The 57,671-nt window shown below is 47.3% G+C and carries 52 protein-coding genes, 3 pseudogenes and 1 riboswitch (2 of these 56 cut by a window edge); of the genes and pseudogenes, 15 read left to right on the top strand and 40 right to left on the bottom strand.

Annotation, left to right across the window (positions count from 1 at the left end):
* Window positions 1-584: the start of a glycoside hydrolase family 125 protein gene (locus tag NO352_RS02195; protein ID WP_289354834.1), read on the bottom strand. It extends 742 nt beyond the left edge of the window; 584 of the gene's 1,326 nt are visible here — the first part of the coding sequence; its start codon is at window positions 582-584; its stop codon lies off the left edge, out of view.
* A gap of 319 nt (window positions 585-903) precedes the next feature.
* Here NO352_RS02195 and NO352_RS02190 point away from each other — a divergent pair, with 319 nt between their 5' ends.
* Window positions 904-1,863: a zinc dependent phospholipase C family protein gene (locus NO352_RS02190; RefSeq protein WP_005551003.1), complete on the top strand. Its 960-nt coding sequence runs from the start codon at window positions 904-906 to the stop codon at window positions 1,861-1,863.
* A 54-nt stretch (window positions 1,864-1,917) separates the two neighbouring features.
* On the opposite strand, the gene NO352_RS02185 is transcribed toward NO352_RS02190, so the two are convergent.
* Complete coding sequence (locus tag NO352_RS02185; RefSeq protein ID WP_289354833.1) at window positions 1,918-3,483, bottom strand: Ppx/GppA phosphatase family protein; 1,566 nt, start codon at window positions 3,481-3,483, stop codon at window positions 1,918-1,920.
* A 430-nt stretch (window positions 3,484-3,913) separates the two neighbouring features.
* Between NO352_RS02185 and NO352_RS02180 the strand changes: the two are divergent.
* Window positions 3,914-4,165 (top strand): annotated as a pseudogene (locus NO352_RS02180) (phospholipase D-like domain-containing protein); the annotation flags it as partial.
* 330 nt (window positions 4,166-4,495) lie between these two features.
* On the opposite strand, the gene NO352_RS02175 reads toward NO352_RS02180, so the two are convergent.
* Window positions 4,496-5,806 (bottom strand): MFS transporter, encoded by a 1,311-nt coding sequence (locus tag NO352_RS02175; RefSeq protein WP_289354832.1) that lies wholly within the window; start codon window positions 5,804-5,806, stop codon window positions 4,496-4,498.
* Window positions 5,807-6,126: 320 nt separating this feature from the next.
* Here NO352_RS02175 and NO352_RS02170 point away from each other — a divergent pair, with 320 nt between their 5' ends.
* A complete protein-coding gene (locus NO352_RS02170) occupies window positions 6,127-7,029 on the top strand; it encodes a LysR family transcriptional regulator (protein WP_005551008.1) in 903 nt (300 codons plus the stop codon).
* Window positions 7,030-7,087: 58 nt separating this feature from the next.
* Window positions 7,088-7,900, top strand: coding sequence for a histidinol-phosphatase (locus NO352_RS02165; protein WP_289354831.1), 813 nt, complete (start codon window positions 7,088-7,090; stop codon window positions 7,898-7,900).
* A gap of 286 nt (window positions 7,901-8,186) precedes the next feature.
* Here the strand turns inward: NO352_RS02165 and NO352_RS02160 are convergent, their stop codons facing one another.
* From NO352_RS02160 to NO352_RS02130, 7 genes are all read right to left on the bottom strand, one after another.
* Window positions 8,187-9,161, bottom strand: a complete 975-nt coding sequence (locus NO352_RS02160) for a DMT family transporter (protein ID WP_289354830.1) — start codon at window positions 9,159-9,161, stop codon at window positions 8,187-8,189.
* 196 nt (window positions 9,162-9,357) lie between these two features.
* Window positions 9,358-10,110 carry a metallophosphoesterase family protein gene (locus tag NO352_RS02155; protein WP_289354829.1) on the bottom strand — a complete coding sequence of 251 codons (753 nt, stop codon included), beginning with the start codon at window positions 10,108-10,110 and terminating at the stop codon, window positions 9,358-9,360.
* A gap of 144 nt (window positions 10,111-10,254) precedes the next feature.
* Window positions 10,255-11,085: a metallophosphoesterase gene (locus NO352_RS02150; protein ID WP_005551016.1), complete on the bottom strand. Its 831-nt coding sequence runs from the start codon at window positions 11,083-11,085 to the stop codon at window positions 10,255-10,257.
* A 282-nt stretch (window positions 11,086-11,367) separates the two neighbouring features.
* Window positions 11,368-11,727: a hypothetical protein gene (locus tag NO352_RS02145; protein WP_005551019.1), complete on the bottom strand. Its 360-nt coding sequence runs from the start codon at window positions 11,725-11,727 to the stop codon at window positions 11,368-11,370.
* A gap of 215 nt (window positions 11,728-11,942) precedes the next feature.
* The gene (sdhB, locus tag NO352_RS02140; RefSeq protein ID WP_040736919.1) at window positions 11,943-12,707 is read right to left on the bottom strand and encodes a succinate dehydrogenase iron-sulfur subunit; all 765 of its coding nucleotides are present in this window, start codon (window positions 12,705-12,707) and stop codon (window positions 11,943-11,945) included.
* A 2-nt stretch (window positions 12,708-12,709) separates the two neighbouring features.
* Complete coding sequence (sdhA, locus tag NO352_RS02135; protein ID WP_005551021.1) at window positions 12,710-14,467, bottom strand: succinate dehydrogenase flavoprotein subunit; 1,758 nt, start codon at window positions 14,465-14,467, stop codon at window positions 12,710-12,712.
* Between the two features lie 16 nt (window positions 14,468-14,483).
* Entirely contained in the window at window positions 14,484-15,155 is a 672-nt protein-coding gene (locus tag NO352_RS02130; protein ID WP_005551022.1) for a succinate dehydrogenase cytochrome b558 subunit, read from the bottom strand.
* A gap of 330 nt (window positions 15,156-15,485) precedes the next feature.
* On the opposite strand from NO352_RS02130, the gene NO352_RS02125 reads away from it, so the two are divergent.
* Window positions 15,486-16,391: a LysR family transcriptional regulator gene (locus tag NO352_RS02125; protein WP_005551024.1), complete on the top strand. Its 906-nt coding sequence runs from the start codon at window positions 15,486-15,488 to the stop codon at window positions 16,389-16,391.
* Window positions 16,392-16,502: 111 nt separating this feature from the next.
* On the top strand, window positions 16,503-17,282 hold the full coding sequence (locus NO352_RS02120) for a hypothetical protein (protein WP_005551026.1): 780 nt from the start codon (window positions 16,503-16,505) through the stop codon (window positions 17,280-17,282).
* Between the two features lie 76 nt (window positions 17,283-17,358).
* Here NO352_RS02120 and NO352_RS02115 read toward each other — a convergent pair whose 3' ends face one another.
* Window positions 17,359-18,030 carry a potassium channel family protein gene (locus tag NO352_RS02115; RefSeq protein WP_005551028.1) on the bottom strand — a complete coding sequence of 224 codons (672 nt, stop codon included), beginning with the start codon at window positions 18,028-18,030 and terminating at the stop codon, window positions 17,359-17,361.
* Between the two features lie 39 nt (window positions 18,031-18,069).
* Entirely contained in the window at window positions 18,070-19,428 is a 1,359-nt protein-coding gene (locus NO352_RS02110; protein ID WP_005551029.1) for a TrkH family potassium uptake protein, read from the bottom strand.
* Between the two features lie 58 nt (window positions 19,429-19,486).
* A riboswitch (cyclic di-AMP (ydaO/yuaA leader) is annotated at window positions 19,487-19,645 on the bottom strand.
* 249 nt (window positions 19,646-19,894) lie between these two features.
* Here NO352_RS02110 and NO352_RS02105 point away from each other — a divergent pair.
* Window positions 19,895-21,595 carry a CPBP family intramembrane glutamic endopeptidase gene (locus tag NO352_RS02105; protein WP_289354828.1) on the top strand — a complete coding sequence of 567 codons (1,701 nt, stop codon included), beginning with the start codon at window positions 19,895-19,897 and terminating at the stop codon, window positions 21,593-21,595.
* A gap of 97 nt (window positions 21,596-21,692) precedes the next feature.
* On the opposite strand, the gene NO352_RS02100 is transcribed toward NO352_RS02105, so the two are convergent.
* The 11 genes from NO352_RS02100 to trxA all read right to left on the bottom strand — a co-directional run bounded on the left by NO352_RS02100 (window position 21,693) and on the right by trxA (window position 37,350).
* Window positions 21,693-22,961 (bottom strand): ABC transporter substrate-binding protein, encoded by a 1,269-nt coding sequence (locus NO352_RS02100; RefSeq protein ID WP_005551031.1) that lies wholly within the window; start codon window positions 22,959-22,961, stop codon window positions 21,693-21,695.
* Between the two features lie 137 nt (window positions 22,962-23,098).
* The gene (locus tag NO352_RS02095; protein ID WP_289354827.1) at window positions 23,099-24,340 is read right to left on the bottom strand and encodes a response regulator transcription factor; all 1,242 of its coding nucleotides are present in this window, start codon (window positions 24,338-24,340) and stop codon (window positions 23,099-23,101) included.
* On the bottom strand, window positions 24,321-26,123 hold the full coding sequence (locus tag NO352_RS02090; protein ID WP_289354826.1) for a sensor histidine kinase: 1,803 nt from the start codon (window positions 26,121-26,123) through the stop codon (window positions 24,321-24,323). The genes NO352_RS02095 and NO352_RS02090 overlap by 20 nt, the downstream gene beginning before the upstream one ends.
* Before the next feature lie 199 nt (window positions 26,124-26,322).
* Complete coding sequence (locus NO352_RS02085) at window positions 26,323-28,077, bottom strand: amylo-alpha-1,6-glucosidase (protein ID WP_289354825.1); 1,755 nt, start codon at window positions 28,075-28,077, stop codon at window positions 26,323-26,325.
* A gap of 3 nt (window positions 28,078-28,080) precedes the next feature.
* Window positions 28,081-29,664, bottom strand: a complete 1,584-nt coding sequence (gene gcvPB / locus NO352_RS02080; RefSeq protein WP_289354824.1) for an aminomethyl-transferring glycine dehydrogenase subunit GcvPB — start codon at window positions 29,662-29,664, stop codon at window positions 28,081-28,083.
* Window positions 29,664-31,151: an aminomethyl-transferring glycine dehydrogenase subunit GcvPA gene (gene gcvPA, locus NO352_RS02075; RefSeq protein WP_289354823.1), complete on the bottom strand. Its 1,488-nt coding sequence runs from the start codon at window positions 31,149-31,151 to the stop codon at window positions 29,664-29,666. The genes gcvPB and gcvPA overlap by 1 nt, the downstream gene beginning before the upstream one ends.
* Before the next feature lie 37 nt (window positions 31,152-31,188).
* On the bottom strand, window positions 31,189-31,971 hold the full coding sequence (locus NO352_RS02070; RefSeq protein WP_163978889.1) for an SDR family NAD(P)-dependent oxidoreductase: 783 nt from the start codon (window positions 31,969-31,971) through the stop codon (window positions 31,189-31,191).
* A 30-nt stretch (window positions 31,972-32,001) separates the two neighbouring features.
* Entirely contained in the window at window positions 32,002-32,814 is an 813-nt protein-coding gene (locus NO352_RS02065) for a carbohydrate ABC transporter permease (RefSeq protein WP_163978890.1), read from the bottom strand.
* 14 nt (window positions 32,815-32,828) lie between these two features.
* Window positions 32,829-33,749, bottom strand: a complete 921-nt coding sequence (locus tag NO352_RS02060; protein WP_289354822.1) for a carbohydrate ABC transporter permease — start codon at window positions 33,747-33,749, stop codon at window positions 32,829-32,831.
* A 922-nt stretch (window positions 33,750-34,671) separates the two neighbouring features.
* Window positions 34,672-36,843 (bottom strand): excinuclease ABC subunit UvrC, encoded by a 2,172-nt coding sequence (uvrC, locus tag NO352_RS02055; RefSeq protein ID WP_289354821.1) that lies wholly within the window; start codon window positions 36,841-36,843, stop codon window positions 34,672-34,674.
* Window positions 36,844-37,029: 186 nt separating this feature from the next.
* The gene (gene trxA, locus NO352_RS02050; RefSeq protein ID WP_005551049.1) at window positions 37,030-37,350 is read right to left on the bottom strand and encodes a thioredoxin; all 321 of its coding nucleotides are present in this window, start codon (window positions 37,348-37,350) and stop codon (window positions 37,030-37,032) included.
* Window positions 37,351-37,599: 249 nt separating this feature from the next.
* Here trxA and NO352_RS02045 point away from each other — a divergent pair, with 249 nt between their 5' ends.
* Window positions 37,600-37,749 carry a hypothetical protein gene (locus tag NO352_RS02045; protein ID WP_005551050.1) on the top strand — a complete coding sequence of 50 codons (150 nt, stop codon included), beginning with the start codon at window positions 37,600-37,602 and terminating at the stop codon, window positions 37,747-37,749.
* 192 nt (window positions 37,750-37,941) lie between these two features.
* On the opposite strand, the gene dnaI is transcribed toward NO352_RS02045, so the two are convergent.
* The 5 genes and pseudogenes from dnaI to NO352_RS02020 form a co-directional block, all read right to left on the bottom strand.
* Window positions 37,942-38,889 (bottom strand): primosomal protein DnaI, encoded by a 948-nt coding sequence (gene dnaI / locus NO352_RS02040; protein ID WP_005551051.1) that lies wholly within the window; start codon window positions 38,887-38,889, stop codon window positions 37,942-37,944.
* Between the two features lie 30 nt (window positions 38,890-38,919).
* The gene (locus NO352_RS02035) at window positions 38,920-40,428 is read right to left on the bottom strand and encodes a DnaD domain protein (protein ID WP_040736925.1); all 1,509 of its coding nucleotides are present in this window, start codon (window positions 40,426-40,428) and stop codon (window positions 38,920-38,922) included.
* A gap of 309 nt (window positions 40,429-40,737) precedes the next feature.
* Window positions 40,738-41,173: pseudogene (locus tag NO352_RS02030) on the bottom strand (alpha/beta hydrolase family protein); the annotation flags it as partial.
* Between the two features lie 120 nt (window positions 41,174-41,293).
* Window positions 41,294-43,033, bottom strand: coding sequence for a ribosomal protection-like ABC-F family protein (abc-f, locus tag NO352_RS02025; protein WP_268620013.1), 1,740 nt, complete (start codon window positions 43,031-43,033; stop codon window positions 41,294-41,296).
* A 479-nt stretch (window positions 43,034-43,512) separates the two neighbouring features.
* Window positions 43,513-43,809, bottom strand: a complete 297-nt coding sequence (locus tag NO352_RS02020) for a YuiB family protein (RefSeq protein ID WP_163978897.1) — start codon at window positions 43,807-43,809, stop codon at window positions 43,513-43,515.
* Window positions 43,810-44,056: 247 nt separating this feature from the next.
* On the opposite strand from NO352_RS02020, the gene hemQ reads away from it, so the two are divergent.
* Entirely contained in the window at window positions 44,057-44,809 is a 753-nt protein-coding gene (gene hemQ, locus NO352_RS02015; RefSeq protein ID WP_005551058.1) for a hydrogen peroxide-dependent heme synthase, read from the top strand.
* A 430-nt stretch (window positions 44,810-45,239) separates the two neighbouring features.
* On the opposite strand, the gene NO352_RS02010 is transcribed toward hemQ, so the two are convergent.
* A complete protein-coding gene (locus NO352_RS02010; RefSeq protein ID WP_171417570.1) occupies window positions 45,240-46,436 on the bottom strand; it encodes an NAD(P)/FAD-dependent oxidoreductase in 1,197 nt (398 codons plus the stop codon).
* A 518-nt stretch (window positions 46,437-46,954) separates the two neighbouring features.
* On the opposite strand from NO352_RS02010, the gene NO352_RS02005 reads away from it, so the two are divergent.
* Window positions 46,955-47,965, top strand: a complete 1,011-nt coding sequence (locus NO352_RS02005; RefSeq protein WP_268594138.1) for an NAD(P)/FAD-dependent oxidoreductase — start codon at window positions 46,955-46,957, stop codon at window positions 47,963-47,965.
* Window positions 47,966-48,028: 63 nt separating this feature from the next.
* Window positions 48,029-48,280 (top strand): hypothetical protein, encoded by a 252-nt coding sequence (locus NO352_RS02000; protein WP_005551067.1) that lies wholly within the window; start codon window positions 48,029-48,031, stop codon window positions 48,278-48,280.
* Between the two features lie 20 nt (window positions 48,281-48,300).
* Here NO352_RS02000 and sda read toward each other — a convergent pair whose 3' ends face one another.
* The gene (sda, locus tag NO352_RS01995; protein WP_028533731.1) at window positions 48,301-48,450 is read right to left on the bottom strand and encodes a sporulation histidine kinase inhibitor Sda; all 150 of its coding nucleotides are present in this window, start codon (window positions 48,448-48,450) and stop codon (window positions 48,301-48,303) included.
* 280 nt (window positions 48,451-48,730) lie between these two features.
* Window positions 48,731-49,393 carry a YheC/YheD family protein gene (locus NO352_RS01990; protein ID WP_005551068.1) on the bottom strand — a complete coding sequence of 221 codons (663 nt, stop codon included), beginning with the start codon at window positions 49,391-49,393 and terminating at the stop codon, window positions 48,731-48,733.
* Between the two features lie 196 nt (window positions 49,394-49,589).
* On the opposite strand from NO352_RS01990, the gene NO352_RS01985 reads away from it, so the two are divergent.
* The 4 genes from NO352_RS01985 to NO352_RS01970 all read left to right on the top strand — a co-directional run bounded on the left by NO352_RS01985 (window position 49,590) and on the right by NO352_RS01970 (window position 52,533).
* Window positions 49,590-49,796, top strand: coding sequence for a hypothetical protein (locus NO352_RS01985; RefSeq protein ID WP_289354820.1), 207 nt, complete (start codon window positions 49,590-49,592; stop codon window positions 49,794-49,796).
* 155 nt (window positions 49,797-49,951) lie between these two features.
* Window positions 49,952-50,632, top strand: a complete 681-nt coding sequence (locus NO352_RS01980; protein ID WP_005551071.1) for a response regulator transcription factor — start codon at window positions 49,952-49,954, stop codon at window positions 50,630-50,632.
* Complete coding sequence (locus tag NO352_RS01975) at window positions 50,629-52,041, top strand: sensor histidine kinase (protein ID WP_289354819.1); 1,413 nt, start codon at window positions 50,629-50,631, stop codon at window positions 52,039-52,041. The genes NO352_RS01980 and NO352_RS01975 overlap by 4 nt, the downstream gene beginning before the upstream one ends.
* 93 nt (window positions 52,042-52,134) lie before the next feature.
* Window positions 52,135-52,533 carry a DUF2871 domain-containing protein gene (locus tag NO352_RS01970; protein WP_005551073.1) on the top strand — a complete coding sequence of 133 codons (399 nt, stop codon included), beginning with the start codon at window positions 52,135-52,137 and terminating at the stop codon, window positions 52,531-52,533.
* Between the two features lie 139 nt (window positions 52,534-52,672).
* Here the strand turns inward: NO352_RS01970 and NO352_RS01965 are convergent, their stop codons facing one another.
* The 9 genes and pseudogenes from NO352_RS01965 to NO352_RS01925 all read right to left on the bottom strand — a co-directional run.
* Window positions 52,673-52,894 carry a hypothetical protein gene (locus tag NO352_RS01965; protein WP_163978907.1) on the bottom strand — a complete coding sequence of 74 codons (222 nt, stop codon included), beginning with the start codon at window positions 52,892-52,894 and terminating at the stop codon, window positions 52,673-52,675.
* Window positions 52,895-53,103: 209 nt separating this feature from the next.
* A pseudogene (locus tag NO352_RS01960) lies at window positions 53,104-53,202 on the bottom strand (iron-sulfur cluster assembly accessory protein); the annotation flags it as partial.
* A gap of 152 nt (window positions 53,203-53,354) precedes the next feature.
* Window positions 53,355-53,540, bottom strand: a complete 186-nt coding sequence (locus NO352_RS01955) for a hypothetical protein (RefSeq protein ID WP_289354818.1) — start codon at window positions 53,538-53,540, stop codon at window positions 53,355-53,357.
* Window positions 53,541-53,600: 60 nt separating this feature from the next.
* On the bottom strand, window positions 53,601-54,164 hold the full coding sequence (locus tag NO352_RS01950) for a stalk domain-containing protein (protein ID WP_289354817.1): 564 nt from the start codon (window positions 54,162-54,164) through the stop codon (window positions 53,601-53,603).
* 72 nt (window positions 54,165-54,236) lie between these two features.
* Window positions 54,237-55,550 (bottom strand): hypothetical protein, encoded by a 1,314-nt coding sequence (locus NO352_RS01945; protein ID WP_289354816.1) that lies wholly within the window; start codon window positions 55,548-55,550, stop codon window positions 54,237-54,239.
* Window positions 55,551-55,624: 74 nt separating this feature from the next.
* Window positions 55,625-56,719, bottom strand: a complete 1,095-nt coding sequence (locus NO352_RS01940) for an SU10 major capsid protein (protein ID WP_289354815.1) — start codon at window positions 56,717-56,719, stop codon at window positions 55,625-55,627.
* A gap of 2 nt (window positions 56,720-56,721) precedes the next feature.
* A complete protein-coding gene (locus NO352_RS01935) occupies window positions 56,722-57,192 on the bottom strand; it encodes a phage scaffolding protein (protein WP_289354814.1) in 471 nt (156 codons plus the stop codon).
* 140 nt (window positions 57,193-57,332) lie between these two features.
* Window positions 57,333-57,632 (bottom strand): hypothetical protein, encoded by a 300-nt coding sequence (locus NO352_RS01930; RefSeq protein WP_289354813.1) that lies wholly within the window; start codon window positions 57,630-57,632, stop codon window positions 57,333-57,335.
* A 4-nt stretch (window positions 57,633-57,636) separates the two neighbouring features.
* Window positions 57,637-57,671, bottom strand: partial view of a cold-shock protein gene (locus NO352_RS01925; protein WP_289354812.1) — the final stretch only. The gene runs 178 nt beyond the window's last position; 35 of the gene's 213 nt are visible here — the last part of the coding sequence; the start codon falls outside the window, past its right edge; its stop codon occupies window positions 57,637-57,639.

The following is a 57,671-nucleotide window of genomic DNA, read 5'->3' as shown; positions in this document are numbered from 1 at the left end:
TATGGAGATTGTTCAAAGTGACGCTGCTCCGTTTTCCATACGTCCACAATTTTACGCATCGCAGACTTGAAATTCGTATCGAAAATGTCAGTGCGCCCTGTTTCTTTCCAATACATATAGGCAAGGCGAATCGAGAAGCACATCGAATCCAGCTCATACTTGCGTTCCCACACCCACGGGGACATTTCAGTCTGGTCGTTGGCATCCCAGTGCCAGTCATTTGCCGTCTCGTTGAACGCGTTTGCATAAGGATCAATATTAATATAAAACATATGACGCTTGATCAATCCGCCGATAATGCGCTGCAAGTCCTTATCGTCCTTCGCGAATGGTACGTAATGAATCACCTGCTCTACGGAGTCGCGCAGCCACATTGCAGGAATATCCCCGGTCAAGACGAATGTTGTTCCGTCATCTAATAATTTTGTCGTTGTTTCAAGAGTGTTCGGGAAGCAGTTCTTGAACAGCTTCAACAGCTTAGGTCGATGCGCAAGCTTCTGCTCCGCTTCTTCCATAACGCGGGTGACTGCTTTCGGCAAGTCGAATGCAGGTACATCGATTTTGGGCAAACGAAATTGTTCCATGTTATTATCCTCCACCTGTTCTCCACATGATGTATATATCTCTACTGTCACGGTTGCTTGGAGCCCCACATTGCAGGCTTGTTCCCCGTGGCTCCTTACAGTGTACATGCAAACGCTTCATCTTGCTAGACAGATCATGAAAGTTCATCATGTTGCACAAAAATGTTCCACATAAAGAAACCGGACACTATCTTTTTCTATCATCGTATAGGATTGACATTGCCCATCATTTCGGGTGAACTGATAGATAAGCATCTCCACTGCGATAGCTTCCAAAGCCGCTTAAACACCGAGATGCCCCGCAACGAGGAGGAGAATTATGCCTAACGTATGGACACATTTATTATTCGGCCAGGAGATACTAGCCAATACGGGCATTTCCCATTGGATTTCCCGCGACGATCAGAAGCGCATGTTCAACATGGGATGCCAAGGGCCGGATTTTTTATTCTATCATCAATTTCTGCCCTGGCAGCGCAATAAAGTAATGAATGAGTTGGGAAATGCCATGCACAATAAGCAGTGCGGGCCTTTCCTGCTCGACTTGATAGATTCCGTTCCGAAAGGAGATATGCTTTCGCGAGTATATGCACTTGGATTCCTGTTGCACCATATCCTTGATCGGAATATGCATCCTTATGTATTCGTCCGTTCAGGATTTCGCAAGTGGGATCATCAACGATTCGAGGTGCTGATGGATACTCACATCTTGCATGCCAAGCGCAAGATCGCTACATGGAATACACCGGTATGGAAAGAGATTGACACTGGGGGGCAATTCCCGAAAGCAATCGTTTCTGCCTTCACAACATTGACGAGCCGATATTACCCGGAGCTGTCGGCTCGTGTTCAGAACCGATTCTGGAATGATGCGAACCGAGATATGGTAGGTGCCCAGAAGCTGTTTCACGATCCGGCCGGAATCAAGCAACTGCTGTCATTTAATCAGATTGAACCCTTTGTATATAAACGGAATCCTCCAGCCTATGATGTGTTAAATGAAGCGAAGAGACCTTGGCCGGATCCAACAGGAACAGGCGAGATCCGCACCACCAGCATATGGGAGATGTGGGAAGTGGCAAGTGAAGACGCGAAGCATGCAGTATCGGCTGCTGCCGTCTATTGGAGCGTCAAGGAAGAGCCAGGCGCTGATCAACGAGCGATTGCCAACTCGTATGCGGCTTTGCAGAAAGCAATCAGCAACCGCTCTTACGAAACAGGACTACCGCTTGATCAGGATCGTCCAATTATAATCGAAGACCCAATCTGGGAGCATTAACAAATAAGGCGCTATGGGCAGGAGCATCCTGCACCATAGCGCCTTATGATTATGTTAGCGTGACTGCGTCACATGAGCTACGATGACAAGATCCCGCTTGAAGCGCTTGCGAAATGCCGTGCGAACCGCATACGCTTCCGACACTTCAAGCAGTGGCGGAGTCGAGGCACGCACATGGAATACAACCTCCTGCTCCTCAATATCGCAAGCATCTAATGCAACGTCCGTCGCCGCTCCACGGTTGAAGCTGATTGCCAGCCGCAGCAATATGCTGAGCGTGCGCACTCCCTCTTTATCCCCTGGATGGAAGAGTGCTTCATAGTCACTCCACGCTTCTCCTGCCTTCAGCTTCTGATCAGCCGAGGCAAGGAACGCGCTAAGCACCAGTTCACGGGGAGTCAGTCCGTACAAGTCCGAATGCAGCAGCATATACAAAGCGTGCCGCTCACGTTCAAGCGGAGAAATGACGATCCCACAATCATGGAGCATAGCACTCGCGCACATAATCTGTGACCAGTCCCCCTCCAGCTCCATAAGTGCCCCCATATCCTCCACAAGCCGTGTGAACAACACATGGACTCGCCTCGCATGCTCGACTTGCAAGTGGAATCTTCGCATCATATTCGAGATAGATAAGGATAGGGGATCATCGATCGTCAATCCATTACCCTGAAGCATATCGAATAATACGCCTTCACGTATCCCTTTTGCGCTGACCATCAATTCTGGCATATCCAAGCGTTCCATCACATGCTTAATGAACGTAAAGGCACCCATAAATATATCCGCGCGATCCTTGGACAGCCCCTGAATCTTCTCCCTCTCCTCAAGCAACAGCGGCTTTAGACTCTTATGCCACTGCTTAACCTGTTCCCGTTCAAGCACATAATGGTGAAGCGAAGCCAGCGGAACCTTCACCTGAGCCTTATCCATCTTGGCAATAGTCCGTATTGTGCCGCCAACACCGATTAGCGTATAGCCCTCTGCTTGCTGCAGCCAATCAATCTGGCTTAGAAGCTTCTCCATATCGGCAATCAGCCGCTGCTCCTCTTTCGCCTCGAGTGCCCCCCTAACCTCATATTGGCTTGCAAGCGTCAGTGCGCCTATCGGTATACTGATGCTCTCCTTCAATTCCCGCTGCTGAATAAGCACCATTTCTAAGGAACCGCCCCCAATATCTATGAGCAGTCCGTTCTGAATGTTCATCGTAGACACGACAGCGAGGTAGTCTAAATAAGCCTCTGACTCTCCACTTATCACACGAACAGACAGCTGAGTTGCACCCAATATGCGGCTTAAAATCAAAGCACGGTTCGTCGCCTTGCGCAGTGCAGCAGTTGCTACCGCTATGATCTCGCATGGTTCATAACGGCTGCATAACTGCTTAAATAATAGAAGCGTAGAAATCAATTTATCAATTTTATATTCAGGGATTGCACCGTCTTCATCATACTCATCTCCGAGGCGCACGACTTCCTTCCATTGATCTACAATTTGGAAAGTCATATCCTCACGAATTTCCGCAATCATGAGACGTACCGAATTCGAACCGATATCTACGATGCCCTGATGGCGATTTTGTCCGGGAACCTTGTTTTCCTGTGCCTTCTTAGGTCGCATTATATGGCTACTCTCTCCTTCCTTACTTATCGCAGCACGTTTGGCACCCGACATCATCTTGCCATACCGCTTTCTCGAAAATCAGCCTAATGCTGCGATTATGGTTGTTTGCAGCGCATACCAAGCGCGATTATGCGAAAAAAGGTTTGCAATGTTCTTTTCATTTTGCCATGCCCAGTATGAAAACTCCATCCGAAAGCGCGCTGCACGATGTTAATCTTTTGTAAATCTATGACCTGCGCCTGCCATTTCCATTACTCTAGCAGGAGACAGCATTGTTGGGTCTACTGGAAGCAGTATTCACACCTAGGACTGCGCTCATTCCTAAACATGAATAGCCTGCGACACCTGATATAAGTTTGGGATGGGAGCATTGCCATGCATCTAGTTTCATTCACTCGAAACGAAAAAGCAGCCCGAAAGAAGAAAAGCGCATATCATCCTGAAAAGGAACGCGCTAGTAGACGAAAAGTTCATATCTCTGCTGTACAAAGCTTCCAAGGCTAACGTGTGCATCGAACTCATTGTTCGCGGCGTCTGCTGCCTGCGCCCAGGGATACCGAATCTGAGTGACAACATCACAGTACGAAGCATTGTCGGGCGCTTTCTGGAGCACACCCGCATTTTCTACTTTGAGCATAGCGGCAAGGGAAAAGTGCTGCTCAGCAGTGCAGACTGGATAAAAATCCTGAGACCAAATAAATGAGGCCCTATCCAGCATGCCACCCTGCTAATGATGCAGTAGCAGTGAGCATAGGGATAAGACCTCTATGTTGCTTCCGACAGGGTCAACAGCATGAACGTCAATCCGAGAATAGAAGATCCTTCATTCCACGAACCAAAGGGGATAGTAGAACAAAGAAGTAGGTCATTGTTCTTGATCAGTCCTCGCAACGAGACGAACAAAAAAACAACCCCTCGAATGTCGGAACAGGGCTGCTTCAATGACAGCTTTTATATGTCAATATTGTTCTTATGTCTGTTACGCACTATGTTACACATACAGACCTAACTACATAGGCATTTCTGTGCCTGCAGCAGAATCCGTATTCCACATGCCCTCTTCCATTGCCGCTTCTCTGCGTCCCTTCTCAATATCAACGAAGGCAAGCAATACAATTCCAATAATGAAAAAGACAAGAATAGACAATATCGCGACACGCGTTGAACCTGTCAGCAGCCCTACCATGCCAAATACAGCCGGCCCAATCGAAGCTGACACCTTGCTCGACAGACTGAGGAATCCGAAAAATTCAGATGCGCGGCTGATTGGCACCATCTGACTGTAGACAGAGCGCGCCACTGCTTGGCTTCCTCCTTGCACCATCCCGACCATAAAGGCCAATATGTAAAAATGCAGCGCTGTTGTCATAAAGTAGCCGAAGAAAACAATTAAAATATACGTGCCGAGCGATACATACAAGGAACGCTTGGAGCCTAATCTGCGAGCGAACTTCGCAAACAAATACGTAAACGGTATTCCTACAAACTGCGTAATGAGCAGTGAAATAATGAGATGACTCGTCTGAATGCCTATTCCAGCACCATAAATAGCCGCCATTCCAATAATGGTGGAAATGCCGTCATTGAAAAACCAAAAGGAAACCATATACTTCAGCAGTTCCGGATAATGCTTCACACGCTTGATTGTGTGAGCAAGACGGCTAAACCCTTGCTTCGTATAATAAGAAATCGATTGCCGCTCTATCCGTGCAGGATCCTTCAAATTACGGAATATCGGCAAGGAAAATGCAAGCCACCATATGCCAACAGACAAAAACACGGCCTGCGTTGCGACTAATTTATTTGGGAAGCCCAGCATCTCCCACTTTTCGAGCATAACGATGTTGACAGCTAGCAGCACGCCGCCTCCGATGTATCCATACATGTAACCCTTCGCAGATACTTCGTCCCGCACTTCTGGCGATGCAATCCCCGGCAGAAGCGAATCATAAAAAGTATTGCCTCCTGAAAAACCGATCGTCGCAAAAATAAACAACACAGATACATACAGCCAATCTCCATTTCCCGCGAAAAACAGGAGCATGCATGCAGCCGAGCCGCTAATCGCAAAAACACGCAAAAATGCTATCTTGCGGCGAGACAAGTCGGCCATCGCCCCCAAAATCGGAGACAACAGCGCAACAAAAATCATGCCAATCGTCTGTGTAAATGCCCAATAGCTCGTCGCTTCGTGATTCGGCAGACCGGAAGCGGCTACAGATTGATAAAAAATAGGAAGCACTGCCGCCAACATCGTCGTTGCAAATGCGGAGTTCGCCCAATCATACATCATCCAACTGCGTACTTGTTTCGAACGCATCATTTTCCCCCTAAGCGACAACATAACGTTATGAGAATATCTTCATTTCATTGTGCGGTATGGCCTCACGATGGTCAACTAGTTCAATTATTAAGTTTTGTATAAGCCGCAGTATTGGAAAACATTGTTTGACAGCATAGCTTCCGCATCTAATCTAATGTATAATGAGAAAAACATTTTATTAGCCCCATAAAAGCGATAAATAGTTTTGAAGCTTTCGCCTGATATCCTATATCAGTTATTACATATCCACCTAGAAACATCCATCTCATTACATACTTGAGTCCTATGATCATATAGGCAAGAAAGGGGGAGCAGTAATGAATTTAAGTCAATTGGAAACACTAATCACCATTTCCAAGACAATGAGCTTCCGCAAGGCTGGTGAATTGCTTAACCTGACACAGCCCGCAGTATCCGCTCAGATCAAAAGCTTGGAGGATGAATTCAAAACGGTGCTCATTGACCGAAATCAACCTGTCACGCTGACTGATAGCGGCAAGGTATTTTTAGAACATGCAACGCGCATCTTAGATATCGTCGACGAAGTCAAGCAGAAGCTGAGTGATTTGAACCAAATTCCACAAGGTCATATTGTTCTTGGTACAACAACATCCATTGCCATTCAAATATTGCCGCGGGTTCTTTCCTATTTCCAGGATCAATTCCCGCTCATTAAGACGACCATTATGTCCATGTCTTCCTCACAGATCATGGCCCATATCGAAAATGGCACCGTTGATATTGGCATCGGATATTTGAACGAACAGAACCCGAATCTGAACACGTCCGTGCTCTACTATGATTCGTTCGAACTCGTCGTCTGTCCAGAGCACCCACTGGCTAAGCATGAGCATGCAACGGTTGATATGCTAAGAGAAGTTCCGCTCATTTTGCTGTCGCCTGATACAGTAGGCCGCCGGTTCGCTGAAGAAATCTTCCGCCAATACAATATCACTCCCCATATTGTCATGGAGCTGTCCAGCAGTGAGGAAGTCAAGCGGATGGCCGAGTTGAATCTCGGGGCAGGCATCATTTCCAAGCTATCTGTCAGCAATGAGCTGCGCCGCGGCACACTGAAGATCGTTCAAATACATGAGCTCGAAACCGCGCATCCCGTAGGGGTTATGTATCGCTCAGGCCGTTACTTAAATTCAGCGATGCAGCAATTTTTAAGTGACTTGAAGGGTATGCCCGAAGCCCAATTTATCGGTTCCGAATAACCATACCGACCACATCGCAGAGTTGAAAATTGCCACTCATTGTATAGGAGGGGAAGCTATGAAATTCGATTTGCACACTCATCATTTTCGCTGCGGTCACGCAGATGGCAACATCCGTGATTACATCGAGGCAGGGATCGCACATGGCCTTCAAGTCATAGGCATATCCGATCACACGCCATACTTCGGACAGAATGAAGATCATCCACATCCGAATATTACGATGGCTAAAAGCGATTTCCGCAACTATGTAGACGAGGTGCTGCGCCTCAAAAAGGAATATGAGGGACGCATCGACGTACTGCTGGGCATCGAGTCTGATTATTTTCCTGAACATGCGGAAACCTATCGCAAGACACTTGCACAATATCCGTTCGATTACATTATAGGCTCCGTTCACAGCACAAATGGCGTCAGCATTTTCAATAAAAATAGATGGAAAAAGCTTAACGCCGAGCAGCAAATTGCTGAGAAGCGAACCTATTACGAGATGATCCGTGACTCGGCACGTACAGGAATGTTTCAAATTTTAGGCCATATCGATGCCATGAAGGGCAATTATCCGCCGTTCTCGGATATTCAAACCCCTGACATTATTGACGATACCTTGAAGGTCATTGCAGAATGCGGCGTTGCCATCGAAATCAATACATCTGGGAAAACGAAGCTGAGCGGAGGCTGGTATCCAGCGGATTCCATCTTGGAACGGGCCCTTCATTACGGTGTCGAAGTTACCTTTGGCTCGGATGCGCATAAGCCATCCCGTGTTGGCGAAGACTGGGAAGAAGTCCGCTCGCGCCTGAAGGAAATTGGTTTTACTTATTGGGTGTATTATAAAGAGAAGCAGAAGCAAGTCGTACCGATTGAATAGCAATCTTGTCGAAAACGATGGGATTGTGGTTATGCATAATAGATGTGTACAAGGATGCTTCCGGAGCAAAATAGGCTTTTATTATTCAAAGGCCTATCCCTGTTCTGGGTGCATTTTTTATATGTCTACCGAATTCAGGGCAAAAAAAAGGGGATCTGTATCTCACAGATCCGTCTCAAGGGATATATATTCATCAAAAGGGGGTCTTGCTATTTACTATACCCTTTGTACATTAACTAACGTTAACAGGAATATTACCGTTGTGTAACAAATCATTAAGCCTGTGTTAAACTGCTCTCCGAATTGCCTTGCGAGCTGCCTTCCCAGACGATGAACGATTGACAACAATGATTCCCGCCACCACGAGTCCAAGAGCTGCCAATGTACCGCCGTTCCACGATTCATTCAACAGCCAAGCGGATAAGAGAACCCCAAACAATGGAATGAGGAAAAGGAACATGGATACTTTGCCTACTTGATTATATTTCATAATTAGATTCCATAGACTGAATCCTGCTGCCGACAGGAATGCCAGATAGAACAGCAGCATCAGAGATGAAGCGTCCCATTGGAAAGGGGCAAATCCTGCACGCCATGCGCCCACTATAATAAGCCCAACGCCACCAAGCGCCATTTGGCGTCCCGTCAACCATAATACCGGCAATTCGCGCGCCTCATAACGCGCCAGCACATTCCCTATCGCACCGAACAATGCCGATAAAATCAAGCAAACATCACCGATGCCAAAGGATATGCCTGCGTCGGCTGTATTACTGAAAGTCACAATAATAACTCCTACGAAACCAAGACACAACCCGAGTGTCTTACCGAATGTGAAGCTTTCACTGCGATCAACCATCCTTGCGACAATCATTTGGAAGAAGCAGGTTGCCCCAGAAATAATCGCTCCCTTCATTCCGGTGCTTAAGCTTAGTCCAATATAGAAGAAGATATACTGTAAAAATGTCTGTATGACTGCAAGACGCGTTACCCGCCAGCCAACACGTCTAGATTTGCCGCTGCGATTCAGATCAGTTCGCGGCCTACGATTCATACAAGCAGTCAATAAAATAAGCATAATTCCAGCCAGGGCAAATCGATATCCTGCAAATACCCACTGTTCATTAGCTGCATCCGAGCCAATCCCAAGCGCCTCGTACCCAAGCTTAATTGCTGGCATCGCACTTCCCCACAACAGTGTAGCGATAATCGCGCTTACGGTCATGCCTACAGGATGAGTAAACCATTTCTGCGCTGTCACTGATGAACCCTTCCTTTCTGCATGCGGCTTACGCCGCCCGGTGCATAATGCGCGAATGGGTCAATCACTGTTCCATCCGCTCCCATTACGTTCTAGTTGAATTGTGCAACAATAATGCCGCCCTTAACTGGACGGCATCTCATAAACCTATTCTATCCTAGCACGAAAGCATGCAGACAACAATCATTTCCAACAATTAATTTTCATTCTGCTGAAGCCCGCGATATACCCCTGTACGAAGCTCTCGAACATACGGCTTCACCCCAGGCACATCACTCATTTCCGCTGCCCGTACTGCCTGTTCAATATCATAGGGAACCCGATGGAATTGGATCGAAAATTCACTTTGCTGAACCTGGCCGAAATGACCCTGCAACATCACATAGGACGCTTGTGTCATATCAAGAGGATTGCCGACACTTCCGCAATTCACTAAGGTATGACCTTTAAAATGCTGCAAAAACGCATTATGAATGTCTCCATAAATGACCACATCTGGTGATTGGCATGGATGGAGCGGTTCAGTCAGTGATGGAGTAAAATCGAACATGCCCAGACGTTTTTCCTTATCATCCCAAGGCTGTACTCGATTGAACACACTGTGAGGGGAAGCGTGGAATAGACGAATATGCCGACCGCTCATATTGAAGTCATACGAGAACGGCAGCCGTTCCAAGCGGCCTAACCTTTCTTGGCCCAACTGCTGCGCGTGCCAGCTGAACTGTTCGTCATCCTGAATCTGACGGACAAGCTCGTCCCAGTTCCCCTTTACAATGACATCACAATAATCGAACAATAAATCTACAACTTCTGCAGGGTTCGGCCCTTTCCCCACTAAATCTCCCAGGCAGTATATTTTATCAGCGCCTTGTCGCTGAATATCATTAAGTACGGCTTCGAGAGCCTGTAAATTCCCATGTATATCGGAAATGATAGCTATAGACTGCATATCGCTTCGTCTCCTCCCTAATATCCTTCATATCCCCCATAGGGTTATGTAGGGGTCCTTCACCAATCCTCATTTATAGCTAGCCGTGTAAACCATACTAATATATCTTTGCTATGCCTTGATCGGCCGTATTATGCCTAATTCTTATACAATCGCCCTTAGCGTCAGCAAGGTCCATTCTGGTGGACAAAGCAAGCGTATGGGCAGAAGTGTTGTACCAATTCCTCTGCTTGTATATATAAGAAGAGGACGTTCTGGCATGTTCTCACGTTTTAGCACATATAATCCATCAGGGTATCGCTCTCCTAATTTTGGAAGGAACAGCGGCCCGATAAGCGGCAAGCGCACCTGTCCTCCATGACTATGTCCGGACAATTGAAGATCAACCTTATACTCGCGAGCAACCATTCCCCAATCTGGTTCATGGGCAAGCAGTATGCAGCACATCGTATTCGATATTCCTCGCATAGCACGCCTCATATCAGGGGTACCTTCCAGTGCATCGTCAATGCCTGCTAGTGCTAGCATATCCTGATTCCGCTTGAGTACCACATGATCATTCGTCAGCATTCGGATATCTGCCTCTTCCATTGCTTTTAGCACGGCCTGCGCGCCGTTCCCCCGATAATCGTGATTGCCAAGCACAGCATAGGAACCATACGGCGCCCGTAGTTGGCGCAGCACAGATACAATTTCGGCTGGAACAACATCTCCATGATCAACAATGTCCCCTGTAAAACATATGACGTCTGGCCGATTCGCTAGTACATCCTGGACGATGCTCTCGAGCTTCGATTTATTCAGGTTATGGCCGTAATGAATATCCGATAGATGTGCAATCGTCATTCCGTCGAAGGAAAGAGGTAAACCACGTATTCCTAACTCGATCTTGCGCTGCCTAACATAGGTCGGCTCAATGTATCTGGCATAGCCCCCAACTGCTAGCGGCAGCGCCACAATTGCTCCTGTCATCATACGCAAGAAGCGCCTCCGACTAGGATTTGCAACCGAATTGTCCTTTTTCATATCTTCCGTAATTGGAGATTTTATAGCTATCCCCTGCCTTTATCACATGCATTCGGTCTTCGCTATTTTCAGAATAAGCTTCTATCATATCTTGTCCTTTTATTATGAATCAGCACCGTTTTCAATGCAAATCATTGTAGAATATGCTTTAATAACAACTGCCGACCGCTATAATAGGGTCGGCAGTCCATTGCCTATGTTGTTCATCAGCCTCAATTGATTGCGCTTCCATTATGTTGAAGTATAATACTCTGCATATTGCTGGACTACCGGCTGTACTAGCCAATCTAAACGCTTACAAAACATTGAAATACTCATTCTCCAACGCTGGAGCCGTTCCTCCCCCATGATGGAAGGCCCTATTCCAAAGTGCTCTTCCATGCATTGTTCAAGTTCCTCTTCCATCATCTTCATGTCCGAGCTGACATCACTAAGCTTCACTATGTACGCGGTAAGGCAATCGTATTCATCGTCGGGCGCGCCAAGTGCACGCAAGCCTAGTGGATCCCATTCGTCCACGAGCAGTTTCACCTTGCTGAAGAGGCTGTTCTCATCCCAACTGTTCTTGTCCTGTACTGGCAAATGGAGCATCAACTCGGCACCTCCTAGTCATCTCACAAGCATCCGGCGCACATTCAAGTTGTTATCCAATACTATAATCGATATTTCAATTTTGGAATACAAATTTTTCTTAAAATTATTTAATTTTTTACTGGCTTATTTCACGATCTGCACACCGTATCTGTATATATTTGTTTCTACAAGTTATAAAAAAGCGCCCCTCAGAGGGGCGCTTTTGCTTGCAGTTATTGCATAAACCAACGCTTGAACATTAGCTTCGTTGTATCTTTGTTCATCTCAGCAATGGAAGTTGTGAGCGGAATCTCTTTCGGACAGGAGCGGACACAGTTCTGGGAGTTACCACACCCTTCAATACCGCCGTCATCAAGTAATTGTTCCAAGCGCTCATCCTTATTCATTTCACCTGTCGGATGCGCATTAAACAGCCGAACCTGCGAGATTGGAGCAGGCCCGATGAAGCTCGTCTTCTCATTTACGTTCGGACATGCTTCCAGGCAGACACCGCAGGTCATACACTTGGACAATTCATAGGCCCATTGGCGCTTCGTCTCTGCCATACGAGGACCTGGCCCGAGATCGTACGTACCGTCGATTGGAATCCAAGCCTTTACTTTCTTCAAGGCATCGAACATCCGCTGACGGTTGATAACCAAGTCACGAACGACTGGGAATGTCTTCATAGGAGCGATACGAATCGGCTGCTCGAGCTTATCGATCAGCGCAGAGCAAGCCTGTCTAGGCTTGCCGTTAATGACCATGGAGCAAGCTCCGCACACTTCTTCCAAGCAGTTTGATTCCCAGCATACCGGAGCAGTTGTTTTGCCGGATGCATCCACAGGATTCCGTTGGATTTCCATTAATGCGCTAATGACGTTCATATTCGGGCGATATGGGATCTCGAATTCTTCCGTGTACGGCTGCGCGTCCGGCGCATCCTGACGCGTCACGATCAACTTGACTTTTTTGGATTGTGCCACAGCTTCCACCATCGTTATTCCCCTTTCTTCTTGTTCGCCGTATAGTCACGCTTGCGCGGTTTGATAAGCGATACGTCCACATCTTCGTATGAAATTTCCGGCCCATCTGGAGTCCATGAGGCAATTGTCGTCTTCAGGAACTGCTCATCATTGCGATCCGGGAATTCAGGCTTGTAATGTGCCCCACGGCTCTCGTTGCGAAGCAGTGCGCTCTTCGTCATTGCTTCTGACAACTCAAGCATATTCCACAGTTGGCGGGTAAAGGCTACTCCTTGGTTGCTCCAGCGCGCAGTATCCGTCATATTAATATTACTGTAGCGCTGCTTCAGTTCTTTTATTTTATTGATTGTATCTTCCAGCTTGTTATTGTAGCGAACGACCGTCATATTGTTGGTCATCCATTCGCCCAATTCCTTATGGATTACGTACGCATTTTCCGTGCCATCCATCGTCAGCAGCTTCTCATACTGTGAAGTTCTCAACTTCACCTCACGCTCAAATACGCTTGTCGATACATCCTCTGTCGCTTTGCTCAAGCCGCGGACATATTCTACTGCTTTAGGACCGGACACCATACCGCCGAATATCGCTGACAACAGCGAGTTAGCACCAAGTCGATTCGCTCCATGATATTGATATTCACACTCTCCAGCCGCGAACAATCCCTTAATGTTCGTCATTTGGTTGTAGTCAACCCACATGCCGCCCATCGAGTAGTGCACAGCCGGGAAGATTTTCATCGGTATTTTGCGTGGGTCATCACCCATGAATTTTTCATAAATCTCAATTATGCCGCCGAGCTTCACGTCCAGTTCCTTCGGATCTTTATGCGACAGATCGAGATAGACCATGTTCTCGCCATTGATGCCCAATTTCTCATCAACGCACACATGGAAGATTTCACGAGTTGCAATATCACGCGGAACGAGGTTTCCATATGCCGGGTATTTCTCTTCAAGGAAGTACCATGGCTTGCCATCCTTATACGTCCAGATGCGACCGCCCTCACCGCGTGCTGATTCAGACATAAGACGGAGCTTGTCATCTCCTGGAATTGCTGTTGGATGAATTTGAATGAATTCACCGTTCGCATAGCGAACACCCTGCTGATACACTGCGCTGGCCGCAGTCCCTGTATTAATGACCGAGTTCGTCGTTTTGCCGAAAATAATTCCTGGGCCGCCTGTTGCCAAAATAACGGCATCAGCAGCGAAGTGCGTAATGTTCATGCTGCGCAAGTCCTGCGCTGTAATGCCACGGCATACGCCTTCATCATCCACGATCGCGGAGAGGAATTCCCAATGCTCATACTTCGTTACAAGACCCTCTGCTTCCCAGCGGCGAACTTGCTCGTCAAGCGCATACAGCAGCTGCTGTCCTGTTGTTGCGCCAGCAAATGCAGTGCGGTGATATTGTGTGCCCCCGAAGCGGCGGAAGTCCAGCAAACCCTCTGGCGTGCGGCTGAACATAACCCCCATGCGGTCCATTAAGTGAATAATGCCGGGCGCTGCTTCACACATTGCCTTAACAGGCGGCTGGTTCGCCAGGAAGTCTCCCCCGTATACCGTGTCATCAAAATGCTCCCAAGGGGAGTCTCCTTCCCCCTTCGTATTGACTGCGCCGTTAATGCCGCCCTGCGCACAGACGGAGTGAGAACGTTTCACAGGAACTAAAGAAAAAAGGTCGACGTGAACGCCTGCTTCCGCTGCTTTAATCGTTGCCATCAGACCAGCCAGTCCTCCGCCAACGACGATAATGTTCTGTTTTGCCATAATGCGTCACCCTCCCTTATCCGATAAATGGAATGATTGATTGAATTGCTTCAGCCGCTTGGAATTCTGCTGACCGGAATCCGATCAGCGACAATGTGAACATAATTGCCATAACGATGAACAAGCCCATGCAAATTTTTGCGGATACATTCTGTGCGCGCGGACCAACTGTAATACCCCAGCTCACAAGGAATGCCCACAATCCGTTCGTAAAGTGATAAGATGCAGAAATTGCACCAACCAAATATATGATAAACATCAGTGGAGAAGTAATAATGTCATGCATGTATGTGCCAAGCTGTTCATGCGTAATATTTCCAAGCGCAATTTGGACACGTGTTTCGTATACATGCCAAATGACAAACACAAACGTAATGACACCCGTTATCCGCTGCATCAAAAAGGCTACGTTGCGGCCGTAATTGTAATTGCCAACATTGTTCTTGGATGTGTACGCAATGTACAATCCGTATACGCCGTGATACAGAAGCGGAAGCCAAATGCCGAACAATTCTAGGAAAAATATTAGCGGCAATTCATTTAAAAATTTGACACTGCCTTGAAATGCTTCCTTCCCGCCTTCGAACGCGGAGTAGTTCGTCAGCATGTGCTCGACAAAAAAGAATCCGAGCGGGATAATTCCAAGAAGCGAGTGCAACTTGCGCGAGTAAAAGTATCCTCGTTTCATAAGCGTGCCGGTTCCCCTTTCCTTTTGTGTTCCAGTAGATTTTGGTAACAAACATCCTCATTTTACCTGCGCTTGTCGAAAGCGTCAATAATTTGTCACATCAATAGAGGCTTGAAATGGCGCGGTTGTTACCGCTTTCGACAACATTCGCGATTCTTCTTAAAAATCGCTTTCTATAGTTATGTGAACAACTTGTGACACTACCATGTTACTCCTAATCCCCTTATAATGGAATTGCAATGTTTTTATATCTTTTATAACTAAAACGCATAAGCAATCATTCATTTTTCTGTGCAGCCCATCATTCATAATAATAGGAGGCTATGAAATATGCTCGATTTATTAGAATCATTCGCAGCCGTTGTTGAGCTGACAAGCTTGAATCAAGCGGCGAAGCGGCTGAACATCTCTCAGCCCGCGTTGTCCAGGCAAGTGGCAAAGCTTGAAGAAGAGCTTGGGGTAGAGCTATTTATTCGCAATGGCAAACGGCTTGAACTGACGCGTGTCGGTCAGCTTACGTATGAATTCGCACTCGATATTCGGAATCGGCAGCTCGACTTCCTGAAGTCCATCGCAGCCTTCAAGGCAGAAGGTCAGGCAACCATCACGATTGGCGCCAGTTTAACCACACTGCAAACGACGCTGCCTTTGTTCATTTCCTCCTTCGTCGAGAGACACCCAGACGCAAGACTGAAGGCCGTTACCGGCAAAACGCATGAGATCATCTCTCTTGTCCGCGAGCAGACCATTGATCTAGGCATTGTAGCCGATGCCATCCGTGAGCCTGGACTTATGTGCATCCCGTTGTTCGCTGATCATCTTCAACTCGTGCTGCCGCGGAGACATCCACTTGCAAGCATCCGCAACTGGTCAATGGATCGCTTGGACGGTCTCCCTATGCTTCTGTTTTCAAAAGGAACCTGGTATCGCAAACTGATTGATAATCTGTTCCGCCGATACCGAATCATGCCGGACATTCGTATGGAGATCGACTCCTTTGAGGCAATCGTACGCTTGCTTTCCACTTGTCACGCAGCCGCCCTGCTGCCGCACTCCTATTTGCGTTTGGAGTGGCTCAAGGATAATGATCTGATTGCCGTTCCCTTGAAAGAGTTGAAGCAAACTGAACGTGTAACTTCCATTGTATACGGCGAACAGGCACTATTAAGTCCTATCGCTACCCAATTTATTGATGAAATGATGGAAGCAGCAGCCTTATCGAGATTAGGTAAATAAATCTAAATGATAAGGAAGAAGAAGGATTTTACGCAGTTGCTGTCGAATTTAGTTGGCTTTAGATAAATAGAAAAAAAATCACTAGGGGGAAATAGGGAGGAGATCGAAACCATGAGTGTATGTACTCGTTGTGGCAAACCTATCAACGAACATGAATTTCATCAATGCAGTGGGGAGAACACTGCTAAGCAAGCCAGCCCAACAGCCGATGAATTTGTGCAGCAGGTCTCTGCTGCCGCAGAGAGCGATCCTTTCACGACGCCTCAAGCGAACCACAAAACCTCAGGCAATACTGTACCAGATTGGGCCAAAACAATCGACAAAAAGAACATCCTTCAGTTGCTAAAAAATCCTGCGAGTGCTCGCAGCCTTACCGTGTCCGACTGGATATATGCGGTCATTGCAGCGTTAGCATCTGCTTTGGGCTTTGCTCTTTTTGGCTATACACTTTTTGGAAGCCTTTTCGCTTCGCTGATGGGCTCAGTCAGCTTCTTAAGTTCAAGGTCAGTCACGCCGCCATTTAGCTTTTTCCTTCAATTGTTCGTCTATCAATTGATTGTACTGGCGGTGCTCTTTATTAGCATATGGCTCATTAGCCGCTGGAAAGGCAGCAAGCCGCTTGATTTCAAGACTACATTGATTCAACTTGCGGCGATGCAAATGCCGTTCGGCTTGGGATATCTGCTCGCATTCCTTCTTGCACTCTTAAACTTCGGAGCATTAGCGGTAGCCGTAGCTGCCTTTACTTGGTTTGTATCGGTTATTGTTGCAACAACCGAATCGATGGAACAAGCAGAAGTCATACGTCCGAATCGCTTCCCGTTCATCACAGCCAGCATGGGCATGTACTTCTTCCTTACATATCTCGTATTCAAAATTGTCATCTTGTAATACTATTCATAAAAACACAAAGCCTGCAGCTCGCTTTCCATTCCAGCGACAACTGCAGGCTTATTTGCAACGTATTTTACTTCCCTTTTAACATGAACGCTTCTTCGAAATCCTCAATTTGCGTATTCGTACCGATCATCACCATAATATCCTTCTCATCAAGCACATCTTCGGCTGTTGGTGCAATAATAATGCCCTTAGGCTTATTAAGCGCAACGATGCTGCATCCGAACTTGGCTCGTGGATTCACATCCTTAAGCGCCATGCCTTGCATACAGTTCGGCACGCTTAGCTCAGCAATGGTATATTCCTTGGACAATTCAATGTAGTCCAGCAAGTTCGGCGATACAAGCTGATGCGCAACGCGGATGCCCATATCCCGCTCCGGATAGATTACCCTATCCACACCTAACCGCTCTAGGACACGTCCATGCAGCTCTGATAGTGCTTTGGCAACAACCTTCTTCACGCCAAGTTCCTTCATTTGTATACTAACAAGAATGCTTGTCTGAATATCATCACCGATGGCTACGATCGCACAATCGAAGTTCCGTATGCCGAGCGAGCGCAGCACCTCTTCATCCGACGCGTCCGCTACTACCGCATGGGTTACGAGCCCTGTCACATCCCCGATTACTTCCTCATCCTTATCAATGCCAAGAACTTGATGTCCGAGCTTTACAAGCTCCTTCGCGAGACTCGAACCGAATCGTCCCATCCCAATCACTGCAAACTGCTGCAACTCCATATCCCTGTATACTCCTTCGTCCGTTACAATCTAACTTGCTTATCCTATCGTTATTTTTCCTTCTGGGTGCCGGTATAATTCCCGTTCATTTTTCGGGCCTAACGCATAAGCCAACGTTAATGGGCCAAGACGGCCCGCGAACATCGTCAGACTTAGCAGCACCTTGCCAATATCCGATAAATCCGTCGTCAATCCCATCGTTAACCCTACTGTCCCGAACGCCGAGGTTGTTTCGAACAGAATCATCAAAAAGCTGTGATCCTCTGTCGTTGATAGTATCATCGACACAATAATGACAAGGAACAACGACAGCAAGGTTAAGGTAACTGCCTTAAAGATTCGATCCTTCGCCAAGCGATACCGGTAAATGACGATATCTTCTTTGCCGCGAATCATGGCAAGTACAGCTCCTACGAGAATAGCGAACGTCGTGGTCTTAATACCACCGCCGGTGGAACCCGGTGAAGCCCCAATGAACATAAGGATGATCATAAAAAATTGCGAGGCCTGCCGCATGGCTCCGATATCTATCGTATTTGCCCCTGCTGTACGCGGACTGACCGACTGGAACAGCGACGCCCAAAATTTCTCCCAGCCAGTCAAGCTTCCCAGCGTGCGCGTATTCGTAAATTCAAAAATAAATATAACGATCGTTCCGAGCACAATGAGCAGCCCCGTCATCGTTAACACGATTTTAGAATGGAGAGACAACTTACGGGAACGCTTATAATCCACTAAATCAGACAATACGATGAAGCCAATACCGCCAAGTATAATGAGCAGCATGGCTACCATATTGATAACGGGATCCCCTGCGTAGCTGGTCAAGCTTGTAAACGGCCCGCTCACGGAACCGAACAAATCAAAGCCAGCATTATTAAATAAAGAAACGGCATGGAATATACCGAAATAAATTGCTTTGCCTAATGGAAGATCGAATGCCCAGCGTACCGAGAACAGCACAGCTGCAACTCCCTCGATACATACCGCAAACAAGATAACTTTACGGATAAGGCGTACGATGCCTTCCATACTGCCTTGATTAAGTGCTTCCTGCAAGATAAGCCTTTCCTTCAGCGATATCTTCTTCTTCAAGGCAAGTGCAAACAGCGTTGCCATTGTCATGAACCCAAGACCGCCGATTTGGATGAGCAGCATAATGACTACCTGCCCGAATACCGTAAAATGAGTGCCCGTATCAACTACTACGAGCCCCGTCACACAGGTTGCTGACGTTGATGTGAACAGTGCATCAAGAAACGGTAAAGGAACCCCTTTGGCGTTCGATATCGGAAGCATAAGTAAAAATGCGCCCAATAATACAATAGCTGCAAATCCAGCAACCAGCACTCGCGCCGGTGTCAAATTGAATCGAATGGCCTTTTTTGTTCCCTTCAAGGGAGTCACCTCTTTTTTTCCACGAAAAAAAGCACTGGAAATCCCAATGCTATCGCTGGTATCCTGACGTACATGCCTACGAGGTTAGCTGTCGGATTCGGGCACGTCCAGGCTGCCCTATTCGCTAGCGGACTCTGTTCATCCACATTTGCGAAATTCACCCCATCTATCGGGTCCCCCGCTTTCGTTCATTCACGAAACTCGGCTTGTATGCAATTCATAACGAGATTATATACGTTTCCCTTGCTGCATACAAAGTCAAAGAATGAACAAATTAACCAGAATAAGACGAAAAACTTGAATAAATAGCGCTTACAATCCCCCATTTTCTTCGATTGTATTCAAAACACTCATTATCGCTGATTGTTTCTACATTTTCTCTGCTGGACTTTACAAAGTTGAAGTGGATAAAATGAACAAATAAGCAATCATACGCGATAACGTGTGATGTGATGGAGGTTCTGACATGTCCTATATATCGAAGCCGCTTCTCCTTGCTTCAGTGGCTGGATTTCTATTATTCCTCATTGTGCAGGTATTCATTCCCTTTCAACAAACAGAGGCCATATCTGATTCGACAACCACTCAAGCCATCTTAACGAAAGAGGAGGCGGCCCGCAAAGCGCTCACATTTGTGCAGAATTTAAACCGGCATCATATCTCGATGACAACTGAGCCTAATATCGCCCCTACCGTTGTATATCGCAGTCAGCCTACCGTGTCCGGCTATATTAGCAAGGAAAAGCTGGCTTCTTCCTTCCAGAAATGGGAGCCATCCAGCCCATATGATACCTACCAAGTATTGCTGAATACGATGCATTCTGGCAGATCAGGTGTGATGTGCATTGACGTGCACATGACGAGTGGCCGTATCATTGGATTTGAATTCAAAGATCAGCCATCGAGCGCTGCCAGCTTAGGCTGGGTCATGGGAAATCAGGCGGGTGAGACGTCAGCAGAAGAAGAGGAGCCTGTATTGGATGCAGCGAGCCGCAAGAAACTTGCAGACGCACTCTTGAAGCATATGGGATGGAATTCTTCCCAATTAAAGCATAATGAATCGTCTACAGAATTAGACACCGTATCGTACTTCGTTCCTGAAGCCCATGTCGGGCAGGCTGCATTGAACGTGAAGGCTGTCTTCTCGCAGGATCGTATCGTCATGCTGAAGCCCTTCTGGTCTATTCCACACAGCTACCAAGCAGAGGAGCTTCATCAAACGAAAACCGCTTCTTCCATTTACAACATTGGATATAGGTGGATGACAATTCTGTTAAGCGCATGTTCCCTTATCGCCTGCATCGTCTACCGCCGCGACCTAAAGTTCGGATCGAAGACACTGTTCGTACTAACGGCTGTCTCATGCGGAATTTCACTGCTGCATGTATGGAACGCACTGCCGGGACTCTTTGCGCTTGAACTCCAAATCACTTTGGATAGTGTGAATATGGGGCTGTCCTTCGCCATTCAAGGCGCGGTTACGGTTATTCAGGGCGTTATTCTCTATTTCTCTATCCATGCGGGCAAGCGAGCATGGGCATTGTCTGCCTACAGGGATGTACTGCCTACATGGAGCAATACTTCATTCGGCAGCAAGCTGGTTCAGGCATTATGGATCGGAATCGCGTATTCAGGTGTATTGCTCGGTCTGCAAACTGTTATTTTCTTTATTTTAGAATCCGGATTTCATGCGTGGTCATCTACAGATGCCTCCCAATCGCCGATTAACCTGCGCATTGCACCGTTGTTCCCTCTTCTCGCATGGGTTGCAGCTATTTCTGAGGAGGGCGTGTATCGCTTATTCGGGGTAGGCCTGCTGAATCGTTGGCTCCGCAATCCATGGCTTGCTGGCATTCTACCGACACTCATATGGGCGTTCGGCCATGTCACCTATCCGATCTATCCTTATTATTCAAGACCAGTAGAGCTGTTGTTCATCGGAATGTTGTTCCTCTTCATTATGCTGAAGCATGGTTGGTGGACCGCCATGTTCGCACATCTAATGCTAGACAATTGCTTAATGTCCTTGTCATTCCTGCTTGATGGAACCATGAAGGGCTTTATCATTGGATTTGTGTATCTCATTTCACCCATCGCCATTGTGTATATACTGGCTAAGATGCATCACAACCATCGCCGAAGCACATATCGAATCCAATGGAAGTAAGCTTGTTGCCAAGTGCATAGTTTCTATAAAAATAGAGCCGTTGCTTCGCAAGGTGTTATGTATATACGCACCTCTCGAAGCAACGGCCCATTGTTTATTATTTCTTTTCAACGAATTTTTTGGCTTCCTTCACTGCTGTATCCAGTGCTTTCTGTGCATCTTCACCCAGCATGACAGAATCAATTGCGGTCGAAAGGTGACGGTTCATTTGGTTCCAGTTGCTGTTGAGCAAAAAGGCTGGTGTGTTGTCGGAACGCTCCAGCATGTGATAGAACGGTGCATACAGTTCGGATTGATCAAGCTTCATTTCCTGCACAACGCTCTTGCGAATCGGCAGGTCAGCATCGCTCTTCATTTTAACGGCTTCCTCCGAAGTAAAGAACTTCACGAACTCCCATGCCAACTCTTTTTGCTTGGATTGTTTCGCTATCGATACTGCACTTACGGAAATTACGCCTTTTACAGGCTTGCCAGGGAACGCCGGCATTTCAACGGTTCCGAAATCAACCTTTGCCTCCTTGAATCCTTCAAGCGGCCATACGCCACTTTCCCACATCCCGATTTTCCCCGCTTTGAAAATGTCATTACCGCCCAGTTGTGTCTTTCCGCCTACCAGAACTCCATATCCATCTTTCACCATATTGCCGAACATTTGAACTGCAGCTACGGTTTCTGATCCATTCATAATGCCTTCGATCGTTTTGCCATCATCACTGATGAAGCTTCCCCCGTTGCTCCAGATGAATCCTTGCAAATCGTATGGATCATTCTCAGCGCGAACACCGAACCCATACTGCTTCTTCGATTTATCTGTCAGCTTCGTTGCAATATCCTTAAAGTCATCCCATGTCCAGCCATCCTTCGGATATGGAACGCCCATCGCGTCGAAAACTTTCTTGTTGTAATACATAGCACGCGTCGTGAAGCCCGCAGGCAAGCCGTACGTCTTGCCGTCTACTTTCACGTAATTGAACAAGCCTTCGTATATATCATCTAATTTCAAGCTTGCATCCTTTTCCGTAAAGGAATCGAGCGCCTCCAAGTTTGAATGATACGTTGGGAAATCCCACATCAGCATAACATCCGGCGGATTGCTCGCACCGAACGATGCAGCCAGCTTCTGATCGAAGCCATCTGCATAAGGCTCAATTTGTACTTTAACGCCTGAATGGGACTTCTCGAACGCTCTCGCAATATTTTCTTGAACCTTCAGCTTTTCGCCTGTATCCCAGGTAGCAAACCGAAGAACTGTTTGTTTCCCCTTGTCTCCTCCGGAGGAACCTTGTTCTCCAGATCCTCCGCCACAGCCAGCAAACATAAGTGCAAAGATCGTTAACAGAATAACCAATCTTGACCTTCTCTTCATCCTGCTATTCCCCCCAAATGGTTGCATCTCCAACATATCTACACTTTAATAACAATAAAGCATTTTCAAAACGGCGAATTGTTTCGAATACGGGGTGAATTTGTTCGATGGAAAGGCGGAATATCGTTCGCCTCTCGTCATTTTTGAGCAGTCTGTTCTCCCTTTTGTCCGCTCCTATATTGACTCGGTGTCATCCCACAGCAGCGCTTAAACCATTTACTCACATATTTCCCATCTACCATTCCAATTCGTTCAGCAATATCTTGCAGCGTCATCGCCGTGTTGAGCAGCAGATCCTGCGCCGTTTTCAGCCGCATCCGGTATAGGAAGGTAACAAAATTCTCCCCCGTCACCTTTTTGAACAATGTACTGAAGTGGCTACGGCTTAAGCCAACTCGATTTGCCACATCGCTCACCGACCATGGCTCACTCACATTATCCGCAACCAATAGCACGGATTGCATTACCGTTTCCGGCCACGAATTAACCCTGAGCTCGAATTTGCGCTCCACCTCTGCTGCTCGATGCAGCTCCTGTACCGCTTCCAGCCACCCCTCCATCCCCTTCAACGGGCCTCGTCTGCTCCAATGCAGCTGAGGGCAGGAGGATTTACATTCCTTCAGCAACTGCTCTACCTTCATCCAAGCAGAAGGATGATATACATAGAAGCAGCGATCGATACCGCATGGAATATACGAACATGGCCCCTTTGTTTCATGCAAAAGTGTATCTCCAAGGTACTTCCAGTACTCTCCGCCTCGATTGGAGGCCTTACCAGCAGAAGGAACTTGCTCGAAACTGTCAAATATTTTGACTAACATGATTTCATGAGGCTCATTCAGCCAGCTCCATTGTGTCTCCCAGCGCAGCTTCAACTCATGATGGAAGTCATTGCGAAAACCGCACAGCCACGCATAGAATGCCGCATTCCACTGCGTATCTTCCTCGCTGGAATCCGCGGAGCGAACGAGTGGAGAAGACTGTTGGTCGCCGGCAAGCTCCTCTTCGAACTTATGTAGATAATAAGCAAGCTCCTCGTCTTCGAACGCCGTTTTTAACAAATAGCCTGACGCTCCAAGCATCATGCCTTTTTGTGCGTACTCGAAGTCGCGATGGCAGCTAAGCAGAAGCACCCTTGTTTGCGGCGCCTTTTCCTTTATACGCTTTGCCAGTTCAATGCCGTCCATCTCGGGCATCACGATGTCTGTTATGACAACCTCTGGTTCGTGAAGCAGGAAAGCTTCCCATGCCTTTTGACCGTTCGGGGCATCGGCTACGACTGCCATGTTGAATCGTTCCCAATTTACGGTTGCCATCAATCCTCTGCGAACAATACTCTCATCATCAGCGATCAGCACTTTAATAGGGCTGTCTGTCATTGGGTGCTTCCTCCTTTTTTGGCCAGCGTATCGCAATCGTCGTGCCGCTTCCTAATCGAGATTCGATACTTAATCCATATTCGGAACCAAAATGCAGCTTGAACTTTTGATCCACGTTGTACATACCAAGCCCATGCCTCTGAGTAGGGTCACTCGGAGCCTGCAGCAAAGCACATCGACGCTCCTCGCTCATCCCTTTTCCATTGTCAGTCAAGGTTAAGTACAGGTCTGAATCGTTGTCAATGAGACGTAGGGCAATCGTTCCATACCCATCTTCGAAAGCGTGGAAAAAAATATTTTCAAATAACGGCTGCAAGCTCATACGCGGTATGACTGCTGTCATCGTACTTGATGCGATGTCCACCTTATATCCGAATTCTCCCTCATACCGAACATGTTGAATTTGCAGAAAATGATCAATAAGCTCCAGTTCTTTCGATATCGGAACCAATTCCCGCGTCACATCCAAGTTCGCTTCTAGCACAATCGTCAAGTGAGCGATCATTTTCCTTATATCTTCATTGCCCTGCAGCCTAGCCTTCCATTGTATGGAGTTCAACGTATTGAACAATAAATGAGGATTGATCTGGTAGTGAAAAGCCCGCAATTCAGCTTCCTTTTTGAGCTGCTCTTTGGCGGCGATCTCCTTCACCAGTTCTTCGATCTGACCGATCATTTTATTAAAGCTGTTCGCAAGTGATCCAAGCTCATCTTCGTCCCGCACTTGGATTCGGGTTTTTAGTCGGCCAGCCCCTGCTGAATTCATCGATTCTTTGATCCGCTTAATTCTTCTTGTTACACGTGTAGAAAATAAATAGGCAAGCACAAGTGCGAAAAAGCCAGACAGTCCTAAACCGAATAGGGTGTAAGACTTAATCACGCTCGAAGGCTGATTAAAATATTGATAGGGAAGTCTGGCTTCAATCGTCCAGTCATTGATTTGCAGGCTCTGCTTCCATACAATATCATTCTCTTGCACAGTGTTGTCGCCTGATGAGCGATATATCGTCTGTCCGCTTCCGCTCGTGACCGTCACAATCGACTTCGTGTCCTCTTCGAACATGCGAAACAGCTCAATCAGCTTATCTGCGTTCATTTCAATGAGAATTTTACTGTCCTGCAAGGGCCCTGACTGGTTGCGAATCGGTACGACCAAGCCAAGCAACTTCTGGTTCGGTGTATCTTTCTCATCCCGATAATGTAATGGCGAATAGAACCCTGCCCAATACTCTCCAGCATGATCGGCAGGTATTTGTTGCCACCAAGGCTGTTGGAACAAGACATCGACATTTAACATACTGTCTCCGTAGTAATATCCGGATTTTGTAATAATGAAGATCCCTCGATCATGCAATCTTTTAAGCGCTTTCAAGAAATCTTCCAAATCGTTTTTATCCTGCACCTGTGAATACGTCCTGGGAATCTCCGCAGAGATAACATTCTTATATGGATTAAGCAAATACGAATAAATATAGCCTGCAATCATACTCATCTGATTTAATTCCGTATCCAGTTGGTATTGCAGCTGATTAACACTGTTCTGACCATATTTGCCGAACTGCTCTTGCAGAAGACGAGAGGATTGTTGATAAGAAAGCACGCCCTGAATCATTAGCGGCAGAAGCGATGACGCCAAGAAAAACAGCACGAGCTTCAAGCGCAAGCTTCGCCTAGGATTCGGCGGCATATTGGCCATCCATTGCTGTAGCCGATGTAAGACGCCAGACTGTGTCATATGAGTTATTCCAGTTAGCTTTTCACGCGGCGCTTCGATACGAATCATCCCCTGTTGCTCATATGGACTAGTTATGATGTGGATGAGCGTTAATGTTATGTGAAGTTTATCATAACCAATTTTAACCTGACAATGGAGACCGAGGTTCCTCTAATCATTTTGATCGAGACACCAATTAGGCAGATAGGACGAACAAATAACAATAGCTCCCGTGCGCGCTGAGCAGTAGGGAGCCTGTTCATTCCGTTCATTGGAGTGGTTGATTGACATATTCATTGGCCAGGATAAGGAACACACTGGAGGTCCAAGTAAAAGCCCGATCACGGAGTCCACAGCCAGTCTTCGCATCGAAGTTCTCTGCCATCCCGCTGCGAGAAGCCATGCGGCAGAAGCGAATTGCGGCCTCTTGTGCCACTTCCCGCTGCCCGCTGCGCTGCAATCCATCGATTAGCAGCATCATGACCGGAGCCCAGATTGGCCCAAGCCAATAGCCGTCCGGCTCGTAAAACGGGCTATTCAGACTTTCCGTAGCAAAGCCATTCGGGCTGAAGAATCGTTCTTCGTCGGCAACTGCCTTTACAAGTGCTTGCAGTACTGATTCTGGAAGGCGATCACCCAACAATATCGGCATAAACGGAATCAAGCTGTCCCCTTGTGCCGGCTCATGTGTGCCTGAGCGGATAGCCCTAAACTGCCCCCCCTGCCAAAAATGCTCCATCATCCGTCCGAGCAAACTGTTCGCAGCATTGCGCCATTCCGCCGCTTCATAAGCCTTGCCTAGCTGTTCCGCTATTTCCGCGAGCACCTCGAACTGAATAATTAAGTACGCCGACAAATCTGGACTTTCTATAGGACCAACACAGCGGAAAATCGTGCTATTATCCCAGCCGCTGTCATTGCCGTGATTGTACTGAGGAATTCCGTCATGATCGTCATCTCGGCAATTCATCCACCATTTGCTCCACTGTGCAAGCGGATCATAAATTTCACGCAAACGATCCGCATGTCTGAACCACTCATTGCGCTCCATCATCCAGCGCAGCGTCCAGCCATGAATAGGAGGCTTGCAGCAATTCCACAGCGCATACTTGTCATTGATGAAGTCTGGAAGCTGTCCAGATTCATCCTGCTTGTCGAACATGATCATGAACTGATCCCAAGCAAGCTCGGGTTGGTTGGCAGCAAGCGCCATTGCGTTGAAGCAGTGATCCCAGCTCCAAATGTTCGTCATCCAATTTTTTGACATGTACATCGCAGGGCGTGATAAATGTCCAGCCTCAGGTACCACACACGACCATGTGATGTAAGCAGCCAAAGCACGCGCTTCCTCCAATTCCTCCAAGGCAACAGGCAAACTCTTGTCGAGCCATGCGTCAAATTCCTGCTTAATGCCTGCAACCGCCTCATCAAAGCAGCCCACTGACGCCAATGTCCGTATGGCTGGCGGCTGTATCCGATACTCTTCCAGCATCAGTTCCGCCTCCGCTGTCCCATTGTTGATTGCATCAGTCGGGCTACACTCCACTACAGCATATTTGCATCTGGATCGTTCCCATGGAGCATCTACCGCAAGCTCCCCTTGCAGCAGCGTAAGCATAAATCGCATTTCGGTCGTGAAATGGTTAACCTCATAGCGTCCATCCTGATGCGGCAGTACATAATCATAAGAACCAGCGACTAATGTCAGCCGAATCCCTGCTCCCCGAGCTCTTATCCGCATTGCGCCAGTCTCGGGCAGACATAATTCCGCTCTTCCTTGCCCGCCTTCTTCAAGGAGAGTCAAGGAAGAAGGAGAAGTATGAACTGAGTAAGGAACGACTTGATCTTCAGCCATCAGTTCCAGACGAAAAACAGCACCGCTCGTGTCATCTCCTCCACGAACCGTACGGAAATACAAACCTTCCTCTCGCTTTCCATGCTGTGGCAAATACGATACCGTTAGAAATGTTCCAAACCGGCTAAATGGGATGTGATGAATATCAAATGGTATGGTTGCCGACATCCGTTACTCCTTATCTGGCAGGCCTTTTGCCTGCCCTGTCTTCTTCAAGTAAGCTCGCCATGTAATGCACCACTCAGCCGGATTATCCAGCGATTCCTCGATGTTCTGATGTACTGTGCTGTGATGCGGCGCAGACTTGACGATCTCTGGCACGCTGCGAGCTTCCTCTGCAATATGGGCTAACGCTTGAATATACTCATCAAGATCATCCTTGGAGTATGATTCCGTCGGCTCCAGCGTGAAAGGCTGCGGTACAATATATGGATGGTGACTCGTCCAGTAATGTAATCCGAAATCACACATTCTGCGCTGAATGTCTTCGGTCGTCACCCCTGTCTCCCTCGTCAGCTTCTCCCAACTGTAGCGAACCTGCTCAAGGCGTCCTCCTTTTACATAAGGAACGCTAGCACCTGAGATCTGTAATATTTTATGGTACAAGTAATTATTGTTCAAGACAGCAATTTCCGCTACATCGCGCAGTCCTTTTGCTCCTAAGCTGCGAATCCAAGCATAAGCGCGCATAATTGTCTGTGCAACGCCATGGAAGCTTCTTACTTTGCCGATGCTCAGCTCTTGATTGGTGTGCAGTACGAAGCGTTCGCCGTCTCGTTCTACAATCGGCCCTGGCAAGAATGGCTTCAGCTGCTCTGTAACCCCCAGAGCGCCTGCAGCAGGCCCGCCGCACATATGAGGAGCCGCAAACGTCTTGTGCAGGTTGAAGAAGCACATATCGAATCCTGCTTCCTTTGCACGTGCAATACCGAGCAGACCATTGGCATTAGCTTGATCGTAATAGCAAATTCCGCCCGCCGCATGCACAATATCCGTGAACTCCTTTATGCGTGGATTGAAGATTCCCGTATCTTCCGGGTTGGCTACGACGAAGCCTGCCGTACGATTTGATATCGCTTTTTTAAGCTTTTCAATATCTGGGAAGCCATCCTCATCCGGATGCAGGGTAATAATCTTGTATCCCTTCACAGCCGCCGTTGCAGCCTGAGATGGATGAGAGAAGATCGTCGTAATCATTTCATCGCGCTGATCGCCTTCTCCATTCGCCTCATGGTAAGCTCGAACGATGGACGCCATCGCAAATAAGGCTTGAGTCCCGCTGCCAGGCTGGAATGAGAAGGCATCCATCCCAGATATTGCACGCATCGCCTCATCCAGCCGATAGATGATTTCCAGTGTTCCCTGTACCGTGCGGCTGTCCTGCAATGGATGCAGTTCCGTCAGCTGTGGATTGCGCACAAGCAGCTCATTGATGCGTGGAATGTATTTCATCGTGCACGTGCCTTGGCCAATCTCTATATTAAGATCGCTACCAAGGGTTTCCTGCGACAAACGCAAGTAATGGCGAAGCACCTTCGCCTGACCAATCTCAGGAAGCTGCGGCGCCTTCGTGCGCTGCATCGAAGCTGGAATGTGAGAAATGACGTCGCCTACCGCTTGGACAAGCTCCTGCTCCGCCTCTGGAACGAGAACCCCGCGTTCTCCTTCCCGATGAAGTTCAAAAATGACCGGCTCATCCCATTTCGCCTGATGAAATTGTCTGACTGTACGATCCTTGCGAACGATTTGTTGCATTACTCATCACACCTCTCTGCCATATTAGCGGCTGCTTCCGACATACCATCTGCGGATGTCCTTGTAAGCGAGCAGTTGATGTCCGGCTGTATCGTCTTATTCAGCAAAGCTGTGAGTTCGTCAACCAGATGGTCAATCTGCTCCTTCGCCATGACCTCGGTTACACAGAACAAAGCACTCTGCCCCATTTCAGGGAATGATCCGGACAGATCCAAGCCTCCAAAGATATTTCGTGTAAGCAGATGCTCATTGATCTGGCTAACCGTTAGACCTGTTGCCGTGAAGTCGATGACGAATTCCTTGAAGAAGGCATTCTCATAACGCAGCGCAACACCAGACAATGTGCTCAAACGAGCCGCTGCATAACGAGATTTCTGCATGATCGTCTCGCCTATCTCGTACATGCCATGCGGTCCAAGCAAGGCCAAGTAAACGCCAGCCGTAATCCCCCATAATGCAGTCTGTGTGCCAACAGACTCCTTTCCCTGCTCGCGCTGTGCGAAGGAGGTACGCTCATAAGCTACGTCGCCGAAGCCATACTCTCCCTCGACAACAGTTGGGACTATGCCGAACAGCCGGGACGGATACTCCATGACGAAGCGTTCTTCATCATGTACAGCAATAAAACCTGACTGCCCGCCGCCATAGTTCATACGAATGCCGAGCGGCTGCAAATCCCCGCAGACGATATCTGCACCGTATTGGCTTGGAGGGGTCAATACGCCGAGCGATATTGGATCAACGCCTACAACACTGATTGCCCCATATTCGCGAGCTAGGCGGTTGATTTCTTCACCCTGCCGCTCAATGATACCGAAATAATTCGGATTCTCTATATAGACAGCTGCCGTCTGATCAGACAACTTGCTCCGCAGATCATTCAAATCCAATAGTCCGCTATCCGATTCCGTTTGAACCGTGATGACGCGGATATGCGGATGCAAGTAATTTTTAATAATCATTCGCTTGTCAGGGCAGAGAATCGCTGGCAGGAGCACCTCTGTCCGTCCTGTCATCCGAGCAGCCATCCGCAGCGCAGTCGATGCAGCTTGCGGCCAGTCGAATGTCGGTACGTTGACAACATCCATATCGACCAGTTCAGCCACAAGACTCTGATATTCGAACAAGGCCTGAAATCTGCCATGATCCTCATAAGGTTCTCCGGCATAAGCTGTCACGAATTCCGATCGTTGATTGATCTCATCGCATACAGCAGGCACGAAATGCTGCCAACAGCCTCCACCTAAGAAGCTTGTAGCCTGCGAAGTGCTCACATTCGCCGCCAGCAAACGTTCAATATGACCCTTCAACTCAAATTCATTCAGTGCGGGCGGCAAATCCATCTCCGACTGCATGCGCAAATGCTGCGGAATATCTCGATACAGCTCTTCAATGCTTGCAATGCCGATCTCCTGCATCATCTGTGCCTTAACTTTCGGAACCGTATTCGGAATATAAGGATGCACATTCGATTGACGTTCCTTCATGACGTGCGTTCTCTCCCTTCAATATTCAGATCAAGTGTTACGCCAGTCCCCCGCCGTCCACAACCAGCACGCTTCCACTAACCCATTGCGATAGATCGCTTGCCAGAAATAGTACTGCATTTGCAATATCCTGCGGTGTACCAATACGCTCCAAAGGTCTGCCTACGGCAGATGAAGCAAGGAATGCTCCCTCCTCGACCGCCAATTGTACGGCCTCTTCACGCAGCAGCGGCGTATCTGTATCGCCTGGACATACGCAGTTGACACGAATATTGTCCTTACCGAAGTCGATTGCCATGGCACGCGTCAAGTTCACAACTCCAGCCTTCGCAGCACAATACGCTGCGGCTTGATCGCCGCCCTTCAGCCCCCATCCAGATCCGGTATTAATAATGCTTCCGCCTCCTCTAGCGGCCATAACTGGAATCGCATATTTGGACAACAAGTACGTACCCTTAAGGGATACGTCCACGACCAGATCCCAATCCTGCTCCTCTAGCCCAACGACCGTCTTGCGACGAATGACGCCAGCATTATTGAACAGAATATCAACGCCCCCATACCATTCCTGTGTCAGGCGGACTGCACGCTCACAATCTTCCGCTTTCGTGACATTGCAGGACACAAATTGTGCTTCTCCCCCTGCATTTCGAATTTCCAGGACAGTCTCCTGCCCTTGCTGTTCTCCAATATCAGCGATGACCACATTGGCTCCGAAGCGTGCCAGGCATTGTGCCGTAGCGCGTCCGATACCAGATGCTCCGCCTGTAATCATCGCAGTCTTGCCTTTCAAGCCAAAAACATCTATTTGCTGCATCATGAATAGTCCCTCCGTTATCTGTTCAAGTTGTTACCCCTTCATCCCTGTTGTTGCAATACCGGTTACGATATAACGCTGCGCTGCAAAGAAGATAGCAAGCGGAGGCAAGCAAATCATGCACGTAACGGCCATAATCGCATCCATCTTCACCTCGTACATCCCTTTGAACTGCGACAAGCCCAGCGTCAGCGTGTACTTGCTCTGATCATTCAAGAAAATGAGCGGGCCCAAATAATCGTTCCATGTGCCAAGGAAGTTGAACACCGCAACGAGGATCAATGCCGGAGCCATAAGCGGTACAATCAGGCGGATAAACGATTGAAGGGGATTCGCACCATCGATGCGGGCTGCCTCCTCAAGCTCTGGCGGAATCGTCATGATGAACTGACGAAGCAAGAAAATATAGAATGCCGAGCCAAAGAAAGAAGGAACAATCAATGGCTTCAATGTGTTAATCCAGCCAAGTGCATTAAATTCCATATATAACGGAATCATTGTCACTTCCCAAGGAATCATCATCGAGGCAAGCAAAATAATGAACAATGTCTTGCTTCCCTTAAATCGAAATCTGGCGAATCCATAGGCAACAAGCGCAGAGGACACAACCTGACCAATGAGTGACAGCACCGATACGATCAATGAGTTTTGCAGGAACACATCAAACGGTTGTGAATTCCATGCCTTCGCAAAGTTCTCGAAATGAAAGCTGCTCGGAATCCACTGCGGCGGAAAAACGAACAATTCTTCGGGCGACTTCAATGATGTTGAGACCATCCAATAGAAGGGCGCCAAGAACAATACGGTAAAAAAGATGAGCAGTGCGTAAGTCGTTATTTTTTTCATCACAATCTCCCTCCTCAGCCTTTGCCGCCCTTCACTTCACCTTCGTAATACACCCATGCCGACGAAGAACGGAATACAAGCATCGTCAGAACAAGTACAATCGCAAACATAAACCACGCATTGGCAGATGCGTAGCCCATCTTGGAATATTTGAAGGCATTTTCGTACATATACATCGCATAGAAATACGTGGAATTGAGCGGGCCTCCCCCCGTCAACACCAATGCGAGCGTCAACTGCTGGAACGCAGAAATAATCGTGGTGATCAGGTTGAACAAAATGGTCGGACTAAGCATCGGCAGTGTAATTCGGAAAAACTGCGACACCGTACCTGCCCCATCAATTGCGGAAGCCTCATACAGCTCACGCGGGATATTTTTCAAGCCTGCCAAGAAAATAAGCATCATCGATCCCTGTCCCCATAAGCTGGCGAACACCATCGCTACAAGAGACCATTTCGGGTCATTCAGCCAATTCGGCCCTTCTACCCCAATAAGTGATAAGGCATAGTTCAAAATCCCGTATTCTCCGTCGTACACCCATGACCAAATCATCGCCAGCGCGACACCGGAAATAACGGAAGGGACATAGAACACTGTTCGGAAAAATCCACTGCCTCGCACGTTGCGGTTCAGCAGTATCGCAAGTCCAAGCGCAATTAAAATGTTAACAGGCACAAATATAATGGCGAATTTCACTGTGACCGTCAGTGATGTCCAGAACAACGGATCATCCGTGAACATGTTAATAAAGTTATCCAATCCGACAAACGTCTTCTCCCCTACAATTGGCCAATCAAAGAAACTGATAATGAATGAAAAAAGGAGTGGACCGAGCGTGAATGCGAGAAAGCCGATTATCCATGGCATAATGAATAAATAAGGCACGGCTGCATGCATGCGAAGCGAAAACGATCGTTTTTTTCTCATCTTCATAAGGGCTTCGTTCCTTTCTTTGTTGTTCGTGATCATAGGTTGCAGTGTAACAGGCGCTGCCGTTCGATGATGTCAGGACAGGATGCTCGGCTCTTCTATAGCACAGCCCTAATTGATGGGCACATCGTAGGTACCATTGTAGATGAGATGTAAGCGTTTTTACACGGAAGGCTGTTTTTCATTAGGGGGGACTTTGTTCGAATATATTTTGCGGGACAGGCAGTAAGGGGGATTTTTGTTTGTTCCATGACGTTATTTTGTTCGATAGGAAAATAGCAGACGTTGACGAGGATGAGTTAAGCAGTACATGCAGCCTCGTTTTTCACAGTAATGAATGTTTTTGCAAATGCAAACGGTTAATAAGCTTGCTGCGAAAAAAGGCCCGGTCAAGGTTTATCCTTGCCAGGCCTTTTTTATGTTGCGCAATATCACTTTGGCTCTTTCTTGATGAAAAACGATGCGATAATCAAAACAACGGCCAGCCCAATCTCAATATTGAACATTGTCCAGAAACTATCGTTAATATAGTAGAAAGGTTGGTTTACTGCTGTTCCTGTATCTTTCAACGTTCTCATGTATACGTAATCATTCCAAAACATAACCAGCAACAGATGCGTAAAAGCCCCATATAGAAGCCCTACTCCACACTTAAAAATAAAATCTCCTCCCCCAATTACGATGGCAAATCTGGCCCGTTCCATCTTAATGATAAAAATGATTTTTTGAATGATAAACCCAAAAAGAATATAGCATATTATTCCAATTCATGACAGAGTGAAAGTACACTCGAATATAAGGAGGAGCCGAGCCGCCGCCCGATTCCAGGGCCAAGCGGAAGTCCATTACGTCAACCGTAACTGTCGGAACCAGCTCAAAAAAAGAAGCCTTGCAGCAACGATCTGCAAGGCTTCCAGCTTTCCTTTTATTTATCATGGTTCACGTCATTATCCACATCGGCAGCCTCCAGGTCTGGGGCATCCGGCTCGGCTTCCTGTGGTTCCTTCTCTTGCTGGAGAGCGGCTAAGATCGTATGCGCCAACTTCTCGCCAATCCCGATTTGTCGGAATTCCTCAACCGATGCTTCCCGAATCTTCTTCAATGATCCGAAATGCTTCAACAGATGCTTGCGCCGCTTCTCACCAATGCCCGGGATCGAATCAAGCGCTGAGACGACCATCGACTTCGCACGCCGCTCCCGGTGGAATGAAATCGCGAAACGGTGAACCTCCTCCTGAATGCGCTGAAGCATGTAGAATTCTTGGCTGTCCCGACCAAGAGGGACAATTTCTGGCGGATCACCGGCCATCAACTGCGCCGTCTTATGCTTATTGTCCTTCACGAGTCCACAGACCGGTATCGTTAATCCAAGCTCGTTCTCCAGTACATCAAGCGCGGCAGACATTTGACCCCTGCCTCCGTCTACAATAATCAAATCAGGCATTTCGAGCTGTTCTTTCAACACCCGCTCATACCGTCTGCGAATGACCTCGCGCATCGTTTCATAATCATCAGGCCCCTGCACCGTGCGTACCTTATACTTCCGGTATTCTTTCTTCGCAGGCTTGCCGTCGATGAAGACTACCATAGCCGATACTGGATCCGAGCCTTGAATATTCGAGTTGTCAAAAGCCTCAATACGGCGGGCATTGTCGATGCCGACCGCTTCTCCGAGCCGTTCAGCAGCACGCAAAGTGCGATCCTCATTGCGCTCCTGCATCTTGAACTTCTCATCCAGCGCAACACGTGCATTTTCCATTGCCATCGAGATCATCTGCTTCTTAAGCCCGCGCTTCGGAATGTGCACCTTGACGTTCAACCATTGCTGAAGCGCCTCTGCACCGGCAATCCCGTCATCCGTTCCGTTATTTGCTCCCTCATCTATTTCCTCTATGCGGCTCTGTTCATGTTCATTGGCAATGGATGAGTCATCTTGTGTGTCCACTGAGTCATCCTGTGTATCCACGCCCGCAACAGATGAAGTGCCACTTGATTCCTCTGCCTCAGCATCGTTTTGTGCAGCAGATGTGTCGAACAGTTCCGAATCAGGAAGCAATATTTCCTTAGGCAGTGCCGGGTTCTCACTATAATATTGCGTCACGAACGACATGAAGTCCGCATACGCTTCCCCATAGAATGGGAACTTTGTTGCATGCCGTTCAATCATTTTGCCTTGTCGAACATACAAAATTTGAACACACATCCAGCCTTTATCTACAGCAAAGCCGAATACGTCGCGATCCAGTTGGTCGGATGTATTTATGTTCTGCTTTTCCATAATGGCACGAATCGCGATCAACTGATCCCGATATTCCTTGGCACGCTCGAATTGCATCTCTTCAGCGGCTTCTTCCATCTTTCGCTGCAGTTCCTTCTTAATCTCCTCATGCCCGCCGCTTAAGAACTTCGCGATCTCCTGCACCATTTCTTCATACTGCGCCTCCGTTACCTCATACTCGCAAGGTGCAAGGCACTGTCCAATATGATAGTACAAGCACACCCGATCCGGCAGTGTTTTGCACTTACGAAGCGGATATAAGCGATCAAGCAGCTTCTTGGTCTGCGTAGCGGCAAATGCGTTCGGATATGGCCCAAAATATTTGGCTTTATCCTTCAGCACGCGACGTGTAACCTCAAGCCGCGGGTGGCGCTCATTCGTAATTTTAATATATGGGAACGTCTTATCATCCTTGAGCAGCACGTTATATCTCGGATGATGCTGCTTAATCAGATTACATTCTAATATGAGGGCTTCCATGTTACTGGAAGTGACGATATATTCAAAGTCGCGAATTTCCGATACCAGCCGCTGCGTCTTACCGTCATGGCTGCCATTGAAATACGAACGTACGCGGTTTTTCAATACTTTAGCCTTACCGACATAAATAATGGTTCCCTCACGGTTCTTCATGAGATAGCATCCCGGCGAATCAGGAAGCAATGCCAGCTTATTGCGAATTCGCTCCAATGCCTGTTCCCGTTCTGCAAGCTCCTCTGGCGACAGCTCCTGCTGCTCGTCCGTAGAATAACGTTCGTTCCAGCGCTCCTTCCAGCGCTCTACCCGCCAATTGGATTGGTTGTTGTCTATTTCGCTCATCGTCCTCCCCCTTTCCTCTATAATACGAATATATGATCCTATTGTATACGAGTGAAGACATAAGAAAAAGCCCTCCCGCAACGGGAAGGGCTGGCAATCTATCGCTTGCGATTCACATCAAGCTCAATCGAGATGTCCCTCAGCAGAACACACCTTTTATAGGTTGTCCTCTGTAATAAATCTCGATTATTGATGTTTGCTGATCAAGTTCTTCAATGCATCCTTGGAGTTCAAGCCTACAACCTTATCAACAGGCTGACCGTCCTTGAACACGATGATTGTAGGAATGCTCATTACGCCAAAGCGGGAAGCGGATTCTGGGTTCTCATCCACGTTCACTTTTGCAACAGTCGCTTGACCGTTTACTTCGCTTTCCAATTCATCGAGGATAGGGGCAAGCATTTTACAAGGGCCGCACCATGGCGCCCAAAAATCGACCAATACAACGCCTTGCTGACCTTCAACTTCAGTCTTGAACGTTTGGTCGGATACGTTAACGATAGCCATATTTGGTTCCTCCTTTATGTTAGAAGCTTACAATCTGAGTCAACATGTAAAGTATACCACAGTTCAATGTTTTATGTGAAATTTGCACTTCATTTTTGCATCCAATTTGTCACATCCTAAGAGAGCGCTGTCTTTACAGTCATGGCGCAGTTCGGTATACTTATAGCGATAAGAAATTGGGTTAAAATACCTGTTGATGCCGTGACATACGTCATTGTATCAGACATGTAAGAGATAGGAGGCCCCTTGATGGAAGCGAGAGCAATTGATCCGCGTGAGCATGTGAACGAGGAACCGCGCAACGATTTCTCCGATTTGATGTTCGGGTTCGGTGCAATGGCCGGATTTATGACGGTAGTCTTTTTCGGCATGGTTATCGTGAAGTTCATCATCTCCTAGCCCTGATCATGGTGCGTTCCCCTCAATGGAGCGCACCACAGTGGCATCCCTATTACCATGAATAAGCCCGGTTCGCATTGCTTGCGACCGGGCTTTTATTTGCAATTATATAGCATGAACGGGAGGCATACTGGCTTCTTAGCCGAAGCTGCGATGCTATGCAGCATGAACAGCTTCAAGCTTTCTCTCTAGCTAGCTTCCCCGTTTGTTCCGTCCTTGTACATGTACCACTTTCACAAATGGCTGAATCCGGTGCATAAGCCGTTCGGCCTTATGCACATCCTCTCCTTCACGCGTGAAGCTGAAATGCTTCTGCAGTGCTTCCAAATCATAATTCGACGTGTAGAATGTTGGCTTACGGTTCATTCGATAATTCAAGATAGAGCCCAGCACATGGTCGCGAACCCAAGGAGTAATATTTTCTGCCCCGATATCGTCGAATACCAGCAGATCGGTTTCCTTCATCATTTCAATCGTTTCCCGCAGCTTCTGCGGCTCTTGGAACATTGACTTGAGCTCTTCGACAAACTCCGGCATATAGACGATTACCCCGGTGTAATTGGCCCGAGCGAGTTCGTACAATACGTAGCTCATAAGAAATGTCTTGCCCGTCCCAAAAGGCCCGACGAGGTACATGCCCTCAGGCATCAATCCTTCTTTCTTTGTCTTCTCAATATATTCAATGATATTTAAAACGGCAGGCGATCGATCAATATCATTCTCTAGTATTTCGGAGGCAGAGTATCCGCGCTTGAGCGCAGTCTCATCTACATAGAAGGAACGTACCCGGTTATAAATCGCCTGTTGGCGCTCACTAGCCAGCAGCTTCTTGCAGGGTACCTTCCGATCATATACATAGTTGTTCCCGTTCAGGTTATCGGCGCTCAGCATCGTATAGTGGCCATGGAAGTCATTCGGACACTGATCCAAGCCCGGACAGTTGGTACAGTGCCCAATTTCCGTTACATATTGGTATAGCTTATTCATATTGATGCGAAGGTCGCGATCCGACAACTCCGGATATTTGGAGCGAAATTGCACGATCAATGGATCGTTGAGCAGCTTTTCTATTTTCTGTTCCGCCTGAGTCCGGCGAGCGTTGACCGGCAATTGCTTCAAAATATCTCCGATAGATTCCATAAGTCGCACCTCCTATCCGCTGTAACTTTATTATACTCGTCCTTCGTCCAATCGTCGCGCCAATTCACGAGCACGCTCTAATTCTTCCGGTGTCAGACCTGATCCCGCTTCACTCGGTTTAACGACAGGAATCGATGGCTTGGCTGCTTTATTATTGTACCGGCTGCGCGGCCGCTGCTGTCTGCCAGCGTCTTGGCGAGAAGCTTGCGTTCGACCAGAACCATTGACCTGCGCCTGTTCACGAGTATACATAACCGCTTGTTCATATGTGCGTATCTGCTTTACAAGCATATTGGATACGATCGCTTCAACGAAGTTCCGATTTAGTCTGTGCTCCGATCCGCTTACCAGCATCGTCATCAAATAATGAATGAGTACATTGATGACCTCATCAGGCATCTTATAATTCAAATCCATCTTGGTAAACATATCAAGGAAGGAGTCCGGGACTGCCCCTGGGAAAAACTTCTCAAGCAACTGCGTATACGGTGTATTGCGGAGCAGCATGTTATATTGATGAATATCGCATTTGTCGCGGAATTGCGGGGGAACCTCAACATAGAACTCCATTTGCACCGCAACTTCCTCTTCATGCTCTTCTTTCACTTGCTCCTTCTGTTCAATTCGATGCTGCACTCGCTCCCGATGCTCGCTTCTCCGCTTATTCTGACGGAAATGAAGGTGAGCACGGTGCTGCAGTTCTTCCAATGCGACCAAGCCGTCCTGCGTGAAGACGCCGTCTTCATCCAGCAAACGGCACAGTTCTTGCAAAGTCAGCTCGAATTTGCGGACAACGTAATTAATTGTACTCATACTTTCTTTATTGTAACGAAGCTGCTCTACGAACTTGCGGTTGTAGGACTGCTTAGGGAACCGCATAATAATATCTGCATAATTGATTTCAACAGCTTCAGGTTCGGCATCCGCAATCGCGGTACGGCTTGGGGCGACTTCTTGAAGGGCCTGCTCGAGCTCGAAATCAATGACATGCGTATTCAGGCGGAACAAATCGTAGAATGGTATAGATATGTTCTCCCGATGCATATTGGATGCCATTCCTTCAAAGGGGTCATCCGTAGTAAACTGCTGCCGTAAGGACAGCACCGCGTATTTTCCAACCTTATCCCGCAAAAGAAGAGTTAAATGCTGTGTTTCGAAAAATTCCTTTGGGGACAAGGGCTGCTGCAGCTCATATTCATACATACAATCATCCATATCAGGCAGCATCACTCTTGACGTATTCAACAGTCCGACCGCTTCCAGCTTGGAAGCCTGTTCAATGAAATAGGTGCGTCCCTTCTCACTTGGCTCCAATCCAAGGAGCAGGAACAATCGGCGCTGCGCATCTACAGCTGAATAGCCTGTCTTATCTGATGCCACATGCTGGCAGAGAAGCTGATACATGCCGATCGCAAATGCCCCCACCATTGGTTGATACACATGGGACAACATCTTTAGATCCAGTTCGCTCAAGCTAAACTCTCGATAAGCCACATATCGATGATGTTCTGTAAAATGGTGCATATTCGACATCCGCATCGTCGTACCTGTTTCTCCTTCCGCTCTACTCAGTCCACCTATTGTAACATATATAGAGTCTGCCCGTCCGACAAAATCGTGGTAAAAAAGACATGCAATTCCGATCAAAAAAGCATAAAAAAGCGCAGAGAGCATGCCAGATGCTCTTCTGCGCAGAAAAGGAAAGATGCTAGTTATATCTTCTATTGTATACCTAGGCGGAATACTAATAATCGTTAAGATCGCACGCTCTCAATCACGTTGTTTTCCATAAATACAATTTTCGCCCCATCTTTCTCGAAGCAGAGAAATCCTTATTTCCCAACAACCCTAGAGCCCCTCGTTAACATTTCTTGTCGGAATCGCTGGCACTGCTTCTTGTTCATGGTGCAGCTTCAGGAATTCGACGATGGCTCGATAGACGCGCATCTCATTCTCTTTTTTAGAGAATCCATGTCCTTCATCATCCAGCACGATATATTCCACATCCCGTCCAAGCTGTCTAAGCTTCTCTACCACCTGATCTGACTCTTCCTGTACAACACGGGGATCATTCGCCCCTTGGATGACAAGCATCAGATTCGTCATGCTATCCAAGTACGTAATCGGGGAATCAGTAATGAAGCGCTCCTTATCCTGCTCTGGGTCACCAACCCACTGCTTCATGATTGACTTCCAATGATCAGGTACAGAATGATAGAACGTTAATAAATTGCTAACGCCGAAAATAATCTACTGCCGCACGGAAGTAATCTGCATGCCGTCCAGCATATCGTTTCATTGATCCGGGTAAAGTCCCTAGAACCTACAAGCCGCAGCACCTTCTTGCAGGCGCTGCGGCAGTTCAGATTGTATTTGATCCGCTTTCGTATCACTTGCTCATTGCTCATAGCTGCTTGCGCCGCTTAAGCAGTTCCGCATATTGCCGCTCCAGTTCCTCGATATGGTCTCCCTTGCGCGGGGCAGACAAACGCCCCATCAAATCCGCCCATTCCAGATCCAGCTTCAATCGCTCCTCAGCCGACATCGATGAGGACGACTGTTCAATTTTCTGCACTTCCTGTGCTGGTACAAAATCTGAAGTAACGCCTCTCTCAACAGGTCGAGGTCGCTGACGCTCGCGAAATGCTTCAATTGTCATCCATTCCAGTTCGCCGTCTCGGAACACAATGGTATGTGTAGCCGTTCGATCCAGCAGCATGCGATCATGCGTCGCGAACAGGATCGTACCTGGATACTCCAGCAGCACACGCTCCAGTTCCTCGCGCGTGTCGATATCCAAGTAATTCGTCGGCTCATCGAGGAGCAGCATATTCGCTTCGCTCATGAACAGCTTGGCGAGCTGAGTCTTCACCTTCTCGCCCCCACTCAACTGCCATACCGGCTTCAATGCCTCATCCCGTCGCAGCCTAAGCCGCGCCAATACCGTCCGCACCATCGTCTGATCATAGGCGCTCGACTTCAATACATTGTCCAGTACACTGGCCTGTAGATCCAAGGCATACAGCTTCTGATCGAAATACGCCATTCGAGCGCTTGGGGAGAAGCGAATCCGTCCTCCCTCCACCGTCACATCACGCTCTCCTGCAGTTCTCAGCTCATATACCTCCACCAATCGGCGGAGTAAGGTTGTCTTCCCTGCTCCATTCGAACCGACTAAGGCGACACGCATATTCGGCCGAATGCTGAAGGAACTGCTGCCCACCAATTCACGGTCGCCTGCACGCAGTGCAAGCCCTTGAACCTCCACAGCCTGCTTGCTGCGAATCGGAGCATGGCATTCCGCATTGAATAATACCTGCACCTGCTCAAATGGCTTCTCCACAATCTCCAACTGATCAAGACGCTTCTCTATCGCCTTAACCGTCTTCTCTACCTTTGCCTTCTTCCGATTGAAGTGTGGACGCGCAAGCCTCATTTCCTTACTGGTCAATCCCTTCTTAGGCCTGCTGACCTTACTTGCATGCTCCTTCTTCTCTACAATCGCTTCCTGCAAGCGGCCTCTTTCTGCGACATAATTGTCATACGAGCGTTGATGTTCCAGCCGCAGCCGTTCCTTTTCCCTGCGATAGTCCTCATACCCGCCGGTAAAGACATGAATCTGTTCGTTCTCCACTTCCCAGATTCTCGTTGCTACATGATTGAGCAGCGTTCGGTCATGTGAAATGAACAATAGCGCGCCCGTTCTGGAGTATTCGATCATCCGATCTTCCAGCCACTCCATTCCTTCCACATCCAAATGGCTTGTCGGTTCATCGAGCATCAGCAGTCCTGCCCCTGCGTTCATGGCCTCATTCAATCGGCGTTTCGTGCGCTCCCCGCCGCTTAATATCACTTCCTCTGCTTCTTCCTCCCGCACATCATCCAACTGCGGTACGAAAGACGTTACCACATTACATACTACGGTTCCTTCATCCGGCTCTACCATGCCAGCCAATATGCGCTGCAATGTCGTCTTCCCGACTCCGTTGACGCCAATAAGTCCGATACGATCCCCTGCATAAATGCGAAGAGAACTGTCTGTGCGGAATAAGCGGCGATCGGCTACATAGGCTGCCAATTGATGGGCCTCTAACACGATTTGGCCCGATTTATTCTTTGATTGTGCTGTATATTTGTTAGTCATAAAAAAACCTCCCTGGTAACCCAGAGAGGATAGTGTGCATGCGGCTGCAAGCTTGCACTTCGCTTATGTCATGGAATTGAACACGTATGTTACGCACGTGTCTCTAAACGTATGCCACAGCAATCCGTTCTAAGCAACGATTCGTCTCTCCCCGATTCTCCTCATCCAATGTTGAAACTGAGGCAGTGGGGACAAGTGCAATACCGTTGCGTTATTCCATTACAAAATAAGTGATGAATCATGCAAGCTATCAAATATAACGGCCGATATCAATCTGCGAAAATGGGCAGACCTATCCTCTCTGAACGTACATTTTGAAATATAAAGCTGTCAAAATGACTTCTATCAGATCAGATTAGTTCAACATCGCAGTAGATACCTTGCCCTTTCATTCGAATAAAATCTATGCATCGAAAAGTCCCGATGCGTTCTGTATCATTGTATGCCAATTAGCTCAAATTTATCAAGTACAATTTTCATTAAAACATCTGATATCCACTCTTGCGTAAAAAATGAATTGTCTTTCCGCTAATAAATGCCCCTGCAAGTCCAGCTATCGCCGTTAAATATCCCTGCAAGCCGATGCCCGTCAAATTGTCCATAACCGATGCATCCTGCTTCCACAGCATGATAACCATTGCCGGCAGCAAAACGACTAAATATACGCCGATTGGGAACCACGTTGTCTTCATCAGCATGTTCAGAATAAAGCCAATGCCGAACATCATCACAAAAAAAAGCACCATTAAAATGATGACCATTATCCAGCCTAACATGTTGCAAACCGCCTCCTGCTTTTCTTCATCCAATCTATAATTATCCAATAAAATATCCATATTTCGCTAATTACTGATCAGTCTTAGTGTACTTGCACCTGGGCTAAAAATCAACGAACATTCAGTGACATTTATCACCTCTTAGTTGAATGCGATGCAAATTATAGCTACAATGGCTTTAGAATGGCGATTTTCACAATAGTGGTTGTGGTACACAATCTTTTACGATAACGGAGGATAACGCGATATGAATGAAGCAGCTTTAACGCTCGACGGTTGGTATGCACTCCATGATTTCCGCACGATCAACTGGGCTCAATGGAAAAAGGCGGACGATGAAGAGCGTGCGCATGCGCTTGAGGAATTGCAAACGTTATGGTCGGAATGGTCCGAAACGGAAGCAGACAAGAAGGGCAGCACTGTCGTATACAGCATCGTAGGCCAAAAAGCCGACTTTGTCATTTTCCACCTTCGTGAAACACTCGAAGAGCTTAATGCGCTTGAAAATGCGCTGAATAAAACGTCTTTCGCTCAATTTACGACACCAACGTATTCCTATGTCAGCATCGTAGAACTGAGCAATTATATGACGAAGCCAGGATCAACCGAGGATCCGATGGAGAATCCGGAAATTATTGCGCGTCTTAAGCCAACCTTGCCGCAGAGCAAGCACATCTGCTTCTATCCAATGAATAAGAAGCGCGACTTGTCCGATAACTGGTACATGCTGTCCATGGAAGAGCGCCGCAATATGATGCGCAGCCATGGCATGATTGGTCGAGGCTATGCGGGTAAAGTGAAGCAAATCATTACAGGCTCCGTAGGTTTGGACGATTGGGAATGGGGCGTTACGCTATTCAGCGATGACCCGCTTCAATTCAAAAAGCTGATTTATGAAATGCGCTTCGATGAAGTCAGCGCGCGCTTCGGCGAATTCGGCTCCTTCTATGTAGGGAACCACCTCACTATGGATAAGCTGAATGACATGATGAAGCTGTAGCTTCATGCATTCACGGCTACCATCATACTCAAGAGCGACAAACCGGGAAGCCTATGCGGGCAACCCGGTTTTTTTGCTTTCCTCTTTATCAAAATCATGTACATTTAATTCCATCAGCCCCTATGCATACATGCCCTAACCTTCGGCAATGGTTAGCTCGGGAAAGTGAGCAAGGAGGCAGGGATCAAGGCGGATCCCTCCACCAAATCTCCTTACGGTTCGACCGCAAGCGGCCCGCGTTACGCGCCAATCAGCTTCTTCTTGCACAACGGCTGATTCAGTTTTCAATTGATTGCATACCGCTGTCTCTGCTGTTAAAGCAAAAAAAGCCATCCTCGCACATTCGTGCGAAGACGGCCTCCCAAATTTATAACAATCGTATTCGTACAAAGCCATCAACAGAATGACTTGTACAACATAATGCTTCGGCTTAGAAAAACTTCCCTTTACGAAGAGCAAGGGAAACTCCGCCAATGATGAACAACCAGCGGATATCGATTACTTTTTTCAATTGAGCAGCCCAGAAGCCTTTCAGCTTCTTCTTGCCCACTACGCCAATCGCTTCGCCTTTACCCAAGGAAGCAACAGTCCCTTTGTTGTGGAACTCGAACTTCTTCAGCGGCTGGTTGCGGATCGAAGCAACGATGTTGCTTGCACATACCGGACCTTGCTGCATCGCCATTTGCGCTGTAGGCGGATATGGACGATCAATTGCCGGGTTAATCATGAGCGAATTGTCTCCAATAATAAAGATGTTATCATGGCCTGGCGCTCTCAAGAATTCGTCAACCTTCACGCGGCCGCGCATTGCCTCGAAGCCTGCTTGCTCAATTAAGCGGTTACCGCGAATACCACCTGTCCATACAACAGTAGAAGATTTAATTTCTTCGCCTGTTGCAAGTACTACACCTTCAGGTGTGCATTCTTTAATCGCTGTTGCCAGCTTGAACGTAACGCCTTTTTTCTTCAATACATCCATTGCATACTCAACAAGCTCAGGATCGAAGCCTGGAAGTGCTGTTGGTGCTGCTTCGACGTTATAAATATTGACCAATTTTGGATCAACATCGAACTGTTTGCACAGCATCGGAATGCGATCGGACAATTCACCGATAAACTCAATACCTGTGAAGCCTGCACCACCTACAACAAAGTTCAGACGCTCAGGATGAGTCTCATCTTGCTTATATAGAGCAAATTGATGTTCGATATGCTCACGGATAACGCGAACAGAATTAATGCTGCGAATGCTAAACGCATACTCAGCAAGACCCGGAATACCAAATGTTTCTGGCTCTCCACCGACACCAATAACCAAATAATCATAAGACAAAGTTCCGTCTTCAAGAATGACTTTCTTATCTTGAATACGAATTTCCTTCACCGTAGACTTCACAAAATCAATTTTGAATTCATCGATCAGCTTCGAGATGGACACCCGAGCATTCTCGTAGGAATCCGTACCAGCAGCTGGCATATGCAAATGAGTTGTAAAGTAATGATAGTCATGTTTGCTAACTAACGTTACGTCTGCCTCATTATAGTTTAGTTCTTTTTGAAGACGTTGCGCTGCCATAATGCCACCGTAACCCGCGCCTAGGATTACGATTTTAGGAATGTTACTCATCTTTCATTAGCTCCTTCCAATCAGGTCAATCATTTTGTGTTGGTTGGTTATAACATGTTACAACTTTAATTATGAATACCTTTGTTCTAGAAACCCGCGTATATCCTCAATCCAACGAAGTTGTGAAAAACCCCACAAAAAACCTTAAACGTTATCTAGACAGTAAAACATCATAGCAATCGGTAATCACTTTTATTATGATCCAAATGAATGAAAGTAAACCAAACAATAGAACCATAATCACTTGCACATCGCATTATGCCCAACATCGACAAATTGTCGACAATTTACATACAATTCAACTGCAATGATATCGAGTTTCCAAATAAATTACAAGCACCTTTTTTGTAGAACAATCAATGAAAGCGGTTAATTTTGATAATTTTCACATTTATATCGACTTCCTTAGGCAAAGTACGGTTTCCTTCTTGTCGAGCTCCGTTTATAATGATAGATGTGCCTAAATACACAATGACCATGATCACATGGTCAGACATCGCCATTGGAGGTGCTCTGCCTTGAATTCACAACTTGCATCGCAACCAGATGATGTAGTAGATATTTTAATTATTGGTGGCGGGCCTGCCGGTATGTTCGCCGCGTTCTACGGCGGAATGCGACAAGCTTCCGTTCGCCTTATTGAAAGCATGCCTCAGCTCGGAGGCCAATTAGCAGCATTATATCCGGAAAAATACATCTATGACGTTGCCGGATTCCCGAAAGTAACAGCGCAGGAACTTGTTAATTCCTTGAAAAAGCAGATGGAGCATTTCAATCCAGATGTTCGCTTGGAAGAGAAGGTTCTTGGTGTAGAAAAGCTTGGAGAGCGTCTATTTGCCGTTACTACAGACAAAAGCGTTCATCATGCAAAATCAGTTATCATTACAGCAGGCGTAGGTGCATTCGAACCTCGTCGTCTGGAGCTTCCAGAAGCAGCACAATACGAGAAATCGAACCTGCACTACTTCGTAAGCGACCTGCAGCAGTTCAAGGGCCAGCGCGTGCTAATCAGCGGTGGCGGCGACTCTGCTGTCGATTGGGCACTTATGCTGGAGCCTATCGCAGAGCAAGTTACACTCATTCATCGCCGCGACAAATTCCGTGCGCATGAACATAGTGTGGAGCAGTTGATGAACTCTAAGGTTAAAGTCATTACGCCAACAGAAATTACCGCGCTGCATGGAGATGCAGGCCGTATTGAGCGCGTAACACTGGCTGACACCAAATCGAAGGAAGCATTCGATATTGATGTAGATGCAGTAATCGTCAACTTCGGCTTCGTATCCTCGCTCGGTCCGATTTCCGAATGGGGGCTTAACATCGAAGGCGGCTCCATCGTTGTCGATTCCCGCATGGAAACAAACATTCCAGGCTTGTTCGCTGCCGGTGACATTACGACTTATCCTGGTAAGCTGAAACTGATCGCAGTCGGCTTTGGTGAAGCGCCAACCGCAATCAATAACGCTAAAGTATATATCGATCCAACAGCCAAGCTGTCTCCTGGTCACAGCAGCAGCATGAAAATGTAACTAAATAAACGAAAAAAAGGGTATCCTATCTCCAACATCTTTATATAACGGAGGAGGATACCCTTGTTTCATGTTTGTCCACTATGCAACGGCATTATCAGTACAGAAATCATATGTCCGAACTGTTTGAACCCAGCCACTGACAGCGGCAAACTGGAAGATTATGTTGGACCTTACGCCCCGTATCAGCCAGACGATTCCACATCTCATGAAATCATGCTTCATGATGGTTCTGTGTCGATGCAGTGCCTGCATATAATCTATTGTGAGCACTGTCATGCAACTAACTATGTGAACGGCTTGGCTTGGGAGTAAAGTCTCGGCATGCCGGTCATCTATGTGCATACCGGTATTCGGAAGAGGGTCGGACAAAGGCAGCGCCTTTTCATTTCCTCAAGCAGCAGCGCGATGAATTCTTCATCCAATCGGAGCCTGATTGCCTGCTCATAAGAATCAATAAGCAGTTCATCGGAAAGCAAAGCCATCTGCATCACAACCTTTCCTAAACTTTCCTGCCGGGTTCATCATATCACGGCTTTAGAAAGCAGAACAAGCGTTCCAATATCCACAGGCAACTGTGGAAAAAATGTGAGTAATATGTTGATAAACGTCAAAAATCGTTGTCTAGCAGTGGGGATGATGTGGATATGGTTATTCACATCTTTTTGGCCTGTTCATTAATAAAAAAGTTTAATCACATCATGATATCTATTAAATGTTATCTATCAAATTTACACTTCTGGAATCTATACCCAGTGATTGTGGTTACTGCGGTCTCGTGTTTACCTCAAAAATCCAAATATGTCCCGAACGGTCTATCCCATAATCGAAGCCCAACTGTCCGATTCCAGGGTATTTCTTCTCTAAAATGGCTGTGGATACTCTTGTCAGGTGTTTCATTTTACTCTTTTTAGCGCTAACGCTTTGTCCAGGAAGCGATTGAGTAATGCCTTGGGCTGCGGTAAGCATCGTGCCTCCCTTGCACAAGTTCGTCACGAACAATCCTCTTTTCGCTAATCGTCCAACCATTGCACGAAATCCCCATTTGCCGTTCTTCTTCACTACCTTTACTCGATAATCAATCGGTCTTCCGCCAATTGTAGCAAGATCAATTCCCCGCTGTATCAGGTTGGCGCGCTTTTTTTTCACACCTGACAATGATCGCACCATGGCGTCGAACTCGTCGAAGCTGCGCGTATTTGAGCGGTACGTATAGCGATAGGTCGATCCACTTTTCGTTACTTTTATTACTCCCGAACCACCAGTACCAACGACAGGCTTGACGACGACATAACCGTATTTGTTCAACATTTGGTGAAGATTGGACGTATTATAAATGCGCGTTGCTGGAATATGCCCTGCGATGCGCGGATCTGATAATAATGCCGCAGTCTTCAACCACTTGTTAGCTAGCTGTCTACCTTCCATTCGTGTCTCCCCTTTCGTCTTCAATACTTATACATACTCAAGAGAAGCTCACGATTCTTGTATGATTGTCCAAGGCACACGCCTTATTTCATTGAACTGGATCAATATGGACGCTTAATGCTTGTCATTTTCAAGACTGGGATGGTATCGTATAAGGGATAATAATGGATGGATATAAAGGATGGGAGCGACCGTCATGTCAACTACAGCTGTATATGAAGCGTTGTACTGGATAGCGATCGTATCCATGTCTGTCGTGCTTGTGCTTGCCAATGTCGGAATACTTGCGATCGGCTTTCAATTTTGGAGAAAGCATAGACGGGTGCTTGGTGCAGCATGCTGGCTGTTCTCCGTATTTTGCTTCTATTTGATCTCCATCATGATCAACAAGACGTTCTTATGATGGTCATGTCCTGATCAAAAAGCTTGATCGTCTCCCGCATGACGGACAACGGGGCAAAATCCTTGAGCTGCGCGCTATGCGCTGACTCAAGGATTTTTGTGCTTCACCCTGCATTGAGCCGCTTAAGCCGTTCCTATCTGAATGGAGGAATCCCTTTGATCATTCATGTACTCGTTGCAGATGATGATCCGAATATTGTAACAATGCTGCGCCTTGTGCTGGAATCGGAACAGTATCACGTCTTCGACGCAAGTGATGGGCAAGCTGCAGCACGTATCCTGGAGCAGGAAACCATACATATTGCAATCGTGGATGTGATGATGCCGCTAAAGGACGGATGGACCTTATGTGCCGAAATTCGCCAGCAATATGATATTCCGGTTATGATGCTGACCGCGCTGGGGGAGCTTGAAGACAAAGAGCAAGGATTTGCAGCCGGCACCGATGATTATTTGGTGAAGCCATTTGAACCGAAGGAACTGTTATTCCGCATGAAGGCGCTGCTTCGTCGGTATCAAATTGTCTCTGACAGCCTCATACGTATTGGTGCAACGACTATAGATCGTCAAAGCTATACGATAACCACATCCGGTGCAGAGCATACACTCCCACGCAAGGAGTTTGAGCTGTTGGCTCAGCTTTCTTCCTATCCGGGGCGCATCTTTACTAGAGAACAACTGCTTGCTTGGATATGGGGTGCCGACTACGAGGGAGATAGCAGAACCATAGACGTACATATTAAGCGTCTACGTGAGCGCTTCCCTGAAGATTCGAGCGATTTTCGCATCACGACGATTCGAGGTCTTGGCTACAAATTGGAGGTTCATGAGCCTTGAAAACACTCTATACTCGAATTGTATTCTTTTCCGCCGTTATCGTCTTTATCAGCTTCGTGTGCGGCGTTTTTCTCGCGAATATTGCACATAATCAGGCGATCTCGAGCCATTATGAGCAGAAGATGGAGAAGGTTGGCCAAGCACTGTCCCACATGAACAGTATGCTGTCGGCTGGTACCCATTCGACGGATGAGGCCCTTTCGAACCTAGCTGAGCTAGGGTATCAATTGTATCTTGTTGATCCGGAACACCATGTGAAAACATTCGGCAGACCTTTTAAGCACGCAGATATTGCCTCTAAAGATATTGATAGTGTGCTTACAGGCAATACGTACCTCGGCATGCTTAAGCAGGGTGAATGGAGCAGCCTGTTCGTTCCCGCTATATTCGAGAACCGACTTGCGCTCAGCCATGGCATACCACTTGTCATTAATGGAGAACGTCATGCCTTGTTCATCCGTCCCGACATGGTGCAGCAGACTGAAGAAGTTCGCGTCCTTATTGCCGTGCTGCTCATTTCTACCTTCGTCATTAGTTTGGTGCTCATATCTGTGAAGACACGCTATCTGGTCAAGCCGCTTCAACGGCTAACTCGCGCTACGATGGAACTGGAGAAAGGCAACTATGAGGTGAAACTGGATCTTCATCGCAATGACGAAATCGGGGAGCTTGCAAGGCGGTTCACGGTAATGGCTGGCGCACTCGGTCAGCTCGATTCTGTACAGAAGCAGTTTGTAGCGAACGTATCCCATGAAATTCAATCTCCATTGACCTCCATACAAGGTCTAGCCCAACAGTTGATGGATCATCCACTGCCGCCAGAGCAGGAACGACGCTATTTGCATATCATTGCAGAGGAATCACGGCGCTTATCCGGCATTAGCCGGCAGCTACTGACTCTCGCCTCGCTGGAACGAGGTAAGGAGATGATGAAGCAGGCGCCTATCCGGCTGGATGAGCAGCTGCGCGAGGTCATTATACTGCTGGAGCCGCAATGGGGCATAAAGGACATGGAGCTGAATCTCCAACTCGATCAGGTGATATGGATAGGAGATGCTGGATTGCTTCATCAAGCATGGACGAATCTGCTGACGAATGCGATTAAATTCACTGCGCCGCAAGGAACAATTACGGTACGATGCCATCAACAGGGAGAAGACATTATCATAGTTGTATCTGATACGGGGAGAGGAATTCCTCAAGACGTACTTCCGCACATTTTCGAGCGATTTTACAAATACAACGAACATGTGGAGCCAGGACAAGCACAACTAGGCACAGGTCTTGGTTTAGCGATCGTCAAACGAATTATTGAGTTGCATAACGGGACGATTAGTGCATTAAGCGAATCAGGAAAAGGCACGACCTTCACCGTCCGATTAGCTGCCTCAGACAAACACAGAACATGACCTCGTTGTCATGTTCTGTTCATATTGGGTTCATACAACTGCGGTACACTCCTATCATCCATGCGAATGACACTACAAAGGAGAGAGTTTACTGTGAAAAAACTGTATTACACTTCATTCTTTTATGCCATTCTTGGCCTTATATCGGGTATCTTTTACCGAGAGTTCACGAAAGTAAACGAATTCATGGATTACACAGCGCTAAAACCGCTGCATACTCATATTCTCGTCTTGGGCTTTCTGTTCTTCCTGCTGGCTACCCTGCTCGCGAAGCAATTCCGTGTACATGAGGTTCGTTCATTCAAAGGCTGGTACTATGTATACAATATCGGCCTGCTTATTACAATTGCCGCAATGACGGTGCGCGGTCTTCTGCAAGTAAATGGAACAGATATGAAGGGCTTGAGCCATATGGCAGGCCTCGGACACGCTGTATTGGGAGCAAGCATTATTTGGTTCATGATCTTGCTGGGTAAAAAAATTAAGGAATAGCTTTACACATACCGAGCATAGCGGAAGGCTGCACCGGCTCCCCCATCAGGAGTAAGGGCAGCCTTCTTTGATTGAGACAGACGACTGATTTGTCCAACTTTGATTTCAACTGCACGACGATACAATTACAATTGCTGCATTAGCAGCTGCCAGAGCTTTCAATGACAGTTGCCCCTGTCGTCCCTGCATGGTACGTGTTGTTGTGATTTTGCGCGTCTCTTGTTGATTCTTGACGGGAACTGTAGCAGGTTCCTTGCCATCCTCCCGGACATTCTGAGCAATACGCTCTATAGGACACCAGCGTCGTACGATCCACATGAGTGGATTGCTGTACTTGGTGGGCATCATGATGTTCATTCATAGGTATCACCTCCTACTCGTTATAAGGTTCGCTGAAATAATTTGCAGTATGTTTAGAAATATTAGGATTTGTGGTAAGAAACGCAATAAAAAAGACCTCTCTTACGGGAGGACGATCTACCGTAATGAGAGGTCTTCTGTATCAGCTGAATCACGATCATCGAATCAAGCTGTGCGATTCAATTCTATAATTATAGTTCAAGTACTCGACTAGTCGTCACACTTCTCTGCTTTTCCCGCATCTGTAGCAGTACGGAAGCTGGAGCCGCAGCCGCATGTCGCTACCGCGTTCGGGTTGTCGATCGTGAATTAGTCGAATAGCTGTCGATAGGCAAAAACCGCGCTAGATCAACGTTTCGAGACATTTTCGAGGGTGACTAATTGCGTTTACTACTGTTAATGTTCTGCCTCTTGTCCGGCAGATGTCGCTGCCACTATTCTACCCGAATGATTCACGAATTTCAAATCATTTCCTCTTCTCCCGCAAGTGCCTGCGCGTACGCCTGACCGATGATCTCGTCAAGCGAGCCGAGAATATCAGCCTTGCTGTTCGGATGGGCTTCCATTACTGCGTTTATCACCGCGACGATCTCGTCAACCGGCTTCGTTAAATCGATCAAGCATTTCAACATCGGCACTGGTTCCAAATCGTTTCCCCTCTCGTAAATAGAAAAGCCCGCGACATATGCCGCGAGCCTGTTCGTGTATTATTTATTTGCGGATAGCTCCGCTTTTTGGCGTTCGAGTTCTGCGATTTCCTTCGTAAGCGTTTCGTTTTTACCCTTTAAATCTTCGATATATTTTAAATCCCCTTTATATGCGTCACTATCTTCATATTTGAGTCCTTTGTATATCTCGAAGGTTTCATATGACTTTATGGACTTTTCAATCGCTGCCTCTCTTTTTTTAATGTCCTCCTCGTTAATCTGAATCTCTTTTCGCTTTCCAGCTAACAAGTTATCTATTTTTCCTACACTCTCAGTGGTCGGCTCACTTACCTTCGCCGCCTCTTGTGTATCATTGGTTGAGTTCATACGTACAACACCGCCCTTATATGTAACTGCAAATCCCGTTATCTCGCCTACTTCGCGAACAGGTGCATATGTAACACCGTCAATTATGACCGCTGGACTCTTCGTCTTCTTACCGTCAACCTCGATTTGTACCTCTTTCGCGACCTTCTTTCCAATCAGAGAGGAACCGGCCGCACCCGCAACCGATCCCGCAAGTAATAACGATACCGCAATAGTAACAATGATTCCTTTTTTCACTACAACCGCCCCTTTACTTAGTGTTTCGAAAATTATACCAAGAAAAGCAAGCAGTTTGTGGATTTATTTTCCTTACTTCGGAATATTGACGGTCGCCAGGACTGACCCATTTCGATTGTATAATTTCAAGTTGCGTGTCCCTGGATCAAACGCAAGCGATACACCATACTCCGAATGTGTGTGATCAATGTCGGCCTTTCCCCGAATCTGTGTATTAAGATTGTTCAGCTCTGATTGTAATCCTATAATGTTGGACATGTTAATGCCACGGCTGAATTGGACATTCGATTCAAAAACGGTGGGCGCTATACCACTGTTGATAGAGATGCCGTTTTTCGCGTTCATGATAAGATCACTGGACGTCGCGAGTATTTGCCCTTGCCAACCGCCGCCGGAATCGTTAAATCCGATACCCGCGATACCTTGATCACTGTCCGTCTGAATCGATATCCGCGAAGCTCCGGACGAGTCCACCGCACGGAATCCACGTTGATCTAATTCGATTCGGCGACCGCTGGCGGCTGTTCGGACGAGTCCGCCAGTGAACGTTGTGCCGTCGATCTCCCCTCGGAATCTCCCGTTCCCCGCGTACATATTCCCAGCGGTATCAACCGTAAACATGCCATTTCCAACGTTGATTGATGAACCAACGATTTTACCGCCGCTAAAATCCGAGCTGTTTATCTTCGCCCAATTCGCGGTCAGACTGTTCGCGAGTAAATTACCTTTCATGTCGAGGTGGAACCGGAACGGGCGGCCTCTCCACTTTGGATAAGTCCTCTTTTCGTGGATCCTGCTCACAGCCGAGAATATTCCACGTTTGCTGATAAGAAATGCGTGTAAATATCCGCCTACGCACTCATCCGCTAAATGTTCGTAGGTACTCGCGACAACTTTGTCGATATCAATAGCACCGTCTCCATTCAGTTGCTTACCGATGAATGCAAGTGCCTCGGTTGAATGTGCAGCGACAGTGAAGATTTGTTTATCCTCCGGTTCTTGACGATCAATCTCGAAGTCGTTCCCGTAATGCATCTGATAGAATGCTGGAACATCTGATTCGAGAGTAAAGATGTACAGCCCCAATTCTATGCCATGCCCTTCTTGGGCTGCCTGGTTATCTTTATTGGCCTTGAAGTATTCTTTGTAATACCCCCGAGCAATATCGCGAATCAATTCGATGGAGTTGTCCGGTTTGATAGCATCGAATACTTGTACGCCCAACTCCGCATCCCCGCTAATGAAAATTACCTTATCGCCGATTTGTCGGATCTTTTGAAATTCATCAGTCACGAGATAGCTCTTCCCGTCGATTTCGGTGCTGACGCGACTATCCGCCCAAACATGAATATTCCCCTCGTTGAATAAAGAAACACACAAACTCACTCCACCGACTCCCCTTTCGATAAAAAGAAAAGAGCGCCCCGACTCTGGGACGCCCTATGTAGTTATGAATCGTATTATTTCAAGCCGTTGATTCTTGCGTGTGCTTTTTCTTGTCGGAACTCCAACGTATACTCACCAACGAGCATTCCTTGTGTCTTATCGCCTGTGATACCAAGTAGCTTATGATGGAAATCGCGGCCGTTCAGCGGTCTAATCATCACGCGATTCGTGTCAATCATGAGTAACTCGTCCGGCTTAAGGTTATCGTTCATGACAATCGGGAACATGCCGAAATCATTTACGATGTGGTCGACCTTCTGCCCGCGACGCGTTTCGGATTGGACAATGCGAATCTTGTCGTTTTGCAAATTGCTAATCGCCAGCTTTTGAGTAGCCGGTACGACCAGTGCGTATTGACCACCGCTTGAGAATCCGCCAGTGTTGTAGATTTTTTGGGAAACCCCGTTAATCATATCAACGCTGATCGGTTGCCCTTTCGCGTCCGTAATGTTGGATTGGATAAAGCTGCGGATTCCGCGCATTTGACGGTGGTGTCCGTCGTCGAAGCGCAAGCCGTTGATAATCGCTTTTTCGAGTTGCAATGCGAGTTCGAGTTGCTTCTTTGCTTTTTCATATTCATACTCGCTTTGAACGCCGTATTGTGCGATTGCTTCCGCCGTTCCCGTAACCTTGACGCTGTCGTCGAAGATTTGCGTCATGTTCTCCACTTTCTTACGTGGCTTGTATCGAGGATCGCGAGCATCCGCGCCTTCTTCGCCACGCACGAACAGGAACTCGATCTCGCTGTCCTTCGTAATGGCTGCGGCTGAAGAACCGCCGTATCCGCGAACAACCGTCAACGTCTTGGTTGCCTCGTCCACTTTGTTAACTAGCATATGCTCTTCGTTAACGCGAACGATTGCACCGTCACGGAAAGGTTCTGTTTCTGCGACCTTAATTTCCGCCGCAGTAACGTCAGAAACCGCCGCCGTCACTTTCGATTTCGTCGCAAACATTTCGTCTTCGTACCACGTATGTGTCGTTGAAATGACCGGATTTGAGAATCCGAGCAGATTAAGCATTGGCGTCTGGTACGGGTTTAATAGAAGAATCTCATCAACTACGCTTTCTTTTTTGCCAACTAAGTCCGGGGAATATACCATTGTCATAATTATTTACCTCCAAATAGTCTTTTTAATTTTGTATAAGCCGCCATGTCGCTAGGGTTGCCGCTCCGTGCTTTTTCCGCGGCTTCTTCAAGCTCCGATTGTTGCGGCTCGCGCTTTCTACCTACATCAATAGGATCGCCGATTGTCTTAGGTTTTTGCTTCACGGAGGAAAGCGCATCAAATACACTATCCAAACCGGTAACGCGACCGTCGTCATCAACATCTAACGAGGATAAATTAATTAAGCCTAGTAACTTGGCCGGATCTGAATATCCGCGTTCTTTAGCCGTCGCCATAAATTCATAATGAAACCTCTGCGTACGAGTCTCGACCTTCGCTTCATTTAGGGCTCTCTCCAATTGTTCGCGCTCTTGACTCCATTGGGCTTGCAGCGCGCTTACGTCTTCTTGCGTAAAAGTTTTCATTTCCTCTTGTCCACCTGTTTCCAGCGTAGATTGTTGCTCTTGTGACAATTACATCCCCTTCTTCCATCGAAATTTAAAATTCTTGAGCCGATTGTATCCGCCCGCCTTGATATATCTTTTTACAGAAGGAGCAAGCTCCCTCCGCGATTTCCAACGCACCGGTACCACCTCCTTTAACGCGACACGAATCACTTACTAATTTCAAGTAGTCCGGTAATCAGTTCGGCGGCACCCTCTACGCTTGATGAAAGTTTCAAATCATCCGCTTTCCATTTTTGTAGATTTGCGGACGCATAATTTCCGATCCACATTAACGATTCGATAGCGGCATCAAAATCATTTAAGTATGACTCTGGCGAGTCGCGATCAAACGTATGGAACGGTGTAATGACGTTGTTTGGCTTAAACACATCGACTCTCTCGTAACGTTTGCCGCCTTCTACGAACGAACTATGCTTCACGTATACCGTCCTAGGCTTCTTTGCCATCGAATTACGCCTCCTCGACTAAGGAAATGTCTTTCGCGA

Source organism: Paenibacillus sp. S-12 (genome assembly GCF_030363895.1).
Lineage (GTDB): Bacteria > Bacillota > Bacilli > Paenibacillales > Paenibacillaceae > Paenibacillus_B > Paenibacillus_B alvei.
Note: the sequence above shows the minus strand (reverse complement) of the source record. Positions and strands in the feature narration are given on the sequence as shown.

Bases quoted from the DNA above. Each gene is read 5' to 3' on its own strand.
- NO352_RS02095 (WP_289354827.1), bottom strand. From the start codon at position 24,340: ATGACAGACAGCCCTATTAAAGTGCTGATCGCTGATGATGAGAGTATT.
- NO352_RS01985 (WP_289354820.1), top strand. From the start codon at position 49,590: ATGTCAACTACAGCTGTATATGAAGCGTTGTACTGGATAGCGATCGTA.
- NO352_RS02020 (WP_163978897.1), bottom strand. From the start codon at position 43,809: ATGTTAGGCTGGATAATGGTCATCATTTTAATGGTGCTTTTTTTTGTG.
- NO352_RS02045 (WP_005551050.1), top strand. From the start codon at position 37,600: ATGGAAGCGAGAGCAATTGATCCGCGTGAGCATGTGAACGAGGAACCG.
- NO352_RS02150 (WP_005551016.1), bottom strand. From the start codon at position 11,085: ATGATGACAGGAGCAATTGTGGCGCTGCCGCTAGCAGTTGGGGGCTAT.
- trxA (WP_005551049.1), bottom strand. From the start codon at position 37,350: ATGGCTATCGTTAACGTATCCGACCAAACGTTCAAGACTGAAGTTGAA.
- NO352_RS02060 (WP_289354822.1), bottom strand. From the start codon at position 33,749: ATGAAGATGAGAAAAAAACGATCGTTTTCGCTTCGCATGCATGCAGCC.
- uvrC (WP_289354821.1), bottom strand. From the start codon at position 36,843: ATGAGCGAAATAGACAACAACCAATCCAATTGGCGGGTAGAGCGCTGG.
- NO352_RS02120 (WP_005551026.1), top strand. From the start codon at position 16,503: ATGAGTGTATGTACTCGTTGTGGCAAACCTATCAACGAACATGAATTT.
- NO352_RS02145 (WP_005551019.1), bottom strand. From the start codon at position 11,727: ATGCTCCATTTGCCAGTACAGGACAAGAACAGTTGGGATGAGAACAGC.
- sdhB (WP_040736919.1), bottom strand. From the start codon at position 12,707: ATGGTGGAAGCTGTGGCACAATCCAAAAAAGTCAAGTTGATCGTGACG.
- NO352_RS02115 (WP_005551028.1), bottom strand. From the start codon at position 18,030: ATGGAGTTGCAGCAGTTTGCAGTGATTGGGATGGGACGATTCGGTTCG.
- gcvPB (WP_289354824.1), bottom strand. From the start codon at position 29,664: ATGCAACAAATCGTTCGCAAGGATCGTACAGTCAGACAATTTCATCAG.
- NO352_RS02010 (WP_171417570.1), bottom strand. From the start codon at position 46,436: ATGAGTAACATTCCTAAAATCGTAATCCTAGGCGCGGGTTACGGTGGC.
- NO352_RS02070 (WP_163978889.1), bottom strand. From the start codon at position 31,971: ATGATGCAGCAAATAGATGTTTTTGGCTTGAAAGGCAAGACTGCGATG.
- NO352_RS02105 (WP_289354828.1), top strand. From the start codon at position 19,895: ATGTCCTATATATCGAAGCCGCTTCTCCTTGCTTCAGTGGCTGGATTT.
- sdhA (WP_005551021.1), bottom strand. From the start codon at position 14,467: ATGGCAAAACAGAACATTATCGTCGTTGGCGGAGGACTGGCTGGTCTG.
- NO352_RS02085 (WP_289354825.1), bottom strand. From the start codon at position 28,077: ATGTCGGCAACCATACCATTTGATATTCATCACATCCCATTTAGCCGG.
- NO352_RS02175 (WP_289354832.1), bottom strand. From the start codon at position 5,806: ATGCGTTCGAAACAAGTACGCAGTTGGATGATGTATGATTGGGCGAAC.
- NO352_RS02155 (WP_289354829.1), bottom strand. From the start codon at position 10,110: ATGCAGTCTATAGCTATCATTTCCGATATACATGGGAATTTACAGGCT.
- NO352_RS02100 (WP_005551031.1), bottom strand. From the start codon at position 22,961: ATGAAGAGAAGGTCAAGATTGGTTATTCTGTTAACGATCTTTGCACTT.
- NO352_RS02185 (WP_289354833.1), bottom strand. From the start codon at position 3,483: ATGCGACCTAAGAAGGCACAGGAAAACAAGGTTCCCGGACAAAATCGC.
- NO352_RS02065 (WP_163978890.1), bottom strand. From the start codon at position 32,814: ATGAAAAAAATAACGACTTACGCACTGCTCATCTTTTTTACCGTATTG.
- NO352_RS02170 (WP_005551008.1), top strand. From the start codon at position 6,127: ATGAATTTAAGTCAATTGGAAACACTAATCACCATTTCCAAGACAATG.
- sda (WP_028533731.1), bottom strand. From the start codon at position 48,450: ATGGCTTTGCTTTCCGATGAACTGCTTATTGATTCTTATGAGCAGGCA.
- NO352_RS01930 (WP_289354813.1), bottom strand. From the start codon at position 57,632: ATGGCAAAGAAGCCTAGGACGGTATACGTGAAGCATAGTTCGTTCGTA.
- NO352_RS02125 (WP_005551024.1), top strand. From the start codon at position 15,486: ATGCTCGATTTATTAGAATCATTCGCAGCCGTTGTTGAGCTGACAAGC.
- abc-f (WP_268620013.1), bottom strand. From the start codon at position 43,033: ATGACTAACAAATATACAGCACAATCAAAGAATAAATCGGGCCAAATC.
- gcvPA (WP_289354823.1), bottom strand. From the start codon at position 31,151: ATGAAGGAACGTCAATCGAATGTGCATCCTTATATTCCGAATACGGTT.
- NO352_RS02165 (WP_289354831.1), top strand. From the start codon at position 7,088: ATGAAATTCGATTTGCACACTCATCATTTTCGCTGCGGTCACGCAGAT.
- NO352_RS01965 (WP_163978907.1), bottom strand. From the start codon at position 52,894: ATGAATGAACATCATGATGCCCACCAAGTACAGCAATCCACTCATGTG.
- NO352_RS02035 (WP_040736925.1), bottom strand. From the start codon at position 40,428: ATGCGGATGTCGAATATGCACCATTTTACAGAACATCATCGATATGTG.
- NO352_RS02190 (WP_005551003.1), top strand. From the start codon at position 904: ATGCCTAACGTATGGACACATTTATTATTCGGCCAGGAGATACTAGCC.
- NO352_RS01940 (WP_289354815.1), bottom strand. From the start codon at position 56,719: ATGACAATGGTATATTCCCCGGACTTAGTTGGCAAAAAAGAAAGCGTA.
- NO352_RS02130 (WP_005551022.1), bottom strand. From the start codon at position 15,155: ATGAAACGAGGATACTTTTACTCGCGCAAGTTGCACTCGCTTCTTGGA.
- hemQ (WP_005551058.1), top strand. From the start codon at position 44,057: ATGAATGAAGCAGCTTTAACGCTCGACGGTTGGTATGCACTCCATGAT.
- dnaI (WP_005551051.1), bottom strand. From the start codon at position 38,889: ATGGAATCTATCGGAGATATTTTGAAGCAATTGCCGGTCAACGCTCGC.
- NO352_RS02090 (WP_289354826.1), bottom strand. From the start codon at position 26,123: ATGATTCGTATCGAAGCGCCGCGTGAAAAGCTAACTGGAATAACTCAT.
- NO352_RS01990 (WP_005551068.1), bottom strand. From the start codon at position 49,393: ATGGAAGGTAGACAGCTAGCTAACAAGTGGTTGAAGACTGCGGCATTA.